Here is a 57,671-nt window from a genome sequence, read left to right as displayed (position 1 = left end):
GACTATCGTTATTTTATCGCCGTGGGTTTTAGTGTTTTCTTAATCAGGGGATTAGAATTATTGTTTTTTTTTCTAGATTGCGAAATTAAAACATTCACATAATTCGTGAAATGAATTAGAACTAGTTTAATATTACCTATTTACTTATAGATACACTTGGCAATTTATCATACTTTGTAAACAAATTGAGACATTTAGGTTTTTATAAAATAATTGCTAAGCAAAATGCCTCAAATTTTTCTATATTGCATTCTATTGAATCCTTTTACCTATTTATTAATAGGAGATTTAAATGTAAATAAAAACTATGAATCAGGGAATTTATGAGGAGTTAGTGACGCAACTCATCAGTACAAAATTAAATGCGCTTGAGAAAGATCATTTTCAGGTGAAGAAAATTTCGATTGACAAAGCAGAGGCAGCTCACTTATTATCTCAGCATATTGGTAAAACAATTAAACAGGCCTTTAATTTGATAAAAGGCGAAGACATTTTAGAAATTCAAATTGAGATTGCAAACAAAATCATTCTATTTTTAAAAGAAGAACTGAAAAAAGAAGAGTTTGAAGATGATTTAATTGAAACTGAAGGTAAGATTCTGAAAGCAGTTTTTACAAACGTTGATGCTCATTTTACAGACTTAGATCTTCATTTAAAAGAAATTACTCCTTATACCAGATTAATTCACAGCGAACTTTTTACTGGCGGAAACTCAGGCACAACTTTAGAAAGTGAGCTCCGGAAAGAAATACTATCGTCGAATAAAATTGATCTTTTAGTTTCATTCATAAAGTGGAAAGGTATAAGAATTCTTGAGCGTGAGTTGAGAGAGTTTACTGACAGAGGTGGAATCTTAAGAGTCATTACTACAACTTATATAGGAGCAACAGATGCAAAGGCAGTAGAATTCCTTTCATCGTTAAAAAATACGGAAGTCAAAGTTTCTTACAATACTGGAAATGAAAGATTGCACGCGAAAGCTTATTTGTTTCAACGCAATACAGGTTTTCATACAGGCTATATCGGTTCATCTAATTTTTCGCGATCAGCATTAACTGATGGTTTGGAGTGGAACTTAAAAATCACAACCAGAGAAGTTAGCCATATCATCGATAAATTTAAAAAGACTTTTGAAGCTTATTGGCAGAATTCAGAGTTTGAATCTTATCAACAAGACGCTCATTTTGTAAAATTAGTTGATGCATTGAAGCAAGGAAAATTTTCAAAAGAATATAATTTTACAACATCATATTTCGATCTTAAACCTTTTCATTATCAAAGTGAAATACTCGAAAAGCTGGAGGTTGAACGTACTGTACACCACAGAAACAGAAATTTATTAGTTGCTGCAACAGGTACTGGAAAAACTGTTATTTCGGCATTTGATTACAAAAACTTCAGAAAAAATAATACATCAGCAAAATTGCTTTTTGTTGCACATCGAAAAGAAATCCTGCAACAGGCAAGAGCAACATTTCAAGGTGTGTTGAAGGATAATAATTTTGGTGATTTGTGGGTTGACGGCCTCGAGCCAAGATCGCATGAGTATTTATTTGTTTCTGTACAGACTTTGAATAATAGGTTAAAAGATCTAAATCTCTCAAAGGAATATTTTGATTTTATCATATTAGATGAAGCACATCACGGTCCAGCTTCCAGTTACAGACCATTTTTAGATTACTTCCAGCCAAAAGTCTTGCTTGGATTGACAGCTACACCAGAGAGAATGGATAATGAAAATATTCTTGAAGATTTTTGTAACCGTGTCGCAGCGGAAATTAGACTTCCCGAGGCTCTGAATAAAAAATTATTAACTCCTTTTCAATATTTTGGTATTACAGACAGCATCGATTTAACAAGTGTGAAATGGGAGAAAGGAAAATATGCAGTCAGTGAGCTCGCTGGCCTGTATATAAAAAATGAAGCGCGAGTAGGTGAAATCATTAATAATCTACAGAAGTATACAACAGATTTGAAGGATGTTCAGGCAATAGGTTTTTGTGTAAATATTGATCATGCTGAGTATATGTCTCAAAAATTCAATCAAGCTGATCTAAAAGCTGAATTTCTAACCTCTAAAAATGCTAGCGACAGAGATGTACTTCGAGAAAGATTTAGAAAAAAAGAGTTCAACTACTTGTTTGTAGTTGATATATTCAATGAAGGTGTTGATATTCCGGAAATTGATACTGTTTTGTTTTTGAGACCTACTGAAAGCTTAACTGTTTTTCTTCAGCAGTTAGGTCGTGGTCTTCGCTTAGCAGAAGGAAAAGATTGTTTAACAGTATTAGATTTTGTTGGAAACGCAAGACCTGAATATGATTTTGAAAATAAATTCCGGGCCCTAATAGGGAAGACCACAACTTCCGTACAAAAGGAAATTGAAGACGATTTCCCACACTTGCCTTTAGGTTGCTCAATAGTTTTAGAGAAAAAAACGAAAGAAGTAATTCTTACAAATATCAGGAAAGCCACTTCTCTCAATATTAATCAAATTATTACCAAAATAATAAATTTTCAGCATCAGACTACTTTGCCATTGACACTTAGGAATTTTACAGAACTGTATCATATTCCGCTTGAAGTTATTTATAAAAAAGGAAGTTGGTGTAGACTTTGCCAAAGAGCTGGTGTCATCGAAGATTTTGAGGATGGCGATGAGAAACAAATTTACTCAGCAATTAGCAAGAAATGGTTATCAACTAATTCTGTGAGTTACTTTAATTTTATTTTAGAAATCGCAAAACGGTCCTTCGATATTCGAATTAAGGATTTTACTGAGAAAGAAAAAACAATGCTTTTAATGCTTCATTATGACATTTGGCAAAACGCAGGAGGTTTCGGAAGTTTAGAAGAAAGTATCAGACAAATAGGAAAAAATCAGACTTTGATAAATGAAATTATAGAGGTTCTGGAAATTTTAATTGATAAGATTGGGTTCAAGGAACTGGATATTTATTTGCCTTATGAACAACCATTAAAGTTACATTCGCGATATACCAGAGATCAAATTTTAGTTGCATTTGAAATGTCAACATTTGAAAAAAAATCTTCAAATAGAGAGGGAGCGGCAGAGAATAAAAATTTGAATACAGAAATACTGTTTATTAATCTCATCAAATCTGAAGAGGATTTCTCACCTACTACAATGTATGATGATTACGCAATTAGCGAGACACTGTTTCATTGGCAATCTCACAATGCATACGGTCCGGAAACTACTAAAGGAAAATCATACGTCAGTCATGTAGAAAATGAAAAAATAATATTGCTTTTTGTAAGAGAGCGAGCAAATGACGAAAATGGTAATACACTTGGATATGTATTTATAGGAGAAGGTACTTTTAAAGAAACAGAAGGCTCAAAGCCAATGAGTATCAAATGGGTGCTTAATGAGCCTATACCTAACTATTTATGGAAGGAATCTGCAAAAATGTCTGTTGATTAAAAATTTAACTGCAGATCTTGTTATAAATGAGAAATTGATTTAAAATTGACATAATTAATTCACCGAATATTGGAAGTAAAAATAAAAAATTTACATTTTAAAGAAGATCTACACTTTTCATATTCAAAACCTTATTAGATAAACAAAAATAAACCACTGAAATTCAGTGGTTTATTTTATTCCTGTGGAGTTGGAGGTTTTCGAACCTTACATATTTTAACATAACTTAAAATATGTAAGTTCTCTATTTATCAGCATTTTAACTATATTTGTATAAACTAATATACTTAGATTTTATGTCTAAATATAGAAGAAGTAGCACCTAAACTGGCACCTGATGAATTACACTTTTAAACTTAAGCAACCCAATGGTACAAAGGAAACTCTGATTTATTTCCGTTCATTTTTCAACAATGAAAGTAAGAATTTTATCTATTCTACTGGTGAGAAAATAAAACCAACCGAATGGGATTTTGAAGGTAGGCAACCTAATGACCTAAACGGAAGAACTAAAAGGGCAGAGATTCATCGAAGTGTTAAAATGCAGTTGGATAGATATAGTAGTTTTTTTACAGAGATTGTTAATCGATATAAGAACATAAATGAAGAACTTACCGTTGATGTTCTTAAACAAAGATTTGATGAAAAATTCAAAAAAATAACAGTTAAAAGTGATTTCTTTAGAATTTATCAGGAGTTTTTAAATGAGAAGGAAAACGACTATACGGGTAATTCGATTTCAAACTCAACTCTAAAGCGTTACAAATGCAATAAGAATTTACTCGAAGATTTTGAAAGATATAGCAAAGTAAAGATCAGCTTAGGAAAATTTGACAATAAACTTTATAACAAATTTCTAAAATATTGTATTGAAGAAAAGAAACATTCTGCAAATACATTACATAGAAATGTTGGTCTGCTCAAGACTTTTCTTCTTTGGGCTCTAAATAAAAAATATACTTACAATAACAATTTTATTGCTTTCAAGAAACCTGCGAAATTTACAACTGATGAAATAGCTTTGAATTATGAACAAGTTGAACTCATATATAATTACAATCTCAGTGAAAACAAAAGATTAGAAAAGGTTCGTGATCTTTTTGTTTTTGGTTGTACTACCGGAATGAGGTTTGGCAATTACAGTACGATTTCCAGAAGTGATGTTGACGGAAATTTCATACGGGTTATTGATTTAAAAAGTAAATCTAAAAACTTAGCAATTCCTTTAAACAGTATTTCTAAATCAATACTTGAAAAGTATGATTATAATCTGCCAAGTATTACAAATCAAAAGATGAATGAATATATTAAAGAGGTTTTTAAAAAGTTAGAGTTTACCGATGAAATAAAAAAAACTATGAAATATGGTGATGAGCTGGTAGACCAAAAAGCTGAATTTTGGACGAGAATTTCCTCGCATACTGCAAGAAGAAGTTTTATTACTATAATGAAGAACAAACGAGTTCCGGATAAGGTAATTATGAGCTACACGGGTCATACCAGCTTAGAAGTGTTTAATGCCTACTACAGACCAAGCGAAGATGATAAAATCAACTATATGAATGAGGTTTTTAAATAATTATTATTATAAATTATGGATCATAAAAAACTTTACGGACGTTGGAATTTTTGGGAGGAATTTGTCGGCTATCCGATGATGTTTTATCATTTGATAAAACGAGAAAAGATTCAGGAGCGGTTTCACAGGAGAATTGAAAAAGCCAAGCAAAAATCCTCTAAAATTGTACTCAATGAAAAATTGAGGAATGAGTATTTGATTAGATATGAAAAATTAGACAACTTCTTCAGTTTTCATTTCAAAGATATTGATACATCACGAAATCATAATTTTGAAGACAAAATTCGATATTGTTTAGATCAATATAAGAAAGAATCAAACAGCCTGATAAGTTCAAGTAATTTAATGAAGTTGCAGGGCAATTTTCTAAGTGGCGCCGAAACCACGCTTTTTCTATATTTTGCTTTACAAAGCAAAACAAATAGAGAAGTTCGTTTATCAGATATTATGATTGGTGATAATAGTTCTAAAATTTTCATCGCTTTTTTAAAAGACAAAAAATTCATCGATGAAAATCACAATCTGCTCGTGGATCAGAAATCTTCTTTCATCAGAATCCACCGATTCTTAAAAGACTATCATATTATAAATCCGGATTTTCAAGACACCACTATTATTGAGGCTATGGAAAACGAATATAATTCCAATTTTGACAAAGGAACATTTTCACGGGCAATAACTGTGAAACCTAATGATTTTGAGGAAACTATCTATCACGAATTATCTAAGCTGTTTAATATCAAGCATTAAACTTTACGCAATTGAATAGAATTGCATTATTAGTTATTCCAATCATACAATTTTGTCTGCAAATAAATATCAGATTATGCAGACAACAAATCCATTCCAAACCATTCTCGACGAATTAGGGGAAGTGAAAGACTTACTCTATTCTCTCAAAAAAGAACCTGAAATTGAGTTGAAAAAGAAACTATACTCTATCAAAGAGTGTTCAGAAATTCTAAAACTCGATTATCAAACCGTACGCTCACATATTTTAAAAGGTAACATTAAGGCGGAACAAATTGGAAGATTCTACAGAGTCAACCATTTTGATCTTATGGATGCTTTAAACGAAGTCAAGTCGCTTAAGTATAGAAGATAGATAGAGACTTTTATTTATCAAGCATTCCAATTCACCCTTCTGTATTTCCTGTACAGAATCAAACCTTTTAAATATGAGCGAAAACATCCCTTATCTAAGAGTAGGAACCACCTACTATAAAACTATTGAGAAACCGTTAATCTCAGGAGATAAAATCTCGATACTAACTCGATGGAATCGTGAAACCATTATCAGTGATCACGGAAAGATATACGTCTCAAAAGTTCCCAAGTATGACGGCTTCTGTTGTATTCCTTCCCATTTGCAATACCAACAAATTATTCAAGGATTCTATAATGTTTACAATGAGATTCCTTATCAGCCGATTAAAGAAACACCGGAGCAAACAAGCCTAAAAGAGAAGATTCCATTTTCACTTAGATTTATGGAGCATATTTTCGCAGAACAGTTGGAATTAGGATTGGATTATATCAAGATCTTACTGCAATATCCAACACAGATACTTCCGATTCTTTGTCTTGTAAGCAAAGAAAGATCTACCGGAAAATCCACTTTCATAAAATGGCTGAAATCCATTTTCGGGCTTAATATGACCTACATCAAAGGAGATTCCTTCAGCAGTCAGTTCAATTCGGATTGGACATCGATGCTTATAGTTGCTATTGATGAAGTATTCTTTGACAAAAAGGAAATTACAGAACGATTAAAATATCTTTCAACGACTGATAAAGACAAGAAGGAGGCAAAAGGAAAAGATCGTGAAGAAGTGGAATTTTTTGGAAAATTCATTCTCTGTTCCAATAATGAAGACAACTTCATTCAGATCGATGAAAATGAGATCCGATTCTGGATTATTAAAGTAAGATCAATCAAAAGCGAGAACACTGAATTTCTACGCAATCTCAACAAGGAGATTTCCTATTTCCTTCGTTACCTAATCCAAAGACCTTTTCACAGCCGTAAGGAGACAAGAATGTGGTTCACAGATTCACAGATCAGAACAAAGGCTCTTCAAAGATTGGTTTGGAAAAATAACAATAAACTGGAATCTAAGATCATCGAACTTTTATATGAGTTTTTCCAAAGTATCGAGGACGAAAATATCAACTGTATTCCGCAGGATATTTTCAATATGCTTGGTAAAATGTTCAGCAAACAATATTGGACAGTTAACGATGTCCGGAAACTGCTGAAAGAAATCTGGAAGCTCGAGCCTCAAAACAATTCATTAGCCTATATCAAATACGACCTAGATTATGGGTTAAGTTTTTTCCAACAGAATAAAACAGGGCGGTATTTTACAATAGAAAGGAATTTTATTCTCCAAAAATTTGATGAAATGATGAATTAATAGATAATAAAAAGAAAATCAATGTGTTATCTCTCATCAAAAGCCTCATCAAACTTTTAAACCTTGATTTTTGATGAGAGGATGATGAGAAGAATATTTCCACTTTGATGAGGTGATGAGACTTTGATGAGAGCTTAAATTATTGTTAATCAATTTTTTACAAGGCTTTCTCATCAATTCATCAAACATTAGACAAAACTAAATCCGTCTACTTTACCCATCAAAATTCATACGATTATTACTAAAAACATTAAAAAAGTACAACAATGAACTGCAAACAATTCAACAGCATATCGTTGGAAGAAGTCCTCCTTTCTCTCGGACACCTTCCAACGAAACAAAATGAAAAAGAAGCTTGGTATCTCAACCCTTTTGCCAACGAATCCCAAGCCTCTTTTAAAATCAATAAAAGTCTAAACTATTGGTATTTATTTTCAGAAGGAATTGGTGGAACGAATACCGACTTTATAAAGAAATACTTGAACGCTTCGGTCAATGAAGTTTTAGCGTGGGTTGAGAAGCAGAGTTTTTCTTCTTTTCAACAGCAAAGTATTTCAAATCAGAAAGCAGAAAATTTATCTAAGCAATATGAGATCATTGAAATTAAGAAAGTTCAGCATCCTGCACTTTTGGAATATTTAAGAGAAAGAAAAGTTGGAAATCAAACTCAGTTTTTAGACGAAATTCATTACCGAATGAAAGATAAAAACTATTTCGGAATTGGCTTCAAGAACGATTCTGGCGGTTATGAAATCCGCAATAAATATTCGAAAATTTGTTTGGGCAAAAAAGATATTTCAACCATAAAAAACAGATCAGAATCGCTTCGGATTTTCGAAGGCTTTTTCGATTTTATTTCCTTTAAAAATGTAGAGAAATTTTTAGAAAAAGAACCTGTCGATTATCTCGTTTTGAATTCCGTTTCGATGATTTCTAAGATTAAAAATTCAATTGAAAATTATGAAAATATTGAGCTTTATTTTGATAATGATGAAGCAGGAAATCGTGCCGTTGAAATGATTAAAAATGAAAACAAAAACGCAGAAGATTGTCGGGTTTTATATTCAGATTTTAAAGACCTAAATGATTGGATGATTCACAAAAATCCATCACCTGAAAGACAAGTGAAATACAGGCGAAGGTGAGTAAAATAAACACAGGTAAAATATGGTGGTAAGTTAGTGCAAAAAGTACCCAAAGTTTACAATAAGCGTATCCGCTAATTGCAAAATTGGGATTTTTGATTTCTTCCTATCGTCAGAAATGTTTTTTAAATGCGCTAAAATTAATACAATGGAGAAAGACTTTTTACAAGAATTCATACAGCAAGCCACCAAAGAAAATGAAGTCAAAATTGCTCAGGAAAAGAGAAAAAAATATTTTCAGGAATTAGGTCGTAAAGGTGGTTTGAAAACCAAAGAAAATAAAAAATTGGACAAAGTTATTTCAATACGAATGACCAATTCTGAATATGAAATCCTGATTCAAAAACAGAAAAAATATCCATTAAAATTATCAACCTATATCCGAAATGTTTTGTTCGAAAAAGAACTAAAAATTAATGAATTCCAAACTGATGAGGTGTTGCTTCAATATGGAACTCATTTCAAAAAAATCACTAATCTTTTGCGAAATCGAGAATGGAATGTTTTTGAAAATAAGAAAGAAATTTTAGTGAAAATCGAAAATCTGATCGAATTGATTCATCAATATTTATATTCAAAAATTCAGAAAAATGAATAATTCCGCAACCACAAGAACCATTACAAAAATTGCTTTGGAATATAATGGCAACGATAAAGGAACAGCAGAAATGGTGGCTTCAAACTATCTTTTGAGTGACATTGCTGAAGGTCAATTTCACGAAATGAAAACCGTAGCTGAAAGAAATTCCAAAGTGAAGAAATGGGCATTGACAGGATATATTTCTCAACCAGACGAAATTGGCAGAAAATTGAAGGATGAAGAATTTTTAGAAATCGCCACAAAAGCTTTAGATAAAGTCGGTGTGACGGCAAACAACCAGTTTCGGCTTGATATTCATAATAGCACCAAACATAAGCACATTCATTTTATCGTGAACAGGATTGATATTTCGGGAAAGTGTACCGTGAAATCACACGATATCGGAAAGAGATTTGGTGAAGCTGTCAGAGAAGTTTGTAAAGAGAAAGGATTATTGACCGATATAGAAATTGGAGCGCAAAAAAAAGCCGAGATGTTGAAAAGCTTGACCGAAACTATCAGGGCAGAAGATAATTTTGATGATCTAATCCTAAGAATGAAGAAAAAAGGTTTTGACGTCCAATTATCTTCAAATGTGAAAGACGGGATTTCGGGAATGCGAATATTGATGGAAAAGGACAAAAATCATCAAACTGAAAGGATTTATAAAGCTGGTTACAAATTGTCTGAAATTTCAAATCAATTGAAAATCTCTGAAATAAAATCTTTGTTTGAGGTTAAAACTGCGGTTAAGGAAGCACAAAAATACGCTAGCAACTTAAAGGAATTTCGGGAAAATATACAACAAAAAGGATTTTCTGTAAAGATCCAATATAACGGAGACTTTAAAGCTGGGCAAAAAAATCAAGTTAAAGATATTTGGATAAATGAAATTAATAGTAGTAAAGAGAAAAACGGATTCTTCTTCCGGAAAAATGTCGGGTTCTCTCTGTCAGCAATAGATTCTGGTCTGGATGATCTGGTAAAATCATTAAGTCAAAATAGTGTAAATAATGATGCTAGTAATCATTTGAAATCAGACCCAAATGAAAGCTTAATAGATATTGCAGGCGGATTAATAAGTGACTTACTTAATCCAACCTATGTTTCTCAGGACGAAGATGAACTCTCTAAAAAGAAGCGAAAATTAAGAAGATAATTAAAATTTTAAAACAATAAATATGGAAAATGAAAATAAAGAATCTACAAGTAACGGAATGGAGCTTTTAGAAAACGTGATCAAATCAAATATGGAAAATATTGAACAAAATATCAAACTTCAGTTTGCCATTGAAGATCATACGACTCTATTAAATGACTTAAAGATATGCTTGGAAGACGGACAGTCAATCAATAATGAAACTGTGGTCTTTTTCAAATTAGTGCAAGCCAAAATAACTGAATTAATTGCCAGTATTCCTGCCCAGACAGAAATGGTTCTTTCGAAAGAAACTAAAGATTATTTGGATGGTTTAGGAAAGGATATACGATGGCAGAAGAAATTTATTTGGAGCGGAATTGGAGTTTTTGTCTTTGCGGTTTTAGTACTGATCGCCTCCATTAATTTCTCAACCAATTGGTACAAAGAAAGCATCAAAGCTAAAAGTGAACTACGCCAAGATATTTTAAATGAAATTGCTGATGAAGGAAAAAAAATCTACGATGAAAATGAGATAACAATTTTGAGAGAAAACACTCAAATAATGCAATTATGGATTAAAAATAATCCTAAAAAAGCGGAAGATTTTCTGAGGTTTAAAGATGGATATAACGCAAGTAAGGAAAATCATTAAAAAATATCAAGCAGTTGGAGGGTTAAGTTAATTTGGGTAATTAAGAAAAAAAATGAGGTAATGTGTTGTATAGGCTATTTGAGTTCTTTGTGAATTACACCTCCAACTCCTTATAAGATAGTTTCTACCAAAAGTAAAAACATAATTTAAAATTTAATACTTTTGTAAAGTGAAAATTTTAAGACTCATATTGACATTCTATTTCATCGCATTACTGGTAATGCCGTGTAGTGATATCAATGCAAAGTCTTTATCAAATCATTCTGCTAAAACTTCAATGCAGACTGCGGATACTCATTCCGACGAAAGTGATGATACTTGTTCTCCTTTCTGCTTTTGTAGCTGTTGTCAGATTACGGTTATCGCATTTAAGGTTGAACCTTTATTAGAAATTCCAACAAAGATTTCCTTCTATCTTTCAGAAAAGATTCTTTTTCACAAGAATAACATTGCCTATCAGGTTTATGACCACATTTGGCAACCTCCCAAAATTTAATTTTTTACCGAGATTTTTTGCAAGACACTGCAATTGATGCATTGTCTTCAATATTATGTTTGCTGCAATTTTAATGATATTCGGACAGGTTCTGCTCATTATTCAACAGCAATTTCTATAAAAAATTAAATTAAATTCTGTGTTAGATAAAATCATAAAATTTAGCATCAAGAACAAGATTGTCATTGGCGTAATGACCTTGTTGTTGATTATATGGGGCTCGTGGAGTGCAACGAGATTACCCATTGATGCTGTACCGGATATTACCAACAATCAGGTTCAGATCATTACAGTTTGCCCGACATTGGCGGGACAAGAAGTAGAGCAGCTGGTAACGTTCCCAATTGAACAGAGCATTGCCAATATTCCCGATATTGAAGAAACCCGAAGTATTTCAAGATTCGGACTATCGGTTATTACCGTTGTGTTTAAGGAAAATGTTGATGTCTATTTTGCACGTCAACTAATCAGCGAAAAACTGAAGGAAGCTTCCGAAGAAATCCCGAAAGGTGTTGGAACGCCTGAACTTGCTCCGGTTAGTACTGGCTTAGGAGATATTTATCAATATATTCTTCGCCCGAAAAAAGGTAGCGAGAAAAAGTATTCCTCCAAAGAACTGCGAACAATGCAAGACTGGATCGTAAGAAGACAACTGAACGGAACTCCCGGTGTTGCAGAAGTCAACAGCTTTGGAGGAGAACTGAAACAGTATGAAGTGGCTGTTGATCCCAACCGTCTTAGGGCAATGGGAATCAGCATCACAGACCTTTTCACTGCATTGGAAAAAAACAATCAGAATACGGGAGGGGCTTATATTGATAAAAAACCAAATGCTTATTTCATTCGTGGAATAGGCGTTGTAACTTCTCTTGAGGATATTAGAAATATTGCCATTGATAATAAAGCGGGCAGTGTTCCCATTTTTGTAAAAGATGTTGCGGAAGTCCGCCTGGGAAGTGCAGTTCGCTATGGAGCAATGACCTATAATGGTCAGGTAGATGCTGTTGGTGGCATTGTAATGATGCTGAAAGGCGCGAACAGTAACGAGGTTGTCAATTTAATTAAGGATAAAATTCCGACAATCCAGAAGTCACTGCCAGACGATGTGCTGATTGAACCGTTTTTAGACAGGAGTGATCTTGTTGGAAGGGCCATCAACACAGTTGAGAAAAATCTTATTGAAGGTGCACTCATCGTAATTTTTGTACTGGTCGTATTCTTAGGGAATTTCAGAGCAGGATTGATCGTTGCCTCGGCAATTCCATTATCACTCCTTTTTGCGTTAGGGATGATGAATGTTTTCGGAGTCAGTGCCAATTTGATGAGTTTAGGTGCGATAGATTTTGGGTTGATCGTTGATGGTGCCGTGATCATCGTGGAGGCTACACTCCATCATTTGGGACTTAGAAAATCTACTCAAAAACTGACACAGTCAGAGATGGATGAAGAGGTTTTCCTTTCCGCTTCTAAAATCAGAAACAGCGCGGCATTCGGAGAAATTATTATCCTGATCGTTTATATTCCGATTCTAACTTTGGTAGGTGTTGAAGGTAAAATGTTTACGCCTATGGCAAAGACAGTTGGCTTTGCAATTTTAGGAGCTTTGATACTATCGTTGACCTATATTCCTATGATGAGCGCTTTGTTCTTATCTAAAAAGATTTCGACAAAAGCAAGTTTCTCTGATAAGCTGATGGATAAACTGCAAGGTATCTACCAGCCAATATTGCAAAAAGCGGTAAAAATTAAAGGAGTGATTGTTTCCGTGACTATTGCTTTATTTGCATTGAGCCTCATTATTTTTAGCAGGATGGGAGGAGAATTCATCCCGCAATTACAGGAAGGAGATTTTGCATTTCATTGCATATTGCCCCAGGGAAGTTCACTATCGCAAAGTATTGAAACGTCTATGCAGGCATCCCGAATCATCAAAGGTTTTGATGAAGTGAAAATGGTAGTGGGAAAAACAGGGGCTGCCGAAGTTCCCACTGACCCAATGCCTCCGGAAGCGACTGATCTGATCATTGTTTTAAAGCCACAGGATGAGTGGAAAAGTAAAAAGTCTTATGATGAGCTGGCAGATGAAATTTCAGAAAAATTAGAATTGATTCCCGGTGTATTTTTCGAAAAGAACCAGCCTATACAAATGCGCTTTAATGAACTGATGACTGGAATCCGTCAGGATGTGGCGGTGAAAATCTTTGGTGAAAATTTGGATTCGCTTGCAATTTACGCAGATAAGGTTGGTAAAGTCATTCAATCTGTTGACGGGGTTACCGCTCCACAAATTGAACGCATCAGCGGGCTGCCACAGATCAATGTAGAGTACGACCGTACAAGAATGGCAAACTATGGATTGAGTATTGAGGATGTTAATAACACTTTAAGTACAGCTTTTGCAGGAAAATCTGCTGGTCAGGTTTTTGAAAACGAAAGACGTTTTGATCTGGTCGTGAGACTCGACAGTCTTCACCGAACCAATATCGATGACGTCAATAATTTGATGATCTCAACTGGTACCGGGAATCAGATCCCACTTTCACAAGTAGCGAATATCAGCTACAAACTCGGCCCGTCACAGATCAGCCGAGATGAAGGAAAACGCAGGATTGTTATTGGATTCAATGTGAAAGACCGGGATGTGGAAAGTGTAGTGGAAGATATTCAAACTAAGTTGGATAAGCAAGTGAAATTACCTTCAGGGTATTACTTTACTTATGGCGGTCAGTTTGAAAATCTCCAGGCCGCAAGCAAAAGACTGATGATTGCGGTTCCGGTTTCTTTACTCCTGATATTTTTCTTGTTATACTTCACATTCCGCTCATTTAAGCAGGCTGCATTAATTTTTACTGCGATACCGATGAGTGCAATTGGCGGAATTTTCGCATTATTGATAAGAGATATGCCATTTAGTATCAGCGCTGGGATTGGTTTTATCGCTTTGTTTGGCGTTGCCGTTCTTAATGGGATTGTTTTAATAGGAACATTCAATCAATTGGAGAAAGACGGCGAAACAGATATTCTAAAGCGGGTTTTTGAAGGCACAAAAACGAGGCTAAGACCAGTTCTGATGACCGCAGCCGTAGCTTCTTTAGGATTTCTTCCAATGGCAATTTCAACAGGAGCCGGAGCAGAAGTTCAGAAACCTTTGGCGACAGTGGTTATAGGTGGCTTGATCACTGCAACTTTCCTGACGTTATTTGTTTTGCCAATGTTGTACATTATTTTCAATACAAAATTCAGAAAGAATCATTTTAAAATGAAATCTTTGACCACGATTGTCGTTGTAGGATTTTTACTTGTAGGGCAAACTTTTAATGCTCAAAATATAAAAACATTATCGGTGGAGCAGGCGACAGAAATGGCTTTGAGTAATAATTATTCAGTAAAAACGAAAGATTTAGATATTAAAGTTTCTGAAGCCTTAAAACCCACAGCCAATGAACTTCCAAAAATGAATTTCAGTGCGCAGCTTGGACAATACAACAGTCCGAAGTTTGACCAGTCGTTTTCCATTTCTCAAAGTATTCCGTTTCCGACTTTGTTTAAGGCAAGAAAGGAACTTATTGCTCAGGAAATAAAAGGGAAACAGATCAGCAGAGAACTTACTGTTAATGAGCTTGCAAAACAGGTCAGAACGTATTTTTATCAGATTGAATATCTACACTACAATCAGAAGAAACTAATGAAACTCGATAGTCTGTATCAGGATTTTATCAGGATTGCAACCGTCAGATTTAATGCTGGTGACATTAAGAAAATAGAAATCAGTACAGCAGAAACACAGAAAGGTGAGATCAATCTTTTATTAAATCAGAATAAAATCTATCTTGATAATGCTTACAAAAATTTGAAAACGCTTTTAAATACAGATGATCAAATCGAGATTCCGCTTAGTAAAAATTATCAGCCACTGAAAATTGAATATATATTGGACAGCAATACAATTGCCAATCATCCAACCGTCAAAGCATTTTATCAGGAAGTGGAAATTGCCGAGAGAAATAAAAATGTAGAAAAATCGCAGGGCTTACCTGAATTCAGTTTGGGTTATACGAATCAATCGATCATTGGTTTTCATACCGTGAATGGGCAGGAAAAATATTATAATGCAGGGAACCGGTTTAATGTTGCCAACATTGGTATATCAATACCGTTGACGTTTGGAGCAACCAAAGCAAGAATTCAGTCCTTGGATTATCAGAAGCAAATGGCAGAATCCAATGCGAAACTTCAGCAAAAACAATTGTCCGCCCAACTTGAAAACGTATTGAACCAATACAAACAGGATGTTCTGCAATATGAATATTATGTCGGTCAGGCTTTGCCAAATGCAGAAAAAATTGTGAAAGCTGGTCAGCTCGGTTATAAAACAGGAGAAATCTCCTACGTTGAATATCTTTTTGCATTGCAGACCGCAACCAATATTCAGCTCAAATATCTGGAATCAATTCAGCAGGTCAATCAGTCTGTGATCAACATTAACTCTTTAATCAATAAATAATATGAAACAACATATCATCTTCATCGCCTTTGTCTTGGTTTTTTTCGTAGGCTGTGGAAAAAAGGATGCTTCAACTGAAGTGGAGGGCGAAGTGAAAACCGAACAAGCCGAAGAGCACGGCGAAGAAGCCCCACAGACTATCGCTAGCTTGACTGAAGAGCAAATGAAAGCGGTGGGCATCACTCTGGGCAAAATCGAGATGAAAGAACTGACTTCTACCATCAAAGCAAATGGAGCACTGAGAGTTCCCAATAATAATAAAGCGACTGTCACGTCGATGTATGGCGGAATTATTAAAACTTTGAATGTGCAGATCGGGGATTTTGTAAGAAAAGGACAGGTAATTGCCTCCATTTCAAATCCGGAATACATTCAGTTGCAAGAGCAATACCTGACCGTTAAAAGCAGGATTGCATTTGCAGAACAGGAATACAGGAGACAGAAGGAATTATTTGATAATGATGCCGGCGCAAAGAAGAACCTTCAAAGTTCAGATGCCGAACTGAAAACCCTGAGAACACAAAGATCTTCTTTGCAAAGACAGCTTCAGATTATGGGAATCAATCCCGCCAATGTCAATAATGGAAATTTGCGATCGGGTTTAGTGATAACGTCACCAATCAGTGGAACGATCAGTACTATTTCTGCACAGATTGGAAGTTACGTTGACATCTCATCACCTGTTGCAGAAATCATAGATAACGGTTCCCTGCATCTCGATTTGCAGGTTTTTGAAAAGGATTTGCCAAAAATGAAAGTGGGGCAAATCGTCCATTTTAAATTAACAAATAATCCTGAAACCGAGTACGATGCAAAAATCTACAGCATTGGTTCATCCTTTGAAAACGACAGCAAAACAATTTCGGTTCACTGTTCTGTAACCGGAAACAAATCCGGATTGATCGACGGAATGAATATCACAGGAATCGTAAGTCTCGATAAAAGTACAACACCGGCGGTTCCCAATGAAGCCATTGTAGAAGCGGACAGCAAATATTTCATTTTTGTCAGAACAGACAAAAAAGCTGAAGAACATCACGAAGAGGTGGAAGGTGAACATTTAAATGAGAAGAAGATACCTGAGAAAGAAGAAAAAATGACAAATTTTGAAAAAATAGAAGTTGTAAAAGGTTCTTCCGATATGGGATATACTGCAATTACAACCGTTAATGAAATTTCTGCAAATGCGGAAGTTGTTATTAAAGGTGCATTTTTTGTCAATGCTAAACTGAGTAATTCCGGGGAACACGAACATTAATTTTAAAATCTACAACAATGGAACACAAACATATTTACGACAAGGAAGGAAATCAGCTTTGCTGCACAGCACAGGAAGGCAAAATCTACAATGATGCTGGTGCCAAAAAATTACTTGAGGATGACAAATGCTGTTCTACCAAGAATAACAAAGCTGAAACGCACAGCGAGGACGACGGGCACGACCACGACCATAGCATTGGTGAGAAAAATACATTTCAAATGTTTTTACCAGCAATTGTTTCTTTGGTTATTCTGTTGATAGGCATCGTACTGGATAACTTTTTTCCGCAGGAGTGGTTTCAAGGCTGGGTACGGATCGTATGGTATGCGGTGGCTTATTTGCCTGTGGGTCTACCCGTTCTAAAAGAAGCGTATGAAAGCATTGCCAAAGGTGACGTTTTTTCGGAATTTTTTCTAATGGGCATTGCTACTATAGGCGCATTTGCAATCGGAGAATATCCGGAAGGGGTTGCTGTTATGTTATTCTACAGTGTAGGAGAGGTTTTCCAGACACTTGCTGTTTCCAGAGCAAAGAATAATATCAAAGCATTGTTGGATCAGCGTCCTGATGAGGTGACCATTCTTGAAGGTAACCAACCAAAGACCATCCCTGCCAAGCAGGCGAAAGTTGGGGATATTGTACAGCTAAAATCAGGAGAGAAGCTGGCTCTGGACGGAGAGTTGGTAAGTGAATCCGCATCGTTCAATACCGCTGCATTAACTGGTGAGAGTAAGCCTGATACCAAAAACAAAGGTGAGAGCGTGCTTGCCGGAATGATCAATCTACAGACTATTGCTCAGGTAAAAGTGACAACTGCTTACGAAGACAGTAAGTTGAGCAAAATTCTGGAATTAGTACAAAATGCGACGGCTCAGAAGGCACCTACCGAACTTTTTATCCGAAAATTCGCAAGGATTTATACACCCATTGTCGTCGGACTCGCAGTACTGATATGCCTACTACCATATCTGTTCGTGGAAAATTATGTTTTCCGTGACTGGCTTTACAGAGCATTAGTGTTCTTAGTTATCTCTTGTCCTTGCGCTTTGGTTATTAGCATTCCTCTAGGTTATTTCGGCGGAATTGGCGCAGCTTCAAAGAACGGTATACTGTTTAAAGGAAGTAATTTTTTAGACATTATCGCCAATATTAAAAATGTGGTAATGGACAAGACTGGAACAATGACCGAGGGCGTCTTTAAAGTTCAGGAAGTTACTTTAAAATCTGAATTTAATAAGGATGAAATTCTGAAGATGGTAAATGCTTTAGAAAGCAAAAGTACCCATCCGGTCGCTACGGCAATCCATCAATATGTCGGCGAAATCGACCATTCTATACAATTAGAAAATACAGAAGAAATTGCTGGGCACGGATTGAGAGCCAGTATCAACGGAAAAGATCTGCTTGTGGGAAATTTTAAATTGATGGATAAATTCAATATCAAATATGATCTTGACCCTACGCAGATCGTTTATACAATAATTGCAATCGCATATGACGGAAAATTTGCAGGCTACATTACTATTGCAGACAGTATAAAAGCCGATGCACAGCTGAGCATTGATAAACTTAAAGCTTTAGGTGTAAAAACTACGATGTTAAGCGGAGACAAGAGCACTGTTGTACAATTTGTTGCAAATCAACTGGGAATAACTAACGCCTTTGGCGATCTGTTACCGGAAGATAAGGTCAACAAAGTAAAAGAGATCAAATCACAAAATGAAACAGTTGCCTTTGTAGGAGACGGCGTCAATGATGCCCCTGTTGTTGCCTTGAGCGACGTAGGTATTGCAATGGGCGGATTGGGAAGTGATGCAACCATTGAGACCGCTGATGTAGTCATTCAAGATGATAAGCCAAGCAAAATACCGATGGCGATCAATATCGGAAAGCAAACCCGCAAGATCGTTTGGCAAAATATTTTTCTAGCCTTTGCTGTAAAAGCGATTGTACTGGTTTTGGGAGCTGGTGGATTAGCAACAATGTGGGAAGCAGTTTTTGCTGACGTAGGAGTTGCTCTATTAGCTATATTAAATGCTGTCAGAATTCAAAGAATGACTTTTTAATAATGCTATTTATAAGTATTTAAAAAACAGAGATGCTGTAAAAGTATATTTATAATTTCATATTTAAGGCTCAACTAGATGGTTGAGCCTTAAATATAAAAGTTATTACCCTGAAGTAATCGTTTAATTTATTAATGAGCGTTTGAAGTATTTTAAAACATAAGTAAAAAAAGAGCCCACGCCGTTGTATATACTCACTGAGTATTTAGTGAGTGTTCAACACCTCACCCTGCGGGTGTACAAGCACCCTCGTTATTTTTTTCCTATCCAATGATCAATTCAATTCCTGCTTTTTCTGCTTTGTATTTTATTTTGGTCTGCAATTCATAATAACTCCAGTTGCGAAGCACAAATTCCTGTTCTCTTGCAATGCCTATTTTATCTTCCTGATTTTTAAGAATCAATGTGCCTGCCTGTTGCTGGATACAGAAATCGATAAGTTTACGGCTATAAAGGTGAAGCCGATGACTTACATATCTGCTTTCCAGATTCTCTGTCTTATACAATGCTTTCTGTTTGCGTTTAACTCCATTTCCTGAACGGGTATAGGCGATACCGTCTTGAATCCTTTTCTGACTTGCCTGAATAGCAAGCCTGCGATACAGGAACTCCTCTTTCGAGCCAATATTGATTCGCACATTGTTGGTCTTTACCACTATCGGGTGTTCCAAAGACAGGGAAGCCTCTGCAATGATTTCGGGTTTTAATTTATGTTCTTCTTTTTCAAATTCAAATACTGCAAGCCAATAGATCTTTCCGGCTTTCAGCTGGATCTGCGATGTGCAAAGCTTTATCTCTTCTCTTAAGAGGCGTTCCATTATCACTCGCTTATCAGAGTAGTCGTTTCCCAAATACGTTTTAACAGGAATAGCAAACATATTGAAGCTATATGCTTTCTTTTCGGGATCATACTTCATTTTGCTGATGCATTTGACCGGAAGCGGAATTGGAATATCTTTCTTAAAGTTTCGCAATGATTTTGTTCCCTGCCAATAGTCGGCTTTAGTTTTAGAGAAGGTTGATTGAATCGTATTGTTCAGGCTTCCCAGAATATCTGTAGGAATTTCTCCTTTGAAGCGATCAAAAACCATACGTGCAGTTGTGTGTGTTTTCGAACGGGTGAATATTCCCATTTTATCTTTGTTTTCATCAGCAAGTTTGTATTGGATATCTTCTGTGAGGTAAAAGAAATCTTTGATCATTTCCTGAACATACAGATGGGAAACAATAAAATTAGCAGCTCTGAAACAGCGGTTCTGATACCGGTAGAGTTTTTCCCACATCTCTTTTTGTTCATTTGCAGGAAGATCAATCAGTAGCTGAATTCTTCGGGTCAATGTCATCGTGGATTTTTCCATTTTAAAGAGGTATTTCAGAAGTGTTTTGATTTTGTAAATGTTGATATGCATACAGAAATTCCCGATGTACTTCCTTTTCAGGTAATTTGAGTTCTTGGGCAATAACTGCAAATGAAGATTTCTGCTCAAACCTTCTTTTCAAAATATCGAGTTGTTGACTACTGAGTTTTTCTGACTGCTTTTTATTATCGAGAGCTTTTCCCTTTGGCTGCTCAGAAGAACTTCTATTAAGAATTTTCCGAAGGTCATTTATAGCTCTGCTCACCTCATTGCTGATATCTTTCACACTGCTTCCCATTGCTTCTGCGATTGGTTTGTGCTGAAAGCCATATTCCAAGCAAAGTTCAATCAGGTGTTTTCTTTTGGGATCCAGAACGGGTAAAACCTTTTTAACTTCATCGAAATTTTTCTGATCGGATTCCTGACTGAGAAGATACTCTTTATCTTTTAGCGGGTCATAACCTGCAAGATAATCCTGATAATTCTCAAAACTGTCAAGAGAAGCCATTAAGCGGTTGAATTTATTTCTTGGAGCAGTAACATACGATATACAATCCCTTTTCATTACAAACCGTAAAAATCCTGTAATATGATCAGGCGTTTCAATGGTGTCGCGGTGCAGCCACAATTTGAGGAAGGTATCCTGAACAATAGTGTCCACTACAAAATCATCTTTAAGCACCTGCCATCCAACCCAAAAAAGAAGTCTTTTGTAACGCAGATGAAGATGTTCCAAAGCGGTCGGATTGCTTTTTTTTAGCAGTTCATACAACTGAAGATTGGTCAACTTTCGGGGCAAAGAGTTTGTTCTTTTCATAAACAGCGAATTTTAATTAAATTATTGCTGAAGGAATTGTTTAGATCTTTATATGAATTATCTGCAACATTCAAACATTATCTCACTACATATTGCCAAAAAGAATGCGTGGAACTCAACTTACCGACTGGTGGTACTGGCATACCGAGCAACGATAAGTGAGCCCTTGCCGAGGTCGTGGGCACATTTACTTAATAACTCGTTGCTTTTTGAAAAGTGCCAGTTTTCCAGTCGAGAATCTAAAGCAATAGCTTCTATATTTCTTTGACTATCACAAAATTACCTTTATAACTAATTTGTTCAAATATAAGAAATTTCCAATTTGTTACAAGAACTTGTAACAAAATTTGCAAATAAAATTACGCCCTTTGTATAAAATGTTAGCAAATGGATGTTTTAAAAGATGAAATACTAAAAAAATTTGGTGAACACGTTAAAGATTTAAGAATTAAATCAGGACTTACCCAAGACGAGGTTGTGCTAAATAGTAGTAAAATTACTAAAGGTACAGTAAGTGATATTGAAAATGGGAAAAGAAATTTTGCTTTTACTACTTTAATCGACTTAGCTAAAGGTTTAAATGTGTCTCCTAAAGATTTGCTGAACTTTAAAATTGACTAAAAAATTCTGAATAGTTGTAATTTCTCTAAAGGAAATTTTTAATTTTGACGAAAAGAGGATAGAAAAATTACTCTCGAACAATTTTTTAAACTATAAATGAATAAAATACCGATTATCATCGGTATTTTTTATTAGTGAAATTCTGGACTAAGTTCTTTCTTTATTTAGATTATCATGGTTTCATCACCGCATCACGCATTTGAAAAAGAAGAGTTAATCTAAAGTAAAGAAAGGAGGGATTGTTAATGATTGCTGTAAATTATAGCAACAAAATCCATCTCAAAAAGATGGATTTTGTTTTAACGTAAAATAAAGGTGTGCTAATATCTTTACATTACAGCATAACTCGCCGTAATTAGTAATTAATAATTAATCGAAATACCAAATCCCCATCCCATATCACTGTCATAATGTGTACGAATGCCCACATTTTTATTAATAATATATTTTAGTTCTGTCATATATTCCATATCGGTGTTGACCATAAAACCTGCTCTCAATCTTTTTGTAATGGGGATGTCTTCACGCATTAAGGAAAGACGTACAATACCATCGTGATAGACTTCCGCCTGAAAGTTTACTAGCATTGGCAAAGTGTACATCAAACCTAAACTTATGGCTCTACGTGTATCTTTTTCATTTTTCTGTCCAAATAAATTGGTTTCGTGTTCATCCATACCCATTTTACGATACCTCCAGTCAAAACCGATGAATGGCATAAACCATTGCATTTTACCAATATATCGTCCTAAATGAGTTTCTACTTCATAACCATGCATATCATTATAACCTAAACGCCATTCTGTACCTAAGCTCCATCTTGCATTCTGAAACATTGCATCACCATCATTTCCATTGGTAGCAAAATCGTTCTGAGCCATAAAGTGTGGCATATTGCTTTCTCTTTGCAACATATTATATGCTTGCCTTTTATCAGGCAAATTTGGATTTTGATAATCGTCAACTGCAAATACCCTATTCATTCCTGACATCATGTGATAAAGGATATGACAGTGGAAAAACCAATCTCCTTCTTCGTTTGCTAAAAACTCAATAGTGTCAGTTTCCATCGGCATTATATCTAAAACATTTTTAAGGGGAGATTTTTCACCTTTGCCATTAATAACTCTAAAATCGAAGCCGTGTAGGTGCATTGGATGTCTCATCATTGAGTTATTGTACATTGTGATGCGTAAAATTTCTCCTTTCTTAACAGGGATTTTATCAACTTCTGATAGGATTTTGTTATCCATACTCCACACATAGCGGTTCATATTTCCTGTAAGCGTAAATTTTAATTCTTTTACAGGTGCATCTTTAGGAAGTGAAGTACTATTCGGTGATTGTAACATTGCATAGTTAAGGGTTTTGATTTCTCCCAAAGCATTTGCATTATAACGGTTGGGATCATTTTCCATATTCATATTCATATTCATATTGTGTTGGCTATGGTCTTCTTTCTGCTTACTATCTCCTGTGATTTCAGGATACATTACTACGTTCATATCCATTTGGTTCAAGCTCATTTTCATTCCCATATCATCCAGATCTCCGTTCATCTTCATCATATCATTCATCATCTTCATCCCCTCAAAATATTTCAATCTAGGGAGCGGGGAAATTAACTGCTTTATGCCGTTGCCTACAAAATAACTTGCGGATTGTGTCCGGTCTTCGGTTGTAGCTAAAAATTCATAAGCAACACCATCTTCAGGAATTGTGACAACAATATCGTAAGTTTCGGAAACTGCAATGATTAATCTATCGACCTCTACTGGTTCTACATCATTACCATCATTGGCTACTACAGTAATTTTACCACCCGCATAACGCAACCAAAAGTAAGAAGATGCCCCACCATTTGATATTCGCAACCGCACTTTATCGCCTGCTTTCAGTGTTTTTCCATCAACTGTTTTTAAGTCGGTAGCATTATTTCCGTTGATTAATATTTTATCGTAATACACATCGCTAACATCCATTGCCAGCATACGTTTCCATTCGTTGGTTACTTTTGTTTTGAAATGACCTTCTTTGATAGCTTCTGCGTAAGATTGTGTAGCATTTTTTTTGATAGCCGCCCAATCATTGGCGTTGTGCAACATCCTGTTAATGTTATCAGGATTAAGGTTTGTCCACTCACTTAAAATGATGGGTTCGGTTGGCAAATCATCAATTCCTTCTCTAAAATTTTTATCATCCTCACGCTTTTTCATTACAAAACTGCCATACATACCGATCTGCTCCTGCAAACCCGAATGTGAGTGGTACCAATGCGTGCCATGTTGGATAATCGGAAAACGATAGGTATAAGTGTCGCCCGCCTTAATTGGCTTTTGTGTAAGCCAAGGCACACCATCCTCTTTATTGGGCAAGAACACACCATGCCAATGCAGTGATGTACTTTCTTTTAATTGGTTATGTACGACAATTTCGGCTGTATCGCCTTCAGTAAATGTCAACGTGGGCATAGGTATTTGACCATTTACGGCAATGGCTCTCTTTTCTTTACCTGCATAGTTTACTAGTGTATCTGTTACATATAATTCGTATCGAACTGTTTTTGGAGGTTTTGTGTTTACAATTCTTTTTACGGTTTGAGGCTTTTCTTTTGGCATAGACATATTGTTCATTTTGTCCACCTTTTTCGGCTGCTCTTTTGGAGGTATCTGCATTTCATCATTTTTTTTGTTTGATGACTGCTTTACCGTTTTAGCCTTTTCTTTTATCAATTTCATACCACACTTTGGGCAGTTGCCTGGTTTTGTGGCGTGGATTTCGGGATGCATCGAGCAAGTATAAGTTGCCTGTTGAACCTGTTCTTTTTTACTCATATCCATACCTTTCATATCCTGTGCTTGTGCAAAGGTGTACGTTGCAACGATGAATATTATTAATGTTATCTTTTTCATTTTTTATTTTTTTACTTTTAAAAAACTTGCATTGATTGCAACTACAACTGTGCTAACCGTCATTAAAACCGCACCTGCGGCTGGGCTTAACAATATGCCTTGCTTGTACAAAACACCTGCTGCCAAAGGCAATGAGATTACATTGTAACCCGTAGCCCAAATTAAATTCTGTATCATTTTACGATAGGTGGCTTTGCCAAATAAAATAAGATTTACAACATCCTTAGGGTTACTGTTTACTAAAACAATACCTGCGGTTTCGGCTGCAATATCACTACCGCTTCCAACTGCAATACCAACATCTGCAATTGCCAATGCTGGTGCATCGTTTACGCCATCACCTGTCATAGCTACGAATTCGCCATTGCTTTGCAGGTCTTTTATCTTTTCTAATTTTTGATGTGGTAATACTTCGGCAATAAAACTATCCATGCCCAACGTATCGCTTACACTTTTTGCTACCTTGTTATTATCACCGGTAAGTAAAATAGATTTGATATTATTTTCTTTCAAGGTCTTTATTGCTTCGGCAGCTTCAGGTCGAATTTCATCTGACAAAGCAATATAACCTGCCAACTCATTATTTACGATTACAAACACAACCGTTTCTGTGTCTTTGGCATTAAAGCCTTCGGGAATTGCTAAATTATTTTCTTTTAAATATCCCGGACTGACTATCAATATTTTTTCGCCTTCAACCATTGCTTCAACTCCTTTGCCTGTTATGGCATTAAAGTTTTCCGTTTCAGGAATGGTGATCGATAGGGCTTTTGCTTTTTGCAAAATGCCTGTTGCAATAGGATGTTCTGATTTTTGTTCTAATGCAGACGCAAGACGAATGATTTCATTTTCATTGAACTCTTTTTGCAGCGATACAATTTTTGACACTTCAAATCTTCCAACAGTTAATGTTCCTGTCTTGTCAAAAACGATAGTGGTTATTTTTCTTGAATTTTCAAACACTGTACGATTTTTAATAAGTAAACCATTCTTAGCTGATAATGCTGTTGATTTTGCAACAACCAATGGTACTGCCAAACCCAAAGCATGAGGGCAGCAAATAACAATTACGGTTACCATTCTTTCCATTGCAAAGGCCAATGATTGGCCTGTGAGATACCAATATAAAAATGTGGCCACGCCTGTAACCAATGCAATGATGGTTAACCACCTTGCCGCTTTGTCTGCCAGTAGCTGCGTTTGTGATTTAGATTTTTGTGCATCATCAACCAACTTTATAACCTGCGATAAATAAGAGTCTTTTGCAGCATGAGAAACGGTAACCTTTATTGAGCCATTACCGTTGATCGCACCTGCAATTACTTTATCGCCTTTTACTTTTTGTACAGGTTTGCTCTCGCCTGTAAGCATACTTTCATTCAGATAACTTTCGCCTTCTAATATTATTCCATCTGCTGCTACTTTTTCACCCGGCTTTACTAAAATAATATCATTCTTTTTTAATGTGTCGGTCTTCACATCATGCACCATGTTTGGCATTACCATGTGTGCATCGGCTGGCATTAACTGCACCAATAATTCTAATTCTTTTGAAGCTCCTGCAACGGATTTCATTTCTATCCAATGCCCCAAAAGCATTATGAGTATTAGGGTTGCCAATTCCCAAAAGAAATCCATACCCTGTAACCCAAACACAATTGCAACGCTGTAGATGTAAGCAACTGTTATGGCGAAGCCGATTAAAAACATCATGCCGGGGTTCTTTGCTTTTACTTCGTCAACCAATCCTTTTAAAAATGGAAAGCCGCCATAAAAAAACACAACGGTTGACAATGCAAAGAGTATGTATTGCGAACCTGCAAACTGCCAATCAACTTTCATAAAATGTTGTATCATGGTTGATAGCAACATGATTGGAATGGTTAGGATGAGCACAACATAAAACCTTTTTTTAAAATCGGCAATCATCATGGCATGGTGGTTATGTCCTGCCATGCCCATTGATGGGTTTGCTCCATGCTGCATATTGCTCATGTCATGCCCTGTATGGATTTCTTTATTTTCTGTATGTTGATGTTCCATATAAATAATTTTATTTGCAACAATCCTTTTTGCGAATATAGATTGTTTTAAGAATGGTGATTAATATTTTTTTTGTCCACTGCTTTTAATTTTCTATTGAAAGGCTGTCTGCTTTTTTGTTCATCCAATCCATTATCAAACTTTTTTGCTCTTTTGAGAGCTTTGCGTAGCTGTGCATTATTTTATATGAAGCTAAAGGCATTTCATCGTCTTTAATTTGGTTTGCTATTCCTTTCAATTTACTTATTTGCCTTCGACTACTAATACTGCCAAACTCACTAAAGTTTAATTTTTCTTTGCCATTATCAATATGCCTTTTCATCATCCACGCCATAGGCTGTATGTTGGAATACCACGTATTTTTGGTATTATTGCTATGACAATCGTAACAGGCATTTTGTAAAATGTTTTGCACATTTTCCGGAACGGTATAAACTTTTGCAAAATCGGTTTTGTCAACCTGCCCCTTATTTACATTGAGGGCAGGCTGATATAATTGTATAGCAATAAAAAAAAACAGTACTATTGCCAAAATTATCTTTATTACTTTTTTCATTTTATAAATCCTTTTTCACAGAACCGCAGGTAAGCATTTGGCTACCGTAATAAGGATTTTTAATTGCCTTAGCTTCGCTAATCCAAATAGCACCTTTGCCGTCATTGTACATTGGGCAGAAGTCCTGATACAGCTTTTGTGTAGTTCCAAACAAGGTAATAAGGTCGGAAACATCTTTACTTAAGGATGCGAAATGTTCTCTTTGGTGGTCTACCTTTCCTGCGTTGTCGCCAATATGTTCTGCATTTTCCTTGGCATCTTCAGCTATTTCCATATATTCTTTATGTTTATTTGCTGGGATAGCGTTCATATCCACATTTTTTAAGGTAGTAAACAATTGCTTTCCTGCATTAGCAGCTGTTTTGTCATTATCTGCAACAAGTGCATTTTTTAAAGCCAAATAATCCTTAATTATAGGTGCGATAGTAAACTTTTGAGTTTGCTTCACATCGGATTTTTCTGCCTCTTGAGAAGACGTATCCGTTGAAGTAACAGTTGCTACCGTATCATTGTGTATAGGTGATTGTAACTCCGGAGTTGCAGCAATTGTTGTGCTATCATTAGCTTGCTGGTCGCTATTTTTATTTGAAGATTGATTGCAGGAAATTGTTACCGTTGCAATTGTTACTAATGTAATGATTGAGAAAATTATATTTTTCATTTTATTTACTTTTGATATTATTGAAGAACTTTATCTTATTTATTTGTTTTCAAATTCATTTAGCTTATGCTTCATAAATTCGATTTCTTGTGCCTGTGTTTCCAGTATGTTTTTTTGTAACTGTATCAATTCGGGGTCGGTAAGCTTTGCTTTTTCAGACATTAATAATGCGGCTGCGTGATGCGGTATCATCCCTTTTACAAATTCCTTATCGCCCACATTTATTTGCTCCCGAATACCAAACCAAGAAAAGATGCCAATCGCAAAGGAAACCGTTATGATTGCCCAGTTGATTTTTTTGTTTTCATACATTCCTTTCATTATCAATAGTTCTATGATCAACATTGCAGAAATCATCAGCAATGTCATATATAAATTATTGATGTTCAGGATAAGGTTCTGTAAGCCGTCAATCATAGCATACATAATGAAGTACATAGCTATGAACATAGCAACAGCCATTACAGTAAAGCGTTTGTACATTGCTAAAGAATGATTAGTATTATGCTTTTCATTCTTATGATTGTGTTGTATTTCGTGTTGGTTTTCCATACTTTCCATAACAATTGCGTTTTATTTGTTATTAATAGTTTCCTGTACGCTTCCGCAAGTAAGCATTTTGGAGCCGTAATACGGATTTTTAATTGCTTCTTCTTTGCTTAGCCAATTTGCTCCTTTACCATTATTGTACATTGGGCAATGCTGATAATAAACAGGTGTTTCTTGTTTTGAAACTTTGGCTAATTCGTACATATTATTAGCCAGTAAAGCGAAAATTTCTCTTTGTTTGGTAACATCTTTTGCTACTGCAATTTTTTCTGAATTAGCAGTTAAATCTTTCATTACTTTCATCCAAACGGTATGTTCTTCGTTGGAAAGTTTTGTCATTTCTACTGCTTTAATTGCTTTTATCAGTTCAGAAGCTTTTGCGGATGAAGTACCTGCGTCGGTTTTCACCAAAGCATCTTTCACAGAAAAATAATTATCGAAAACTGCTTTCAGTTGTGGTGCATTTTGGGTAGTTGTCATTTCTTTTGAGTTGTGGTTACCGTGTTCTGCTTTCATATCCATATTTGCAACTTCAACTTTTGCAACTGGTTTTAATTCTCTGTTGTATTGGCAGCATCCGGATAGTTTAGCATATACATCATCTGGAGCTAAAAATTTCTCGCTGTCGTACCCTGCTAAAGCAATACGTTTCAGTATTTCATCCTGGCTTGTTTTTTTATCATCGTATTTAAGTGTAGCCATTTTGGTGTCTTTATTCCATTCTACTGTGGCTACATTTTTTACGTTTCCTGCTTTTTCAATTGTGGTTTTACACATATCACAGTTACCATATATTTTTACGGTTTCTGTTTTTGCATTTTTGATTTGTGCAAAACTGTTTACTGCTGATAGTAATACGGTGATTACCATCAATATTTTTGATATTGACTTCATTTTGAAAATTTTAAAATTAATAAGATATATAAAAGGATTGCGAAAACCGGATTTAGTTCTCGACAAGACGTAACTGTGGCTAACAAGCCATAGTTTTATCCTATTTTAGGCGGTTGCCAAAAAGAATGGTAACCCGAAGAATAATAGGTTTGTTTGAAACCGAATTTTTGCGTTTTAATTTCTGCAAAGTGGTTTTCTGTTTTTATATCTACCAGTATAGGTAAACTTAATGAAGATGAAGAAGTGCTACATTTGCAAGAACTGTGTTTACACTTACCGTTGCAGTCGTGACCATCGTTGCACTTAGTACAGGACTGATTCTTACATCTGCTTTTATGTTCTGATTTTGAATATTGATCTTTAGAGCAACTTTTCTGTTCTGTATTAGCTGTTTTTTTTGCACAAGCATAGCTTAAGCTTGGAATTAGAAAAAAGCCCAAACATAGTAAGATAATAAAGCTGATATGTTTACTAAAAGTTTTCAACACAACAAAATTATGAAATTATTTCTTTTTGATAGTTATAATATGATTATTTTATTTAAGTAAATGCAATAAGAGAGCTAGATTTGTTATCATTGGCAAAGTATGATGGTAATTATTTGATAATTCTTAATAAAATAGAATTTAATATAGCACCTACACTAGCATCTTTAAAAATAAAACCCTGTAAATCAGTAATTTACAGGGTTTTAAGTGGAGTTGGAGGGACTACATATAAATATTGATAATCAGATAGTTACATCTATATTGTAGCAAATATTGTAGTAAAACCTTATTTTATTTATTGTTTGCTTATTCAAATATACACATTATTCAGGGCGGAATCGCGGAAACGCGGAATATTACTATATCATGATGATTTCCAATCCTTTACACTTCCGCCACGCTTCCGAATTAGAAACTGAAATAGCGGAAATATTATCAATAATAAAAAGTTAACACTTTGATAATCATTGAAATATCACTATATTTGATCAGTCATTTTTGAGCCTGTAGCATTTTGCTTAGGCTTTTTTTTATGCCCAAAATCAATTTCTGAAGCGATCGGACGGAATATTGGCCGAATTGATAAACCTGCAAATCTGCACTTTTATAATATCGGTAATGCCGATGGCAGATAAAAACAGACCTAACAAATCGTTAGGGCTATAAAACACACGGAATTACGGGCATTTAGTTTTCACCGCATCTAGGGAAAACCTGCTCCATAAAATAATGGCTCAGGTTGTTCGTAATTCTATGATTAACTTCATCAGTCAGGATTGTCCAAATCTGGACAATCATCCACCTCCATGAAATAGTAAGCAACCCTTTTTAATTTGGCCGGAATATCGTCCGATTAGGCCTCCCCAAAGTTGGGGTGGGTAACATAAAACACAGCGACCTTTACTCGCTTCATCAAAAACCGAAGCAAATTTATGAGGTATTCTAAATAGGCAAAATTCTCCCTAATTAAAATTTGTTGTAAGTGATGTTGTAAATATTATAATTGATTTTCCACCCTTCACCATGATGGTGAACCCTGCCCAAAATTGGGCAAGCCTAAAAGTAAAGTTATCCCTCTCCTCTCAATGACGAACGTCTGAAAATATTCATTTCCATAAAAACGGGAATTTCCGCTTTTACCGCCGGAAGCATATTAACTAATATAAACTAATTCCTCACTGGACGAAATTTTACGCTCAGTGAATTGAATCAGATTTTTAAAGATGGGAATTCCCCTTTTTAAGTAGTTACCTTCGTTTAATTTTAAGGCGTTCATTTCGTTCAGTTTTATAGGTAAAGAAAAATGTTCGTACCCTCAGATTTTGCTTCGGTTTTTGATGAAGCAAACAGACCCTCTCACACGCGCGTACGTTGTGACCTCAATAAAATCTTCAATGTACTATGAATAGGGAGTTTTAATTTATCCATTTTTAAGCGATAAAAACATGAATTGATGGATTTATAAAAACGACAATCATCGTATTTACTTTTTGCCATTTTGAGCAATAACCCTTGTTCGCTTTCCCGTTTGGGAAAGCAAAGAAACCTGAAGTAATTAATTCTTACACCAGATGTGAATAATACTCATATCAGGCCTCAGAGCGCAGCAAGATTTTTTCCATATCACACGCACACGCGTATGACTTCCAAAAAATCTAAAGAAGCACTATGAATACGGGAAAAGTCGCTTTTATTGAAATATGAATTTTCCAGATTTTCGCGCATGCGTGTATGACCTCGAAAAAATCTTCACAGTTCATTTAAAACAAGAATCCACACGCACGTGTTGTGACTGCCCAAAAATCTTCCCATGGTGTTTAAACGGGCTTTTCCTGTACACGCGTTGTGATTCCAAAAAAATCTTTGAGCATAGTTTAAAGCAGGATTTCTCACGCGTATGTATTGACTTCCAAAAAATCCGATAAGCCCTAACAAACACTTGATTTCCTACGCACGTGTAGTGACCTGAATAAAATCTTCAAAGCCTCTGTTTATCAGCATTATTTTAATATTTCCCAAATGGGAAAAAAGTTGATTAACAGAGACTTCTAATCGCCTTAAATTATAGAGTAATAATAAATTTATAGATCTTTTACTGGTAGAAATCCTTCTAAATCCAATAAATGTATTACTCCTCTTAAAAGGTGGTTGTTTTCAAACATCAAGATATACCTTCTCGCTCCCTCTTCTTCGGGAATTAGCATCTTTTTATCAACTAACTTCTTTATTTCCCTTGAAATCTGGGACGTATTTTTACCCGCAAGAATCTCTTTCAAATCTTCATTTTTAACAACTTGTAAATCCACCGCTTTCTTTAAAATTTTGGCTTCAATATCTGTTATGAATTTTCTTTCAAGTGAATAACTAATTGCAGGATTAAGAATCTTTGTTTTAAGATAGTTATAATCTGAAAGTTTGTCAACTTTTTCAATTTCTTCTTTGAGGCCTTTAAGTACATATTCACACCATTCTAGTATTCCCCTATTATCTCCAGTATCAGCTTTGGAGAGCATGTCATAATAAACGTTTCTATTACTGCAAAAAACAGCTGTAGGATTAACAATTCTTCCTGCATTGATGTTCAAACCATTTTTTACCAACATCGCATATGTGAATAGCCTCACTGTTCTACCATTTCCATTTCCAAACGGATGTATCCATACAAATCTGTGATGCGCAATAGCCGCTTTTAAAAGATCATACTTAGTAGGTTGCTCCAAATTAATATAAGAAAAAAGTTCTTCCATATATGTGTCTACTGTTAGGGAATCAGGAGGTATGTGCAAAGAGTTACTAATAATCAGATTGTGATTTCTATATTTGCCAGGTGTAAGATCACCTTCACCTTTTGGAGGGGGCGGCAAATCCTTTACTGCAATTTTATGTAAATCACTTATAAATCTTTTGTCTATAGGATAATCTCTGACATTCTCCTCTATATACTCCATAGCTTCATCAATATTATCAATTTCTAATAATTTGGAACTATAATTTTTGGGAGTACTATCTATTTTCGTTTCAACATACTCTGCTATAGTTGTATTGTTACCTTCTATTCTTGCAGAACCCATACTTTCTAGCCAGTGAAATACATTTCTTAATTGAAAAAAAACTTCCGGATGAGTTGAACCACCTAAGTCTTTTTTTCTCAAATATTCAAGTTCTATAATAAGATCCGTAATTGGAGAATCAAAATCGGGTTGTATAGATGTTAAATCATAATGATTAAACTTTGCAGACATATAAAATTATTTGCAACAAAGTAAATAATTATTTGCTTAAAATAAAAAAATTATTTGCAAACAATTTCAATAAAGCACCTATAAGCAAGGTTTTATAACATATTATAGCACTAAATTATTTGCTTAATTATATAACATACATTTGCCATTATGCAATACAATACTTGTCATTAGTATAATAAATATTTGTCAATCTGACTTTGATTTAATTTAAGCGCTTCGATAAAATTGAAATGATTTGTTGATATATTTTTTACATGGACTTCGATAATTAACTAGCGCAAAAGTTTGCTCGTTACAATCGTTTCCATAAAGTTGTGGAACCGAAATTTGGCTGCCGAATTTTCCGCCACCAAATTTCCTTTTATGGGGTTCGAAGATAAAAAATGTTTCGCTATATTTCGTGTGAAAAAGGACTGTCCAATTTTGGACAATCTTATTTTCTATCAATCATAAAATCCAAAATACTTAAATCTGGAATATACTCTTCTTTAATCGATATCAATCGTTTTAGTTTAGATTCTTCCTTTGTTGGTATTCCTCGGTAAGTCTTCTTCCGATGCTTTTTATAATATTCCTCAAAAACCTTTTCTGATAGTTCTATTTCCATAGCTTTTTGAACTTTGCGCCAGTTCTTAGATAAAACCTGATTTTCATAATAAAGCTCCGAAAATGCAGATCTATGGTAATAATAACCATCTTTCAAATGTAAGGTTCTGCAGATTTTTTCAGTTTTAGGACATACAAAATACCAAACAATACCTTTTCCCAGGTTTGAAGGCTTAGAAATCAGCTGGATTTCATATCTGATATTTAATTCCTGCCGGTATTTGTAAGATAGAATAATTATCCCCTCATTATTAAATATTTGGGATTCTATACCGATTGATCCGGTACGCTCACCGCCTCTATAGTACGATAATACCCCATTATCAGAGTGGGTATTTGCTTTTAAATATCGCTTTATATCTTTTATTGAAAGACTTCTTAAATCTTCAACATAATCTAAATACTGTTTAATCCGTGGCATCGTTTGAAACCTAAATTATTAAGGAACTTACTACTTTTTAGAAAGCCACTGTATATTTTCCTTTACTCTATTTTTACTTTTCTTAGTATCGGGTTTAAGACCTTCTAAAACCTCAGTACAAAGTTTTCTTTTCTCTTCCTCAGTTAATATATTGAGGATTGTTTTTGCTGTGATGTAGTTCGCATTGCTCATATTACCATTCTTTAAAAATTTTCACTTCAATATTTTAGCTTTTTCAATCTCAAATTCTTCAGGCGTAAGTGTACCGGCATCTTTAAGCTGTTGCAACTTCTTAAGTGTATCATATTTTGATTCCTGGCTAACTACATTTACATCTTGAATCTTTTGAATGCAGTCTTTTATTTCGCAGGTCTGGATTGCATCCTCTATAAATAGATTCCCATTTGTGAAGTTACCCATACCTACTACAAAGAAGACCTTTTCACCGCCTCTTTTGTTTTTCTCTACCTTGATCTTTTTAATTATAACGGTTTGGCCGGACATGTTTCTATCTGCTCCCATTCCGTACCCGTCGTTAAAATTACCCATGGCATTAGATACCAAAGACATTGTATTTCCAAATCCACCCATTTGCAGATAATTAAACTTACCATCCGGAGCGGTTCCTTGTCCTAATGTGATTGTGTCTCCTACTTTGTATTCGATAGTGTTGGATGCTTTAAAACTTATGATCTTATTTCTTTTCACATCTAATTGAGCCTGAACCATTCCAATGCTCAGGAATACCAGTATAAAAGTAATTATTCTATTCATTTTTAAAGTTTTCGCTAAAATAATGCTTTTCACCTACTGAGGATTACGGTTTTCTGCAAAAGAGAAAAAAAATTGTTTTTGACTGTGCATTATTTTGCTAATTCTCTGGTCATTGCGATTATCGCATCTATTTTAGCCTTTCGGCTGGCGGCGTTCGATCCCACTCGTTCACCGCCATTTTGCTTTTTGGAAGCGTTTTCTTTGTCACTCAAATACTTGTAGATGTGTGCTAATGGTATTTGATCTAATATTTTTTTGCTTGAAACAGTCATCATTTATTTTTTAAATACCCTATTACGATTTCATTTCCGTTTGAATCTTTCTTATAAATCGGCTCGCCATGGTTTGGGTTCTTCTCGAATAATTCTAGGAAAGGAACTTTTAAAGCATCGGCTATTTCAATCAACCTATGAAGTGTAGGATTGCCGTTTAATGACTTAGATAAACCTACCTCAGTAATATTTATCATTTCTGCTAATTCACGCTGCATGATTCCCTTTTCATCGCAGATTTCTTTAATTCTTAATTTCATAGTTATACTATTTCTATAAGTGCAAATATACAAGATTCTTTACTAATTGTATAATTGAAAGTTAAAAATATACTAACTGTATAAATTTTAACAAAACTTTAACACTTTGACTATTGTTTATAATTAAACTATCTGTATATTTGCAATAGATAATTAAACAATCAGTATAACTCAAACATCAGAAATCATGGCAACAGTATCAACTTCAAGAGCAGAAAAAATCGCAAGAAACATTAACGCAATGGACTTGAACTATAACTATAGTGACGATATGAGAACTTACAGATTCTTTTCAAAATTAGAAAAGCAATTGAGAGAAATTCTTTCTACACTTTCTCAAGAAGATAAATTGATGATCGCTCAATTATGTAACGATGCTGAAGCCGCATTTTTCGGACTTAACAAAGAAGAATTAACAAAAACAGAAGATATGAAAACACCTACTACATCATTCAGAAAAACAGTAATGCTTAGAGCTTATCACATTATGGCCACAACTGGTAAAGAATGGGCTATCTGTCTAAAGAAGGCGTGGCAACTTTACCGCCTTAACAAAGAAATGCACAAAGGCGAAGTTACTTTCTACTTTGAGAAAAATGATGGTTCGCTTAGAAAAGCAGTAGGCAGTTTGAAAATGGATTCTATCAATTACGAATTTAAAACAGACAATCAGCCGAAAGTAACAACTTTTACATATTTCGATATCGAAGCAAACTCTTTCAGAAGTTTTAAGATTGAAAACTTTATGATGGTAGAGCAACCGAGAACCCCAGAAGTGAAAGCAACTGCAGTTTTGAAGAAAACCCCGGCAAAATTAATCAGAATCAGAAGAGCACACCTAAAAAGCGCATAAAATGGAAAAACATCAATGTATCATAATTCAGATGCAAAACGAGACTTATGTTTCTTATCTGAAATTGTGCGAGGTCTTAAAAGAAGCACCCAGATCAGAAATATACGATCAGATAACCGATTGCAAAGACAGTAAAAAACTTTATCAGATTAAGGCTTTTATCGATAATGAAAGGCAATCTTTTGAGCAAAGAGTAAAACCAAATCACGAAAACTTTTTCAGAAAATTATTCAATCTTTAAAAATAAAAAAATCATGATAGCAAATATTCAAAAAATACAAAACCAAACCTCAGATAAAAAACTAACTGGTAGACTGTACAACATAAAACCAGTAACCCATGATGAAAATTTCGTTTTCTCAATAGGTATTTTTTGTGTGGATTTAAACGCTCAACCTATGGTTTGCGGATTGATTTCAATTAACGAATGCCGCGAGTTTAATAGTGATAAAGAACTTGCCTTTGATGCTATTGAAAACGGTCTGATGTCAAATTACATGAAATCATCTTTAATATCGTTAACGGTAATTCTTTCAGAAGCTAAACTATTGCATGATGCTAAAATGCTGTCTAACAACGAATTTGTTTCAATGTTTTTAACAGTTCGGTCAAAGTTTCAGCAAAAGTTTAGAACATTGAGAAATTCTTACATGAAACATTTAGCTGAGACAAACAGAATTAACAAAAATAGCCTTAACAGACTTCGTGCAGACCTTGCGGCATTAACTATTGAAAATTAAACATGAGAACATTTAAAACCATCCAAAAGAGCGATTATCAGAATGTTAAATTTTTGATTGATCAGAATGAAGCACTTTTTAATGCTAAAAAAATCGATAAAAAAAGATTTATCAAAAATAGTTTGAGTATGGCCGCCCATTTAGAAAATATGCTCAATGGTCACGCATCACCACAAAAGAGCGATTTAAGTCCTACAATGCTTGAATTTCAAATTGAACAGCTAAAGCCACAGAACAGAAACTAATCTAAAAAAATGAGGTTATGACACCAGAAAACCGAAAAACAGCCGACAAATTGATAAAAGCGATTCAAGACAATATTATTTTCGTTGCATTTCAACATAAGTTAATCGAATTAAGTCGGCTTATTGGTGGTGTGAATGAAGAGAAGATTTCTAAATTTTCATTGATTAGTCTTTATAATGTGTTTTTCTGCCTGCCAGAAATAGAAGCGCACCCAGAAAGAAAAATTGAGAATCATTTTCAAATATTGATGAACATTTTTAACCGAAAGATCCAGCTTTATACTTTCTCTCAAATAATCAATGGTGATACTGAAGAACTTGCAAAATCTATTCACTCAGAGTGGCAACAGATAATGCGAGAAATAATAAAGAATGAATAATAAAATTTTGCCCGGCGTTCGTTTCATAATAATTTAAAAACAAGCTTGCAGGCGTTGAGAATTAAAGAATTACAAAGGGCAAATTTTCAATCAAAACAAATTTTACATGAATACACTCATTAAAACAGAAAACGGCGAAAATATAGGCTTAAATATTGTCGATGGCGAGAGCATTGAAATTAATTTCAGTAAGAAGAAAATTATACTTACTGAAGATGATTTGAAACAGCTTACCTCATCGATTAGAGAACACGAAAATAATTTTGATTCTGTGGTTTTCAGATGGCTTCAAGTGAAGATTACAAATTATTCAAAAAAAGAAATGGAAAAACTTTCTGATGAGAGATTGTTTGCATTAGCCAGATATAACGACAAAAACCCACCTCATTACAAAATTTTCACCATGAATTTAAGATCAGAACTTTTCAAACATCATGGACTGCCAAAAGCAAATTACAAACTTACATTCAAGCAAAAAGCATTTCTCTATGCTCACGGACTTTCAAGAAACTAAGAACCATAAAATAATCAGTATGAATTTTTTAATAGGATATTGCCCGGATTGTAAAGGTATTAGAGTTACTACCCCTTACAATAAAAAATTAAGTGCTGCACTAATCGAAACTTTAAAAGGTGATTTGGGCGACATTTTCACCACGTCGAAAGTAAAGTTTAACCAGTTGGTAAAAAATCATAATTTAATTATCCGACAAATTTCTAAAGATTTTTTAGATATTTGGAATTGTTCAACATGTGGATGCACAGAGATATGCAAAAAAGTGAGAACTTTCAAAGATGCATGCTCAATATTGAAAATACCAGACGTCGTACCAGATTATTCAATATTGCCGTCATCAATGCAAATAAGACTGGTTGCAATGTACAAATTGATAATAATTACAAAAGTATTAAATGAAGGTTGGGAGCCGGAATATGAAGGTAGAAATAATTACGTGACTTTCTACCCATTAGGTTTCTATAATTCAGATCAGGAATTCCCTTTTAAACATGAATTCGGTATGCATGAAGCTTGGGAAGGCTCAGATATAGACTATCAGGGTGCAGGCCTATTAATGTTTAAAGACCATGGTTTAGGGCATTATGCAGGCGTACAATTTAGAGATTTATATCTGGATTTATACCAATACCCAGAATCATACTTGAATCGCTATCAATAATCAAAGTGGTTTTAAACCACTTTTAAAATCCTTTTTCAATCGAGAAGGGATTTTTTATTTTCATAATATACTGATTATTAACTTTTTTACCAAATTGTGGAGATAATGAAATACATATCATTTGTTATGTAAATATTTAAAAGTGGGATTTTACCACTATTGAGTTATTGCCCAAAATGGCAAAAACTATAAAACGGTTTTTAACCGTATTTAAATGTGATTTGAACTCACATTAAGATTGCACAATTTTGTGCAGTCCTAATCGATTGGGTTTATCCGAAATTTAGGATAAAGTATAATATCGTTTTTGGCGACATTATACCCCTGCTCAATTTTGAGCATGCCTATTTATAAATATTGGTCTTTTTGAACTTCTGAACCTTTATAATCCGAAAGCCTTTATTTATAGTAGCTTTGCGAAATTGCAAAGGTTCATTTAAGTTCAAAAGGTTCATTTGTAACTGTGGAGAACCTCAGATTCTACACTCTTAACTTACTGTAAATCAAGCGACATAACAAAACGGTATATCGATAAAATCAAATTATCAGTTTAATTTTTATGCAGGAAATTAACATGTTGGTTTAGTTGTACATTTTTTTAGGTACATTTTAGATGCACGGAATTGCGGGTATGTAAAACCTCATCGCATAATAAAATGTTCATTTTGCAAATCTGAAACAATCTGTATCGATAGCCAAATATTTTTTGATACAAATTGTACCAAAATTTATTCACCGCTTTTTGAAGCTTTTCCGAAAGGTTCCGGCAACCTCTCTGGATCTGGCTCATGAACTATAAACAGATCGAAAATCACAAATCTGCTATCTCCTATTTTACAAGAATTGAACTTAACAGTTCCTCTAAATTTATCTCCCTTTTTTAAATGGCTCACAATGTAGTTATCACTTTTTCTATAAACGAGATCTACTTCAGCACCGTCCTCCATCATTATCCTTGTATGACGCTTTTTTATCTTTAAAACTATTCCAGTGATTTCCATTTTGCGAGTGTATTAAAAAGTTCCGTATTTATACTGATTAAAATATTAGTAAGTAATTATACATTGGCATATTTAAAACATTTATTATGGAAAACAAAATTTACATGCCTATTTTAAAAGGCAAAAAAGAGAATTCGATGCATTAAAAACACTTGGAATAGATGTAAAATCTTTAATTCTACCATTAATTGAAGTTCCTTCTGTTCCTTGGGATTATGTCAATGATAGAGAAAATTCAACAATAGAAAAACAGATAGCATCAACGGTAAAAAGTATTGTAAGTGTTTGGGATAGTAGTGACGCAATTCTTCTAGATACTAATAATTTAGATGAAAGATTTAACGGAAATAAATTAACAATAAATGCTTTGATGGATGGTCTCATAGAAGAGGAATATTCTCCAATACCAGTTATTCATATCAATACATCAGATGATATTTTGCAGCAGTTAGTTTATCAAGAAAATATCTGCATAAGGGTGAATTTTGAAGACCAAGAGGAATTTGACATCAATGATCAGATTAAAAGAATACTAGAAAGTGTGGGTTGCAAATTATCAAACGTGATATTATTGTTAGATATGAATTATCTACTTCCACAGAATATTCACATGGCCCAAGTATCATCAAAGGCATTAATCAATTCAATTAACAATTTAAATCAATTTAAAGATTTTTATTTTGCTTCTACAAGTTTTCCTATGAATCTTAGTAGCTGTAAAACTAATTCTACAACACAAATTGATAGAATAGAAGTTGTGTTGTATAGGTATTTCGAGCTGCAGGCAGACAAACTAACTCGAATGCCGAAGTTTTCAGATTATGTCATTTCAAATCCTGATATAGAAGGAATGGATCCTAGATTGATGACAATAGGTGCTTCTATAAGATATACAGATGAAAACACTTGGTATATTTTTAAAGGTGCGTCGATTAAAAAACACGGTTCAGAACAATATTATGAACTAAGTCGAAATATCTTAAACAGTGGCATTTTTAGTGGCGAATTTTTTTCATGGGGAGATAAACAGATAAAGGACAAGGCAAATGATATTGGGGGACCAGGAAACTCAACTACTTGGCGACAAATAGGAACAAATCATCACATAACCTTTGTTGTTAAACAGATTTCCAACTAGTTCGTAATTTTAAAAAAGATCTAACATCATTTTTTATAATATCAATATCTAATACTTCAGAAATATAAGTCCAGATAGTTTTTTTGGACTTATATTTTAATGATCTCGGAAGAGCATATCTATCGATCATTATTCCTAATTCTTCTTTCCACAACAACTGTAGGAGAGAAAATGATGATACGCTTTTATTAATTCTAGCCTTACGTCTTTGATGGATTTTAATTTCGCTGTCCTTTTCTTCAACTTCTATAATACCCCACCATTGCGGTACATGTTCTTTAATTGAAGAAGCAAATTTTTTCGATGTTACAATATTTAAAAAATCGAAAACTTTGTTATATTCTAATATCTGTCCGGCAAGTCTATTAAGGGTATCATGATCAGATTTAATTTCATATCCCACCATTGTACCATTTATTACCGCGATATCTATTATAGAACTTCCTAAATTTAATCCCATCTCATCAATAACCTTTGTATCTGGCTCTGAGAAATGATTAATGAATTCTATATTTTTTATAGCTGTTCGAATTTTATAGTCATTCATACCGGACAAATATACATATTATCTTAAAACTTATCATCCCACTTTTCAAAATCATAACAAGACCTTTTCGGATAAAGTCTTTTTAAAACTATACTTTCAACAGCTCTGGTGCCACTAATGAAATCCACTTCTACCAAAACTGAAATTCCAGATCCAAGATTTAAAATTCCGATCGCGTATGTTGAGAATTGTTTTCAGGCTTCACACATGGTTTTTAGTTCCTAATATTGCCGACAAACTTAATAAAGGCAACAGTACCCTGACTAATAATCAGCAACAAATTGAAAGGAGTACAAGGAAGGAAATTCACGCCAAGATAAAAACAAAATATTTTAGAAATACTGCAAGAGTTTAGTGTTGAGATAAAAAACGTAACTATTGAATGATTAATCTTTTGTAAATTCGACAAGAAAACTAATAGATCATGACATTGTACGAAAAAATCAACAGCAATAGAGACATTCAATTTTTTAAAGAATATTCTTCATTTTTTATTTTGCTTCCAACAATTTTTGCAGGATTAAAACAATCATTAATATTGCTAATTTTAAATAGAAATGTTTTAACCTTCTTCTCGGTTTCTCAATTGATTTCAGATGGGATTGTATTAACGGCTGTTTTTGCTTTCTTAGTATTTTGCTCGACATTATATAAATTGGCTGCAGATAGATTTATTAAGAAAAATATTTACTTACTAATCATAGAATGGGTTGCAACTATAGTTGGATTTGGGCTATTTGCTTTTGCTAAGCATTTTATTCTGGAAAATTATGCTTATGCAATCATGTACATATTTGTATTGATTTTTATTTACACTTCTTTAATCCTAAATAAAGATCTAGTGATGAAGGGTTTATTATATTTACTTCTTCTTGTATCTGTAATAGGAATAGATGCTCTAATGAGTGTTGACCCAAATGAGGAAATAAGAAATGTTAAAATAACAACTGAAAAAGTGCGAGAAAAATATCCAACATCATTTTTATTGTACTATAACGACCAATACTTATTTTATAGAGCTGAAAATACGAGCCGAGAAATTTTAGTAGTAAAAATTGATGAAATGAATACACCGAATACGAACGTCTCACAAAAAACATGGAAGCAGACTTCTTAATTCTCACGCCTACTTTTATGGGATATGTTGAAGATGTGATTTTCGGCACCGAACAAAAGGATTTGAGATATTACTGTTTCCACTTCTACAATGATTCTTATCTCTCACACATATTTCAAAGGCTTTCTTACCGTATTGAGAAACTTTTGAAGCGAACGGATGCTCAGAGATTTCCGAACCTCGCAAACGTCTTTATTAACCTTTTAATTTACTTGAAAGAACCAATAGTCAGGAAGGATGATGAAAAATACAAAGCTGAGAATTATCTGTATTGGCGCAATGTCGCAATTTCTGATCAGCAGTTGGCTTATAATGGAAGTTTCAGAAAGTATTTAGTTACATTGTAGTTTGGCTTTTTGAGAAGGCTTTTTATTATATTTGCGAAAACTATAATTATGGATTTAACTTTACAACAAGTAGTTGGTTGGGCAGGAGGTACAAGTGTCATAATATCTGGAGTAGCTTATTTAATTGGTCAGTTAGTTATTAATAATAAAAGTGAAAAATTTAGATTTAAAACGGAATCTAAACTAAAAACTCTTGAAAATCAGCTTTCTGAAAAATCTTCATTCATTAATAATATGATAGATGTTCAGAAATCTACATACGGTTATAGTCAAGAAAAAAGAATTTTAGCAATCGAAGAAGTTTGGCAGTTAATAACGCAATTTAATTTTGAATTTCCCTATACCATATCTATAATTTATAATGTCTTAACTGAAGATGAAATAAATGATTTATACAAATCGTCAAAGCAAATAAGTGAGAGAGAACAACTTCTTCTTGAGTTAAAAGAAATGCAAAAAAGCACTTTCTTTGACTATTATAAAACTTTGCAAAAAAAACTAACATATCATCGTCCATTTTTAGGAAAAAAATTACATAAAAGCATTCTTGTAGCAAATATATTTTATAGTAGATTGATAATGTTTGTTGAAAAATGTGTTATTAATGAACAGTTAGTCCATTGGCATTACGATAAACCTACAATGAATCTACTTAAGGATTATTTAAGTACAGATGAGTATGAATTTATTATTAAATGCAAGGAAAATGGTTCTTTAAGCACTACAATTGGACTTTTAGAAACAAAAATTTTAAACAATATCGATGAAATAATTACTGGCAATGTAGCAACAATATCATCTATTGAACAAGCTAAAGAATTTGAACAATTAATAAACTTAGGAATAAAATAAAAATATCCTCTTAATTAGGGCTTCATTTTCTTAACTTATTATCCGTATAAATACGGAATTTAATTTTTCCTATTTGCCAAAAGAAAAATTATTCTTATCTATGTGATCTAACACTAAAAAGAATTTATTATGCCAAAAAATGAACAAGGTCAATTAGTTTGCGTGAACCATCCTGATCAGCCATTAGAAGCCGAACAACTGATAGCATTGCCAAATATTGAAATCAATGATGGTTTTATAGATTTTCTAAAAACCAGTACACCTGCATTTATGTATTTTTGTAATGAGTGTGGATACATGGAATTTTACACTGCTAAAGGTACAGGCGAGCCACCTAAAGGTGCAACCGTAAAATATCATGAAAAGAAATAAGTAAAGCCTCAAAATTATGAGGCTTTCTTTTAATCTGTAGTGTTCATTCTCTGAACCTCTAACATTTCCTTTAAAGTTCTTCCAACTCCTACATCTTCATTAGATTCATTAAAGCCCAATGATATAGCAATAGCTTCAAGTGCTGATGGATGACTGTCGTCTGTGCTAACGTTAAGACCATTCTCAATAAGTTGATTTCTTTGAATCTGTACTGCCAAAGATAACCTTTCATAATCAGACATATCAGGAAAGTCTAATTTTAAATCTTTTTCAATTTGAAAATAAGTTTGAATTTCTGTTCTCATATAAAAATTTTTAGGCTGTAATTTACAATAAAAATCCCGACCTCATGAAAAAAAGTCGGGAATACAATGTTTCAAAATATGAACCTATATTTTGTAAATTTTGTTAGTAATTGTTAATATTTATTTTTAAGGTAACCCGGCTAATTTCCCCTTGGTTTTCTGGTTTAGCTCTGAAATATCTTTTCTAATCTGATGAAGATTCCTTGTGTTAACCTCAATCTGGGAAAGCAAAACAGTTTGAGCATTTCCGACAATGTGATTCTTTTTCATTAATTGGAAAATGGCACCTATATTTATTCTGACTGCATTAAACTGCGCTTCCAATGCTCCGGCTGTCTTTTCAGTAATTCCTTTAAAACCTCCCTTCATTCCTTCTGCTGCTTCAAAGGTTGTATCAAATAGTTCATTGATATTTTTTATACCATCTAAGAAGCCTTGAATTCGAGGGTCGTTCTTGTAATCATTTTTAAGTAAATCAATTTCCTCTTGACTTAAACCATCGAAAGCCCCAGACATTGCATTTGCCGCAATATCAGCGTTTAATTTTTTTAATAATTCCTGATAATATGTTTTTGTAGAATTTAAAGCGACAGCATTTAACGAATTTGCATTTTTTAGCTTTGCATCCAGATCAGCAATAGCTGCTTCGTATTGTTGCTTTAAAGCTGATTGATTAGCTGTTGCCCCTCCGGTTCCACCAAATCCCATTGAAGCATAAAGTTTATCTACAAACTCTTCAGCTACCGGTTGAATGAATTTTATTTTCAATGCATTTACAACAGCATTTTTCATAACCTCATCAGCAACTTTTTCAAAGGACAATGCGGCATCTTCACCTTTACCAAAAGCCTCGATTAATGCAGTCGCTAAGTTGTCAGCCAAATCTTTAAAATCAGTTGTAAGTACAGAAGCTTTAAAATCATCCGCTAATTGCTGGATTTGATTATTAATTTCCCGAATGTCGTTTGTGTAAGTTGCAATTTTTTGCTGATCTGCTTTTTTCTTTTTCGATTCAGCAGCTCTCATTTGCTCAAGTATCTTTTGCTGTTCCTGCAGATTCTGAATTAATCCGCGCTGCATTGATAATTGAGCCTCTCCGGCTGTTTTCTCAATCACTGTCTGTAATTCCTCATAAGAAGTTTTCAAATCATCAACCGCCGCCTGCCAAGATTTAATTTCTCGATTAATCTTTTTTGTTTTGTTTCCAGCAATCCAAGAAAAGAGGGAAATAATAGCTTTGATGGCTGTATAAATTATCTGAATTAAAGCCGTGATCCAGTTCGAAAATGTAGCTTTTGTAATTGTGGTATTAACTAATTTTGCTGTCTGGCCTATAACCTCCATACTTGCGATTCCAACAGTAGCAACTTGCCCAATAAAATCAATAGCATCATTTGCAGCATCGCTAAGATATTCCCTAATTGGGCTTAATGTATCAAGTATTCCCTTTGCCGCTTTACTGGTTGATTTAATACCTTTAGATGCTTTTTCAAATGCATTATAACTTTCCTCTCCTGCTACTTCTGATTTTTCACCGAAAGACGTAAACAAATCCTGCAACGAATTAAAAAGTCCTAAAAATGGGTTTTCTTCCGAAATCCTATCTTTCACATCACGGAAATTTTTCAAAAGAATCTTGAAATCAACGGGTGTTAATAATTTCGAAAGGCTTCCCTGCTTTGCTTCAAGTTCTTTGAGCAAAATATCCATCTGATACGCCGTCAGTTCCTCAATATTGCCATACAAAGACATCCATGCTTGTGATTGTGTCAATTCATCAACTGCAAGCTGTGAAATTTCTTCTTTCGATTTTCTATCTACTGATCCAGCGGTAAACTTCTTCTGATCCGGTGTAAGATTAACATCAGCATTTATTTTTTTGATTGCATCAGCAGTTTCTTTCTCAATTTGAATCTTTTTTTGAGCAAATGCAGTGTTTTGATCAAGTAAATTTCTGTATGCTGTTTTCTGTCTTTCCAGCTCTTCATCCTGAGCCTTTTTAACCAGGATATTTTTTGAATTTAGTTCATCGCCCGTGGTTCCTTCTTCATTTGCATTTTTAAAAACTTCCAACTTTTCGAAAAGTTCATCACCCTTGAATTTTACTTTAAATTCATCGATTTGTTTATTAATTTTATCGATGAAAGTTGCTTCACCAGTGTAATCAGCAAGAACACTTTTAAGTTTTATTAAATTTTCGGCTGCATCAATCCCTTTTACTGTTTCCAATGATTTACCAAGATTGTTCAAATATTGAAGAAAAGTGAGATCTTTAACTTTGGGAAACATTTCATCAGTCGTTTCTTTACTGTATCCGGATTTCAATAATTTATCCTTTACTTCAATCTGTCTTTTTGTCTCAATTATATCTTCTTCAAAGGTTTTTACCTCGATCTCCCTTCTTTTAGCAGCTAATCGAGCATTGATCTCGGCAAGTCGGCGCATAGCTTCTTCTTTAGTCACTTTTTCGCCAGTGTACAAAGTATTGCCTTTATCATCCTTGTCATTCCCGTACTTATCAAGTTTTCTAAGCTTTACAACGCCATTTTCAACCCTTTGAAGTGCATCAGTAATTAACTGGGCATCCTGCTCTAATTTTTTGATGCTACCATCAGGAAATATTTCCGCAAGTTGTCGGTTATCCGGCTTTGCTTTGTTGTAATTGATTATCTTATTGTATTTTTCAATAAGCGCATGATTCGCAATCCATTGTTTAGTTTGTGGAACAAGATTTTTATTAGCTTCCTCAAGCCTTTGGACTTCTTCCTCATACCATCTTTGAGTTCCTTTTTTTGCGCCGGTTGCAGGTGCTATTTCTTCCTCGGGAATAACTTCAGGTTTAAAACCAGATAATTCATATCTCAGTTTATCAGCTTGTTTCTTTTTGAGTTGCAACGCCTCACCATTCATTTTCCCTAACTTGATTTCTTTTTCAAGTAACTGTAATTGTTTTTCTTTTTGGGAAATTTCCTTGTTATTATTCCGGATTATAGCATTTGAAAGCGCTGTTTTACTGTTGGCTGTACTCTGTTGCTCCCTCCATTTTTCAGCGAGAGCATCACGTTTCTGTTCGGCTGCGAAAGCTTTTCTATTATAGTCTAATGAGGCCTTTCCCGCCTTTCTCGCTTCTTCGTCTAATTTTCGCCATTTCTTTGCCTCTTCATCGGCATCCATGACCTGAGTTTTTAAACCTCCTGCTTTGAAAGATTCTTCGAAAGATTCTTCTAAAACTTTTCTGGAAGCAGCCACCTTTGCCTGAGCCATTGCAAAAGCATCAATTTTGCCAGTAACATACTCTAAAGCATTTCCGAGCCTGAAAGTTGATTTATACTGAGCGTCAAGGGTTCCTCTGAATTCCGGATCTATTGCGATCAGTCTTTCATAAGCCTGCTTTCTCTGTTCTAAAGATGAACTTTCATTTCGAATAATTGCAATTAACTGAGATATGTTCGCCTTAGTTGCGGCAACTCCTTTACCGAAAGAATTATTATAAGCTTCTGTTACGGCCTGCTGTGCCTTTTGGGCAACGCTTTGTTTTTCAATTATGCCGATCAGTTCACCTAACTCAGTTTTGTAGTTGTAGACGATCGCAATCAGGGCTACAATGGCAGTTCCCAACAAAACATAAGGATTTGCTAATGATGCGGTATTTAAAGCGGTTTGCGCCACCGTTGCGCCTCTGATCATTTTGATAAGATTTGCAAAACCTTGAATTATTGCAGGCGCGGCAATTCGTGTTTGTAGTGCAGATGTGAAAATTAAAGCTGCGCGATAAGCTCCATAAATTTCAATTAGTGTCAAGATTGCTTTTCCTACATCTTCGTAATGTTCTACCAAGTAGGTTAAGCCCTGAATTCCATCAGTTAAAATACCTTGTTGACCCTCACCGATTTTGTTTAGCATCTGATCCCATGTGTCACCCAAATTCGAGACTTGTCCGGATAATGATTTAGATTGCTTTTCCATCAGATTAAAGAACATTCCGCCCTCGTTGGTCATGTTGAAAAGAACATCTTGAACATCTTTAAATCCGATTTTACCAGCGGAAACCATTTCTGTGATCGCTCCGGTAGTTGTATTGAATTTTTTAGCGAGTTCGGCGACCATGGGAATTCCTGCTTCCGTAAACTGACGAAGATCGTCTCCCATTAGTTTGCCTTTGGCTTTTACTTGACCGTAAACGAGGTTAATTCTTGAAAGAGGAACGCCAAGACCTGCAGCAATGTTCCCCATACGGGTTAAAGTGTCAACGACCTGATTTGCGGGAATTTGGAATGCGAGTAATTGTTTAGCACCTGCCGAAACTTCCTGCAAACTAAATGGAGTGTTTGCGGCGAGGTCAACCATTTGCCCCATGAGTTCGGCTGCTTTCCCCTCACTTCTAAGCATTGTAGAAAAGGCAATTTCAGTTTTTTGAAATTCACCTCGAACATTAATCAATTCGGTAATAAAACTTCTTATTGCTCCAACTGAAAAATACCCTGCAATTCCTAAAGAAAGATTCTTAAATGCAGAATCCATATTCCGAGTTTGATTTTGTGTATCTCGGGTAAGCCCCAAAATATCACGACGCATTGTTTGAATATCCCTGCGCCATTGTGTTAAGTCGATGCCCGCACCAAAATGCAAGGCTCCCTGACTTGTTGTGTTCATTGTTTCATTTTTATCATAAAGATTTCTCCTTATGCGTTTCTGTACATGCTTTTATATTCTTTTAGGGTTAAACAATATTTAGATTGATGAACGCCGGTACCGTGATTTCAGCACCGGCGATTTATTATTAATTCATTTCGTTTAGATCGGAAGGATCAAAATATCTATCCGGAAAAAGCTCAGATAATACTTCATTCTTAACTTTATTCAGTTTATACATAACTGCACTACTGGATGTCTTTCCGTTAACCAATTCCTCTCTCTCTGACGGAGATAATCGATTTAAAATCATTTCCCTTACTTCGGGATTATTCATTACATTTTTCGGGTCAAATTGTTCTTGTGTCATTGTTTGTTATTTAAAAATCAATATGGTGTTGAATCAGCAAGGAAATAATATCCTGCTTTTGAATAGTCAATTATTTGCTTCATCTGCATTATCAGAAGTAAATCTTTTCCATCATTACTACTGAATCCTTGAAGCTCATTCAAGGAAATAAGTAATTCTCTTTGGGTTCGGCTGTCATTTTCTGGAATAATTAGTTTTGCTAATTCTGATAATTCAGCCGAATCTATTTGCAAGCCTTCTTTAACTCTTTCAATTTTCGTAATGTCTTGATTAGTAATAAATCCACCATTTTGTGGAGCCGTATTATTTTGATAATCGACAGACGGAGTTTCGTCCATGCTTTCCTGTAGTTTAGATTCTGTATCTACCGAAATTGAATGCAAGTTATCAATGATAAAATCTGCAATATCATATCCTTCAGCTTTTTGTTGCTCTGAAATTTTATCTTCCAGAACTCGACTAACTTTAAAATTAGTAGAATAAAGTTTTGAGGCTTTTTCCGCTTCAATTTCCCAAATATCAAATGCTTTTGAATCTGCTGATGTATCAGGAATTAAAATAACTTTTCTGCCTTTCAATACAGATAACTTTTCAGCCTTCAGCATGCTTAAACTCATTGAAGCTAACCAAATGTACTCTGGCATTAAAACACTTCCTAAAATCGCATTTTTCGGAGATTCAACAATTATTACTGGACTCTCTCTATCATTTGTTAGTTGGTGTTCACCAAACAAACATGAAATATTCTTTTCATTGGTAGAGTAATTTTTCAGCCATTGAGGCTCTATTTTATAGGCTTTTTTTAATATTAAATGAAGCCAGTATGTAGATACGGTATGAAAATTTGCATCAAATAATTTACATTGTACGGCATGAATCAATCCATACCTATCAATAACGGGAATACAAATTGCGCCTTGATAGTTGCCTTTCGTTAAAGTTCCAATCTTAAAAATTTTAAATGCATTAATAAGTTTCTTAGAATCTATACCTTTATTTATTGCTGCTTTGTAGAACGTATTTTGATCATAACTATTAATTGTTCTATTTAAAATTTCATCCGGTATGTAATACTTTACAGTAGATATACTATTTCTTGGCGCCAATTGTATTTTATCACTTTCCGGCTGAAGAAAATAGCCGCATTTTATTTCTCTGTCACACCTGCCATATTCTGAACTTAAATATTCTCCGGATTCTCTGTCTCTAAATTTTACAAAAGTTTGCTTATTGCAATCTGGGCAATGAAATTTTTTCGCGCTCCAATCCAAAACTATTTTATAAACTGCTGCTTCCATTATCAACAATTTTCTTAATTAATTCCACATCATGAATCTTCTCAGAAGTAAAAAATTCTTTATTTTTAAAAAATGCATAGGCAGCAGTTTTTTTAAGAAGTTTCTTACCTTCCGCTATCTCTACACCCTGAGCTCTTGTGAATGAATCAGGCAAAAGCGTGAACAATTCCTTTTTTTCATCGGAAAGCTTATCGTACGGCTTGACCATTTCCATTTTATCCAACATACCCACTGCATTGTTTCTAAAATATTTATAAAGCAGAATAACATCATCAATTACATATTCTGGTATTTGTTTTGGAAAACTGCAATCATAGGCTCCATTAGCAACATGTAAAATCAAAGCTAATCGATGAACATAAGTATTTAGTTTCGCATCGATAGAAGCTATTGCTTCGTTATCGCTTAATTCACGAGAATTTATAAAAAACTTTACCTTCTCCCATGCTTCAGCCGAATATTCAAACATAAAGGGGTTTTCTGGAGATCCATTTATGTAGGTTATATTATGCATTATACGCGCCCAATCATCATTAACACTTACATCCATTTCGTCATCTGTTAATTTTGGAACGTGTTGATTTGTTGGTTTAAAGATTAAGAATCGAGCCATCATTCCATCGTCGATTCGTGACTTGAAAATTTTCTCAAATACTTTGGTTTGAATCCCCCCAGAAATGCACACATGTGGCTTTTCTATCAGAATGGCACCACCCGAAACCCTATCTTTATTTATAGCTTGCTGACTGAATATTTGCATGATCACCTGCTGATCATTTCCTTGCCCTTGACTATATTTTCCAAATGATCCAAATAAACCCGGAATTTCATCAACATGAATCCACAACCCATTCGGATTATCTAAGTGCCTTACAGCAACGGATTCAATAGTAAAATCAGACATTAAAGTCTTCACAAGTTTAGGCTTAGGAATATCTAATCTGTCATTTTTTTTAAGTGCTTGGTTTTCCTCGTAAATGATAAACCTTTCATTGTATTCTATAATGTTTTGCTTGTCTTTTTTGAAAAAAGGTTTTTGAGCGAATCCAGAAGGAGTGGATTTCCCAGAGCCGGAATTACCCACAACTATACTGTAAATTATAGCGCACTCTTCATAACCACTTTTTATTCTAAGCTTACATGAATTGCCTATTTGCGTTCCGAATGCAGGCAATATGTATCCTGCGGAATAATCGGCATTATAACAGTTCTTTCGCGTTTCAGAAAATATTCTCTGCATAACTTTGCATCGGAAAACTTCCGTCGGAAAGCTGTCTTTTTCAAGTGTATCTCTTATTTCAGATACAAAAGAATTTAAGTTTTCCCTCATTTTAGTCGTTTTTGATTATTGTTACAACAAACCATGAGATTCTATTTATCAATAAAATCTGAAGATTTGCAAAATTTATTACGACTTTCTCTGAGTAGAATTGAGAAGATTTCGAATGTCCTCGTACTTGTAATACTTTCTGCCTTCAATTTGGCAGGATAGTATTAAGCCTTTTTTTTCCCACTTCCAAAGTGTTGTTCTGTCAATGGAAAGAAAATTAGCTGTTTCCTCATTTGTGAGGAACTCTTTTTGAGTGGTTTGAAGATTTTGAGATACAGCATTTTGCCAATCGGCAAGCTGTTTTTGAATTGATTGTTGAGTTTCTTTAATCACAAGTAACATGCTTGGGATTTCCTCAAAAGGTACTTTAGTCATTTTTGGTTGGTTTGGATTTAACAATTATCCTACCTTGACTTTGCGAAAAAACTTGTACTTTTGCTTTTTATATTGACTTGTGAGGGTGAGATTTTACAAGGCAATATACGCTAACGCAATTTTTAAATTGTTCCGCTCGGCTTAGGTCGGGCTTTTTTTTACTTAAAGCTTTACTTGAAGTAAGGCTTCCTAATTATTTGATAGCAAAGTTACTTTACTACAATTTATTTTGCAACAGTTTTAATGCGTTATTTTTTGTTGCATGAATAATTATTGTGTTTAAAAACGGTTTTTATTACACAAAACCAAACAATATACACCCGTAGTTAACAAATGGGGTCTCTTAATTTATAAATGTTTTCCGCGCTTTCCGTTTTAATTCCGAGAAGTATACGGAAATATTACAATCTGATTAACAGTATGTTATATTGTTTTTCCGCGTTTCCGCGATTCCGCGACTAAGAAACTATTGAAAACCTGCATCTTTAAATTTAGCCTTTGTAAATTCAGCTCTTTCTAAAGAATTTAATTTATTGTAAATAGCTATCATTTTATCTTGACCATGTCCGGTGATCTTTCTTATAGATTCCAAATCAATATTATTTATAAATAGAGATACAAATGTTCTGCGGCCAACATGCGAAGTAATCACTTCGTGTTTTGGGAAATGACCTACTATTTTTCTGTAAACCTTCTTATTATTGACAATAACCGGCTGTCTGTACTTGGGCGCAAACACAATATCATTAATTTGTGCTTTTTCACAAACTTCTTTGATGTATTCATTGTATTTCTGATCACTTATTTTTCTGGGAAAGTTTCCATTCCTCTTATTCAATATTCTTTCAACTTCAGCAAATAATGGAATCGTTACCTCTTTACTGGTTTTTTCCTGCGTAATTTTCAAATATTTTTCCCCGCTGCTATCAGTCACAACCTTTTCAAAATTAAATTTCATGAGATCAGAAACTCTCTGAGCAGTCCAACAGCTTATAAGAAGCCAGTCTCTGGCATTATCTAAATAATCTGTATGTAAATCTATATTCTTTAATAACTCGATCTCATTCCACGTTAAATATGGATCATCAGGATCATTAGTGTTTATATCGGGGAAATCTTTTGATAATTCCCACCATTCAGGATCATCTGAAACTTTTATCTTTTTTCTTTTAGCATACTTCCAAAAATCTCTGATATTACTTAATGTTTTGCGGATATATGATCTTTGATAATTATTATGGTCAAGGAAATTTCCAAAATCTTTTTTGAATCGATCATCAATGTCCTGAATTCTAAATTTAGGATTAAATGCCATGACTAAGTTTCTGGTTCTTTTGTAAACTTTTTTTGTACCATCTTTAATTCCTATGTTCATTTCACAGTAATAGTCTACAAAACCTTTAAAATCAGTAGGTGTGTTTTTCCTTTCCTTATCTGCATCAAAGAATTGATTTATTTTAGTTTCTGTAAGGGAATCTTCTTTTTTTAATTGGTCAAGGTAATCTAAAAGACTATCTTCGTATTCAATAAATTTAGTATTAAAGTCAGAGATCTTATTTTCCTTGATCTTTTTGTTCGTGTCATATCGAGGCAAGGCTTTTTCAGATTTTGAAAGAATCATTCTTTTCTCTTCTTGGTTCCAGTTCTCAACATCCACACTAAATGGAGTAGGTCGGATAATTTTAATGGAATGCTGCAGGTAGCTTACAGATGCATAAATTTTTTTTACATCTTTTGTTCCTCTAAGGAAAAATGATAAAGCCATATCAGAATTATTTACTACAAATATAGTTTTGTTTTGTATTTGTAGCAAATTTTGTAACTAATTACAGCAACAAATACAAACAACATAAAACCGAAACAAATATAAAAAGCTTTATTAATAGTACTTTGAGTGTGGTTTTCGAAGACTATAAGCAATAAAAAAGCCACTTGCGATAAGTGGCTTTGTTGCGTGGGTTGTGGAGTTGGAGGGATTCGAACCCTCGTCCAAACAAGCAATACATAAGATTTCTACATGCTTATTTTACTATTGGTTTTAGACTGGAGGCAGAGAGCAAACACCCAACTTCCAGCTTATCTTCTGAGGTTTTCGAGTCTCAGCCGAAGCTTCCGAAACCTTATTTCTGCATTACTATATCTCAGAATCAAACGCCGCAGAACAGAGCATTTGTGAGACATCTTGCTTCCTTACTATCTTCGGGAAAGCGCTTAGAATCTTACTTTATTCGGATTAAGCTGCAAGAGCGAACTCTTCGTTGCCAGTTAAAATTTTGTAGCAAGGGATTTAAGAGATCGCGCTACGGTTCTCTGCATGCTTACTTACCCATTGACCTTGCTGTCGAAACCAGTCAACCCCATGTTTAAGTGAAGGCAAAGATACAATTTTTTGTTTACATTTTATTTATATTAAAAAAGCTTTGAACAACAGGCAAAAGAATTGATTTGAAAAAGACTTTTTGAATCAATTACTTTATGAGCATAAGCTCTTTGCTATAACTTGATTTTATAGTTACTTCATAAGAAACATAAAAATGATAGAGATAAAGCAGTTTAGTTTGACTCCGTCGAAACACTTCGTTAGGTTTCCTACGGAACGGCAGATTGACTGTTGATTTTAGTGTCAGTATTGTAAACAATAGATTAAGTAAAACATTTTAGATTGACTCCTTCGAAACACTTCGCTGGGTTTCCTACGGAATGACAAAGTAACTGTTGATTTTACTGTTAAAATCAAAGGCGAATATTCGTATTTATCTTTCTTAAAAATATCTTGAGAATTTCATCAGATTATAACGTTTAGGGGTTAATAGAAGGCTAAATTTAATAGACATCTGAAACGAATTTAAAATAAAATCAATTTTTAATTAGAAATAATTTGGTAATCAATAATAAATTTCTATTTTTGCAATCCAAAATGAGATGTAATTTATGTTAATAATTCCAGTAAAAGACGGAGAGTCTATCGACAGAGCACTTAAAAAATATAAGAGAAAATTTGACAAAACAGGTACTGTTCGTCAATTAAGATCAAGACAGGCCTTCATTAAGCCGTCTGTAACTTTAAGACAGGCAAGACTTAAAGCTGCTTACAAGCAAGTAAATCTTAGCAAAGAAGAGCAGGCTTAAGAAATTTTCTTAACTCGCATACTAAATTCATTCTTTAAATAGTTATATTTATTGAGTGAATTTTTTGTTTTCACCCCTTTTTATGATTGACAAATTTCTTCAGTACATATCGTTCGAAAAACGCTATTCTCCACACACCGTAACGAGCTACAAAAAAGATCTGGAAGATTTTTATGAATTTTATATTCGCACAGAAGGTTCAGAAAATCTTTTAAAAGCAGACAAAAAAATCATCCGTAATTTCATTGTAGAGCTCAGCGAAAAAAATATCGCGAAAAGGAGTATCAACAGAAAAGTTTCCACTCTGCGCAGTTTCTATAAATTCTTTTTGAAGATTCAGGAAATTACAACCTCTCCTGTAGAAAATATCAGTTCGCTAAAGTTTTATGCCGAAAAGCAAATTCCCATTTCAAGTGATGAAATGAAAAATCTTGATGAGAAAATCTCTCTTGAAACAGACAACCTGCTGGAACACTGCATCATCGAAATACTTTACCAAACCGGCATACGGAAAGCCGAACTTTGTGGCTTGATATTTGAAAATGTAAACTTAGGAGCACAGGAGCTGAAGATCATAGGAAAAGGAAACAAGGAACGTTACATTCCCATTTCGGATAAACTTACCCAACTTTTATCTGATTATTTAAATATCAGAAAACCAAAAGAAAACTTTGGCAGTTATTTTTTCGTCAATAAAAACGGTAAAAAACTCACCGAAAAATTTGTTTACCTTACCGTTAATAAGTACCTTAGTCTTGTAACATCCAAAGAGAAAAAAAGCCCGCATATTTTAAGACACAGCTTTGCTACACACGTTTTAGATAATGGGGCAGAAATTTCAAAAGTAAAAAAAATATTAGGCCATTCCAGTCTTGCCAGTACTCAAGTCTATACGAATGCCAATATAGAGCAACTAAAAAAAGTGTTTAATCTGGCTCATCCACGAGCCGCAAAAAAAGAAGAATTATGAAGATCACAGTACAGTCAATTGGTTTAACACCACACGAGCCACTAGAAGATCACATCGAAAAAAAAGTAAACAAGCTTGCTACTTTCTATGACAAGATTCACGATTGCAAGGTTTTTTTGAAAGTAGAGAATGCTTCAGACAGAGAAAACAAAACAACAGAGCTTATTTTAGCTGTTCCGGGTGACGATATTGTTGTGAAAAAGACCTGCGCAACATTTGAAGAAAGTTTAGATCAGTGCGTAGACACAGCTAAGAAACTGCTAATCAAGAAAAAAGAACTGGCTTAATAAAAAAGTTGAAAAAAAGATACTAAAAGTTTGAGAATTCAAAAAATCCGTTCTATATTTGCACACGCAAAAAAGGAACAGCGATCTTTTGAATTCTTTTTTTATTTAGGCTTCCATAGCTCAGTTGGCTAGAGCAGCTGATTTGTAATCAGCAGGTCGTGGGTTCGAGTCCCTCTGGAAGCTCATTTTAATATAAACTCGGGGAGATCAGAGTGGCTAAATGGGACTGACTGTAACTCAGTTGCTTCGGCTTCGTAGGTTCGAATCCTGCTCTCCCCACGGTTTATATTCAAATAAAAAACTTGCAGGTCTCAGAAGATTTTTCTAAGTTTGCACACCGTTACCAATAATTTTGGAAACAAAATTGCGGAAGTAGCTCAGTTGGTAGAGCGTCAGCCTTCCAAGCTGAATGTCGCGAGTTCGACCCTCGTCTTCCGCT

General features: G+C 34.3%; 54 protein-coding genes, 3 tRNA genes and 1 other RNA gene. 33 read left to right on the top strand and 25 right to left on the bottom strand.

Annotated features, from left to right (window positions below; translation table 11 throughout):
* The first annotated feature begins 307 nt into the window (after positions 1-307).
* The 13 genes from ASG31_RS05410 (at position 308) to ASG31_RS05350 (ending at position 19,289) form a co-directional block, all read left to right on the top strand.
* Positions 308-3,448, top strand: a complete 3,141-nt coding sequence (locus ASG31_RS05410; protein WP_056028959.1) for a DUF3427 domain-containing protein — start codon at positions 308-310, stop codon at positions 3,446-3,448.
* A gap of 337 nt (positions 3,449-3,785) precedes the next feature.
* Positions 3,786-5,027, top strand: coding sequence for a tyrosine-type recombinase/integrase (locus tag ASG31_RS05405; protein WP_056028957.1), 1,242 nt, complete (start codon positions 3,786-3,788; stop codon positions 5,025-5,027).
* 15 nt (positions 5,028-5,042) lie between these two features.
* Positions 5,043-5,777 carry a hypothetical protein gene (locus ASG31_RS05400; protein ID WP_056028954.1) on the top strand — a complete coding sequence of 245 codons (735 nt, stop codon included), beginning with the start codon at positions 5,043-5,045 and terminating at the stop codon, positions 5,775-5,777.
* Between the two features lie 52 nt (positions 5,778-5,829).
* A complete protein-coding gene (locus ASG31_RS05395; protein WP_231433794.1) occupies positions 5,830-6,132 on the top strand; it encodes a helix-turn-helix domain-containing protein in 303 nt (100 codons plus the stop codon).
* A 73-nt stretch (positions 6,133-6,205) separates the two neighbouring features.
* Positions 6,206-7,444, top strand: coding sequence for a primase-helicase family protein (locus tag ASG31_RS05390; protein ID WP_056028952.1), 1,239 nt, complete (start codon positions 6,206-6,208; stop codon positions 7,442-7,444).
* 266 nt (positions 7,445-7,710) lie between these two features.
* Entirely contained in the window at positions 7,711-8,589 is an 879-nt protein-coding gene (locus ASG31_RS05385; RefSeq protein WP_056028950.1) for a toprim domain-containing protein, read from the top strand.
* 148 nt (positions 8,590-8,737) lie between these two features.
* Complete coding sequence (locus ASG31_RS05380) at positions 8,738-9,187, top strand: plasmid mobilization protein (RefSeq protein WP_056028972.1); 450 nt, start codon at positions 8,738-8,740, stop codon at positions 9,185-9,187.
* A gap of 34 nt (positions 9,188-9,221) precedes the next feature.
* A complete protein-coding gene (locus tag ASG31_RS05375; RefSeq protein ID WP_231433793.1) occupies positions 9,222-10,328 on the top strand; it encodes a relaxase/mobilization nuclease domain-containing protein in 1,107 nt (368 codons plus the stop codon).
* Positions 10,329-10,350: 22 nt separating this feature from the next.
* Positions 10,351-10,962, top strand: a complete 612-nt coding sequence (locus tag ASG31_RS05370) for a hypothetical protein (protein WP_056028948.1) — start codon at positions 10,351-10,353, stop codon at positions 10,960-10,962.
* 169 nt (positions 10,963-11,131) lie between these two features.
* The gene (locus ASG31_RS18720) at positions 11,132-11,458 is read left to right on the top strand and encodes a DUF6660 family protein (RefSeq protein ID WP_082504487.1); all 327 of its coding nucleotides are present in this window, start codon (positions 11,132-11,134) and stop codon (positions 11,456-11,458) included.
* Between the two features lie 139 nt (positions 11,459-11,597).
* The gene (locus ASG31_RS05360; protein WP_082504485.1) at positions 11,598-15,962 is read left to right on the top strand and encodes a CusA/CzcA family heavy metal efflux RND transporter; all 4,365 of its coding nucleotides are present in this window, start codon (positions 11,598-11,600) and stop codon (positions 15,960-15,962) included.
* A 1-nt stretch (position 15,963) separates the two neighbouring features.
* On the top strand, positions 15,964-17,220 hold the full coding sequence (locus ASG31_RS05355) for an efflux RND transporter periplasmic adaptor subunit (RefSeq protein WP_056028942.1): 1,257 nt from the start codon (positions 15,964-15,966) through the stop codon (positions 17,218-17,220).
* A gap of 17 nt (positions 17,221-17,237) precedes the next feature.
* A complete protein-coding gene (locus tag ASG31_RS05350; RefSeq protein ID WP_056028940.1) occupies positions 17,238-19,289 on the top strand; it encodes a heavy metal translocating P-type ATPase in 2,052 nt (683 codons plus the stop codon).
* Between the two features lie 263 nt (positions 19,290-19,552).
* On the opposite strand, the gene ASG31_RS05345 is transcribed toward ASG31_RS05350, so the two are convergent.
* Together ASG31_RS05345 and ASG31_RS05340 are read right to left on the bottom strand one after the other, a co-directional pair.
* Positions 19,553-20,647 carry a hypothetical protein gene (locus tag ASG31_RS05345; protein ID WP_056028970.1) on the bottom strand — a complete coding sequence of 365 codons (1,095 nt, stop codon included), beginning with the start codon at positions 20,645-20,647 and terminating at the stop codon, positions 19,553-19,555.
* A 1-nt stretch (position 20,648) separates the two neighbouring features.
* Positions 20,649-21,464, bottom strand: a complete 816-nt coding sequence (locus ASG31_RS05340) for an RNA polymerase sigma factor (protein WP_056028938.1) — start codon at positions 21,462-21,464, stop codon at positions 20,649-20,651.
* Positions 21,465-21,851: 387 nt separating this feature from the next.
* Here ASG31_RS05340 and ASG31_RS05335 point away from each other — a divergent pair, with 387 nt between their 5' ends.
* On the top strand, positions 21,852-22,085 hold the full coding sequence (locus tag ASG31_RS05335; RefSeq protein WP_056028936.1) for a helix-turn-helix domain-containing protein: 234 nt from the start codon (positions 21,852-21,854) through the stop codon (positions 22,083-22,085).
* A gap of 362 nt (positions 22,086-22,447) precedes the next feature.
* Here the strand turns inward: ASG31_RS05335 and ASG31_RS05330 are convergent, their stop codons facing one another.
* From ASG31_RS05330 to ASG31_RS05270, 13 genes are all read right to left on the bottom strand, one after another.
* Positions 22,448-24,997, bottom strand: coding sequence for a multicopper oxidase domain-containing protein (locus tag ASG31_RS05330; RefSeq protein ID WP_117585817.1), 2,550 nt, complete (start codon positions 24,995-24,997; stop codon positions 22,448-22,450).
* A gap of 3 nt (positions 24,998-25,000) precedes the next feature.
* Positions 25,001-27,040: a copper-translocating P-type ATPase gene (locus ASG31_RS05325; RefSeq protein WP_056028934.1), complete on the bottom strand. Its 2,040-nt coding sequence runs from the start codon at positions 27,038-27,040 to the stop codon at positions 25,001-25,003.
* An 85-nt stretch (positions 27,041-27,125) separates the two neighbouring features.
* Positions 27,126-27,596, bottom strand: coding sequence for a heme-binding domain-containing protein (locus ASG31_RS05320; RefSeq protein WP_056028932.1), 471 nt, complete (start codon positions 27,594-27,596; stop codon positions 27,126-27,128).
* 1 nt (position 27,597) lies between these two features.
* The gene (locus tag ASG31_RS05315) at positions 27,598-28,257 is read right to left on the bottom strand and encodes a DUF3347 domain-containing protein (RefSeq protein WP_056012968.1); all 660 of its coding nucleotides are present in this window, start codon (positions 28,255-28,257) and stop codon (positions 27,598-27,600) included.
* Between the two features lie 39 nt (positions 28,258-28,296).
* Positions 28,297-28,818: a DUF305 domain-containing protein gene (locus tag ASG31_RS05310; protein WP_056028930.1), complete on the bottom strand. Its 522-nt coding sequence runs from the start codon at positions 28,816-28,818 to the stop codon at positions 28,297-28,299.
* Positions 28,819-28,830: 12 nt separating this feature from the next.
* A complete protein-coding gene (locus ASG31_RS05305) occupies positions 28,831-29,700 on the bottom strand; it encodes a DUF3347 domain-containing protein (protein ID WP_056028928.1) in 870 nt (289 codons plus the stop codon).
* Positions 29,701-29,926: 226 nt separating this feature from the next.
* Complete coding sequence (locus ASG31_RS05300; protein ID WP_056012959.1) at positions 29,927-30,109, bottom strand: hypothetical protein; 183 nt, start codon at positions 30,107-30,109, stop codon at positions 29,927-29,929.
* A gap of 2,160 nt (positions 30,110-32,269) precedes the next feature.
* On the bottom strand, positions 32,270-33,430 hold the full coding sequence (locus ASG31_RS05295; protein ID WP_056028926.1) for a Fic family protein: 1,161 nt from the start codon (positions 33,428-33,430) through the stop codon (positions 32,270-32,272).
* Positions 33,431-33,866: 436 nt separating this feature from the next.
* Positions 33,867-34,460 carry a hypothetical protein gene (locus ASG31_RS05285; RefSeq protein WP_056028922.1) on the bottom strand — a complete coding sequence of 198 codons (594 nt, stop codon included), beginning with the start codon at positions 34,458-34,460 and terminating at the stop codon, positions 33,867-33,869.
* 30 nt (positions 34,461-34,490) lie between these two features.
* Positions 34,491-34,652: a hypothetical protein gene (locus tag ASG31_RS18525; RefSeq protein ID WP_157844445.1), complete on the bottom strand. Its 162-nt coding sequence runs from the start codon at positions 34,650-34,652 to the stop codon at positions 34,491-34,493.
* A 21-nt stretch (positions 34,653-34,673) separates the two neighbouring features.
* Positions 34,674-35,234 (bottom strand): SHOCT domain-containing protein, encoded by a 561-nt coding sequence (locus tag ASG31_RS18715; RefSeq protein WP_206549385.1) that lies wholly within the window; start codon positions 35,232-35,234, stop codon positions 34,674-34,676.
* Positions 35,235-35,323: 89 nt separating this feature from the next.
* Positions 35,324-35,506, bottom strand: coding sequence for a hypothetical protein (locus tag ASG31_RS05275; protein ID WP_131725503.1), 183 nt, complete (start codon positions 35,504-35,506; stop codon positions 35,324-35,326).
* A complete protein-coding gene (locus ASG31_RS05270) occupies positions 35,506-35,766 on the bottom strand; it encodes a helix-turn-helix domain-containing protein (protein WP_056028916.1) in 261 nt (86 codons plus the stop codon). The genes ASG31_RS05275 and ASG31_RS05270 overlap by 1 nt, the downstream gene beginning before the upstream one ends.
* Positions 35,767-35,953: 187 nt before the next feature.
* Here ASG31_RS05270 and ASG31_RS18855 point away from each other — a divergent pair, with 187 nt between their 5' ends.
* The 7 genes from ASG31_RS18855 (at position 35,954) to ASG31_RS05235 (ending at position 39,162) form a co-directional block, all read left to right on the top strand.
* On the top strand, positions 35,954-36,619 hold the full coding sequence (locus ASG31_RS18855) for an SH3 beta-barrel fold-containing protein (protein ID WP_231433792.1): 666 nt from the start codon (positions 35,954-35,956) through the stop codon (positions 36,617-36,619).
* Between the two features lies 1 nt (position 36,620).
* Positions 36,621-36,860 carry a hypothetical protein gene (locus tag ASG31_RS05260; RefSeq protein ID WP_056028914.1) on the top strand — a complete coding sequence of 80 codons (240 nt, stop codon included), beginning with the start codon at positions 36,621-36,623 and terminating at the stop codon, positions 36,858-36,860.
* 13 nt (positions 36,861-36,873) lie between these two features.
* The gene (locus ASG31_RS05255; protein WP_056028912.1) at positions 36,874-37,359 is read left to right on the top strand and encodes a hypothetical protein; all 486 of its coding nucleotides are present in this window, start codon (positions 36,874-36,876) and stop codon (positions 37,357-37,359) included.
* A gap of 2 nt (positions 37,360-37,361) precedes the next feature.
* Complete coding sequence (locus tag ASG31_RS05250) at positions 37,362-37,604, top strand: hypothetical protein (protein ID WP_056028910.1); 243 nt, start codon at positions 37,362-37,364, stop codon at positions 37,602-37,604.
* A 17-nt stretch (positions 37,605-37,621) separates the two neighbouring features.
* Entirely contained in the window at positions 37,622-37,984 is a 363-nt protein-coding gene (locus ASG31_RS05245; RefSeq protein WP_056028908.1) for a hypothetical protein, read from the top strand.
* Positions 37,985-38,090: 106 nt separating this feature from the next.
* Complete coding sequence (locus tag ASG31_RS05240; RefSeq protein WP_056028906.1) at positions 38,091-38,498, top strand: hypothetical protein; 408 nt, start codon at positions 38,091-38,093, stop codon at positions 38,496-38,498.
* A 19-nt stretch (positions 38,499-38,517) separates the two neighbouring features.
* Positions 38,518-39,162, top strand: coding sequence for a hypothetical protein (locus ASG31_RS05235; protein ID WP_131725502.1), 645 nt, complete (start codon positions 38,518-38,520; stop codon positions 39,160-39,162).
* Between the two features lie 728 nt (positions 39,163-39,890).
* On the opposite strand, the gene ASG31_RS05230 is transcribed toward ASG31_RS05235, so the two are convergent.
* The gene (locus tag ASG31_RS05230; RefSeq protein ID WP_056028902.1) at positions 39,891-40,163 is read right to left on the bottom strand and encodes a hypothetical protein; all 273 of its coding nucleotides are present in this window, start codon (positions 40,161-40,163) and stop codon (positions 39,891-39,893) included.
* A gap of 79 nt (positions 40,164-40,242) precedes the next feature.
* On the opposite strand from ASG31_RS05230, the gene ASG31_RS05225 reads away from it, so the two are divergent.
* Complete coding sequence (locus ASG31_RS05225) at positions 40,243-41,301, top strand: beta family protein (protein ID WP_082504484.1); 1,059 nt, start codon at positions 40,243-40,245, stop codon at positions 41,299-41,301.
* Here ASG31_RS05225 and ASG31_RS05220 read toward each other — a convergent pair.
* Complete coding sequence (locus tag ASG31_RS05220) at positions 41,282-41,848, bottom strand: sce7726 family protein (protein WP_056028898.1); 567 nt, start codon at positions 41,846-41,848, stop codon at positions 41,282-41,284. The two genes, ASG31_RS05225 and ASG31_RS05220, sit on opposite strands and share 20 nt — an antisense overlap.
* Positions 41,849-42,026: 178 nt before the next feature.
* Between ASG31_RS05220 and ASG31_RS18520 the strand changes: the two genes are divergently transcribed.
* The 5 genes from ASG31_RS18520 to ASG31_RS05200 all read left to right on the top strand — a co-directional run bounded on the left by ASG31_RS18520 (position 42,027) and on the right by ASG31_RS05200 (position 44,536).
* The gene (locus ASG31_RS18520; RefSeq protein ID WP_157844444.1) at positions 42,027-42,203 is read left to right on the top strand and encodes a hypothetical protein; all 177 of its coding nucleotides are present in this window, start codon (positions 42,027-42,029) and stop codon (positions 42,201-42,203) included.
* A 69-nt stretch (positions 42,204-42,272) separates the two neighbouring features.
* Positions 42,273-42,965, top strand: coding sequence for a hypothetical protein (locus ASG31_RS05215; RefSeq protein WP_056028896.1), 693 nt, complete (start codon positions 42,273-42,275; stop codon positions 42,963-42,965).
* Positions 42,947-43,312: a hypothetical protein gene (locus tag ASG31_RS05210; RefSeq protein WP_131725501.1), complete on the top strand. Its 366-nt coding sequence runs from the start codon at positions 42,947-42,949 to the stop codon at positions 43,310-43,312. Before ASG31_RS05215 ends, ASG31_RS05210 begins: the two co-directional genes overlap by 19 nt.
* A gap of 48 nt (positions 43,313-43,360) precedes the next feature.
* Complete coding sequence (locus tag ASG31_RS05205) at positions 43,361-44,164, top strand: hypothetical protein (protein ID WP_056028892.1); 804 nt, start codon at positions 43,361-43,363, stop codon at positions 44,162-44,164.
* A gap of 129 nt (positions 44,165-44,293) precedes the next feature.
* Positions 44,294-44,536 (top strand): hypothetical protein, encoded by a 243-nt coding sequence (locus tag ASG31_RS05200; RefSeq protein ID WP_056028890.1) that lies wholly within the window; start codon positions 44,294-44,296, stop codon positions 44,534-44,536.
* A gap of 29 nt (positions 44,537-44,565) precedes the next feature.
* Here the strand turns inward: ASG31_RS05200 and ASG31_RS05195 are convergent, their stop codons facing one another.
* From ASG31_RS05195 to ssrA, 8 genes are all read right to left on the bottom strand, one after another.
* Complete coding sequence (locus ASG31_RS05195) at positions 44,566-44,841, bottom strand: hypothetical protein (RefSeq protein WP_056028888.1); 276 nt, start codon at positions 44,839-44,841, stop codon at positions 44,566-44,568.
* 126 nt (positions 44,842-44,967) lie between these two features.
* A complete protein-coding gene (locus ASG31_RS05190) occupies positions 44,968-49,494 on the bottom strand; it encodes a tape measure protein (RefSeq protein ID WP_082504482.1) in 4,527 nt (1,508 codons plus the stop codon).
* Between the two features lie 127 nt (positions 49,495-49,621).
* The gene (locus ASG31_RS05185; RefSeq protein WP_056028884.1) at positions 49,622-49,843 is read right to left on the bottom strand and encodes a hypothetical protein; all 222 of its coding nucleotides are present in this window, start codon (positions 49,841-49,843) and stop codon (positions 49,622-49,624) included.
* A 17-nt stretch (positions 49,844-49,860) separates the two neighbouring features.
* Entirely contained in the window at positions 49,861-51,141 is a 1,281-nt protein-coding gene (locus ASG31_RS05180) for a DUF6371 domain-containing protein (RefSeq protein WP_056028882.1), read from the bottom strand.
* The gene (locus tag ASG31_RS05175) at positions 51,122-52,471 is read right to left on the bottom strand and encodes a DUF3987 domain-containing protein (RefSeq protein WP_056028880.1); all 1,350 of its coding nucleotides are present in this window, start codon (positions 52,469-52,471) and stop codon (positions 51,122-51,124) included. The genes ASG31_RS05180 and ASG31_RS05175 overlap by 20 nt, the downstream gene beginning before the upstream one ends.
* 78 nt (positions 52,472-52,549) lie before the next feature.
* Positions 52,550-52,846 carry a helix-turn-helix domain-containing protein gene (locus ASG31_RS05170; protein ID WP_131725500.1) on the bottom strand — a complete coding sequence of 99 codons (297 nt, stop codon included), beginning with the start codon at positions 52,844-52,846 and terminating at the stop codon, positions 52,550-52,552.
* A 466-nt stretch (positions 52,847-53,312) separates the two neighbouring features.
* The gene (locus ASG31_RS05165) at positions 53,313-54,611 is read right to left on the bottom strand and encodes a site-specific integrase (RefSeq protein WP_056028875.1); all 1,299 of its coding nucleotides are present in this window, start codon (positions 54,609-54,611) and stop codon (positions 53,313-53,315) included.
* Between the two features lie 194 nt (positions 54,612-54,805).
* Positions 54,806-55,205: a transfer-messenger RNA gene (gene ssrA / locus ASG31_RS18180) on the bottom strand.
* Positions 55,206-55,777: 572 nt separating this feature from the next.
* Here ssrA and rpsU point away from each other — a divergent pair.
* The 6 genes from rpsU (at position 55,778) to ASG31_RS05135 (ending at position 57,671) form a co-directional block, all read left to right on the top strand.
* Positions 55,778-55,975, top strand: coding sequence for a 30S ribosomal protein S21 (gene rpsU / locus ASG31_RS05160; RefSeq protein ID WP_056028873.1), 198 nt, complete (start codon positions 55,778-55,780; stop codon positions 55,973-55,975).
* Between the two features lie 82 nt (positions 55,976-56,057).
* Positions 56,058-56,945, top strand: coding sequence for a tyrosine-type recombinase/integrase (locus tag ASG31_RS05155; RefSeq protein ID WP_056028871.1), 888 nt, complete (start codon positions 56,058-56,060; stop codon positions 56,943-56,945).
* A complete protein-coding gene (locus ASG31_RS05150) occupies positions 56,942-57,232 on the top strand; it encodes an HPF/RaiA family ribosome-associated protein (RefSeq protein WP_056028869.1) in 291 nt (96 codons plus the stop codon). Before ASG31_RS05155 ends, ASG31_RS05150 begins: the two co-directional genes overlap by 4 nt.
* Before the next feature lie 109 nt (positions 57,233-57,341).
* Positions 57,342-57,415: transfer RNA gene (locus tag ASG31_RS05145), tRNA-Thr, on the top strand.
* Between the two features lie 17 nt (positions 57,416-57,432).
* Positions 57,433-57,511, top strand: a tRNA-Tyr gene (locus ASG31_RS05140).
* Between the two features lie 87 nt (positions 57,512-57,598).
* Positions 57,599-57,671: transfer RNA gene (locus ASG31_RS05135), tRNA-Gly, on the top strand.

This window comes from Chryseobacterium sp. Leaf404, from assembly GCF_001424145.1.
GTDB lineage: Bacteria > Bacteroidota > Bacteroidia > Flavobacteriales > Weeksellaceae > Chryseobacterium.
Note: the sequence above shows the minus strand (reverse complement) of the source record. Positions and strands in the feature narration are given on the sequence as shown.

Excerpts from the sequence above, each read along its gene's own strand:
- ASG31_RS05180 (WP_056028882.1), bottom strand. The coding sequence starts at position 51,141 with ATGGAAGCAGCAGTTTATAAAATAGTTTTGGATTGGAGCGCGAAAAAA.
- ASG31_RS05325 (WP_056028934.1), bottom strand. The coding sequence starts at position 27,040 with ATGGAACATCAACATACAGAAAATAAAGAAATCCATACAGGGCATGAC.
- ASG31_RS18520 (WP_157844444.1), top strand. The coding sequence starts at position 42,027 with ATGTTGAGAATTGTTTTCAGGCTTCACACATGGTTTTTAGTTCCTAAT.
- ASG31_RS05215 (WP_056028896.1), top strand. The coding sequence starts at position 42,273 with ATGACATTGTACGAAAAAATCAACAGCAATAGAGACATTCAATTTTTT.
- ASG31_RS05350 (WP_056028940.1), top strand. The coding sequence starts at position 17,238 with ATGGAACACAAACATATTTACGACAAGGAAGGAAATCAGCTTTGCTGC.
- ASG31_RS05310 (WP_056028930.1), bottom strand. The coding sequence starts at position 28,818 with ATGGAAAGTATGGAAAACCAACACGAAATACAACACAATCATAAGAAT.
- ASG31_RS05205 (WP_056028892.1), top strand. The coding sequence starts at position 43,361 with ATGGATTTAACTTTACAACAAGTAGTTGGTTGGGCAGGAGGTACAAGT.
- ASG31_RS05185 (WP_056028884.1), bottom strand. The coding sequence starts at position 49,843 with ATGACACAAGAACAATTTGACCCGAAAAATGTAATGAATAATCCCGAA.
- ASG31_RS05370 (WP_056028948.1), top strand. The coding sequence starts at position 10,351 with ATGGAAAATGAAAATAAAGAATCTACAAGTAACGGAATGGAGCTTTTA.
- rpsU (WP_056028873.1), top strand. The coding sequence starts at position 55,778 with ATGTTAATAATTCCAGTAAAAGACGGAGAGTCTATCGACAGAGCACTT.
- ASG31_RS05150 (WP_056028869.1), top strand. The coding sequence starts at position 56,942 with ATGAAGATCACAGTACAGTCAATTGGTTTAACACCACACGAGCCACTA.
- ASG31_RS05300 (WP_056012959.1), bottom strand. The coding sequence starts at position 30,109 with ATGCTTGTGCAAAAAAAACAGCTAATACAGAACAGAAAAGTTGCTCTA.
- ASG31_RS05230 (WP_056028902.1), bottom strand. The coding sequence starts at position 40,163 with ATGGAAATCACTGGAATAGTTTTAAAGATAAAAAAGCGTCATACAAGG.
- ASG31_RS05295 (WP_056028926.1), bottom strand. The coding sequence starts at position 33,430 with ATGTCTGCAAAGTTTAATCATTATGATTTAACATCTATACAACCCGAT.
- ASG31_RS05260 (WP_056028914.1), top strand. The coding sequence starts at position 36,621 with ATGGAAAAACATCAATGTATCATAATTCAGATGCAAAACGAGACTTAT.
- ASG31_RS05255 (WP_056028912.1), top strand. The coding sequence starts at position 36,874 with ATGATAGCAAATATTCAAAAAATACAAAACCAAACCTCAGATAAAAAA.
- ASG31_RS05275 (WP_131725503.1), bottom strand. The coding sequence starts at position 35,506 with ATGACTGTTTCAAGCAAAAAAATATTAGATCAAATACCATTAGCACAC.
- ASG31_RS05195 (WP_056028888.1), bottom strand. The coding sequence starts at position 44,841 with ATGAGAACAGAAATTCAAACTTATTTTCAAATTGAAAAAGATTTAAAA.
- ASG31_RS05240 (WP_056028906.1), top strand. The coding sequence starts at position 38,091 with ATGAATACACTCATTAAAACAGAAAACGGCGAAAATATAGGCTTAAAT.
- ASG31_RS05190 (WP_082504482.1), bottom strand. The coding sequence starts at position 49,494 with ATGAACACAACAAGTCAGGGAGCCTTGCATTTTGGTGCGGGCATCGAC.
- ASG31_RS05250 (WP_056028910.1), top strand. The coding sequence starts at position 37,362 with ATGAGAACATTTAAAACCATCCAAAAGAGCGATTATCAGAATGTTAAA.
- ASG31_RS05385 (WP_056028950.1), top strand. The coding sequence starts at position 7,711 with ATGAACTGCAAACAATTCAACAGCATATCGTTGGAAGAAGTCCTCCTT.
- ASG31_RS05175 (WP_056028880.1), bottom strand. The coding sequence starts at position 52,471 with ATGAGGGAAAACTTAAATTCTTTTGTATCTGAAATAAGAGATACACTT.
- ASG31_RS05335 (WP_056028936.1), top strand. The coding sequence starts at position 21,852 with ATGGATGTTTTAAAAGATGAAATACTAAAAAAATTTGGTGAACACGTT.
- ASG31_RS05165 (WP_056028875.1), bottom strand. The coding sequence starts at position 54,611 with ATGGCTTTATCATTTTTCCTTAGAGGAACAAAAGATGTAAAAAAAATT.
- ASG31_RS18715 (WP_206549385.1), bottom strand. The coding sequence starts at position 35,234 with ATGAATAGAATAATTACTTTTATACTGGTATTCCTGAGCATTGGAATG.
- ASG31_RS05235 (WP_131725502.1), top strand. The coding sequence starts at position 38,518 with ATGAATTTTTTAATAGGATATTGCCCGGATTGTAAAGGTATTAGAGTT.
- ASG31_RS05340 (WP_056028938.1), bottom strand. The coding sequence starts at position 21,464 with ATGAAAAGAACAAACTCTTTGCCCCGAAAGTTGACCAATCTTCAGTTG.
- ASG31_RS05330 (WP_117585817.1), bottom strand. The coding sequence starts at position 24,997 with ATGAAAAAGATAACATTAATAATATTCATCGTTGCAACGTACACCTTT.
- ASG31_RS05410 (WP_056028959.1), top strand. The coding sequence starts at position 308 with ATGAATCAGGGAATTTATGAGGAGTTAGTGACGCAACTCATCAGTACA.
- ASG31_RS05210 (WP_131725501.1), top strand. The coding sequence starts at position 42,947 with ATGGAAGCAGACTTCTTAATTCTCACGCCTACTTTTATGGGATATGTT.
- ASG31_RS05315 (WP_056012968.1), bottom strand. The coding sequence starts at position 28,257 with ATGAAAAATATAATTTTCTCAATCATTACATTAGTAACAATTGCAACG.
- ASG31_RS05380 (WP_056028972.1), top strand. The coding sequence starts at position 8,738 with ATGGAGAAAGACTTTTTACAAGAATTCATACAGCAAGCCACCAAAGAA.
- ASG31_RS05305 (WP_056028928.1), bottom strand. The coding sequence starts at position 29,700 with ATGAAGTCAATATCAAAAATATTGATGGTAATCACCGTATTACTATCA.
- ASG31_RS05390 (WP_056028952.1), top strand. The coding sequence starts at position 6,206 with ATGAGCGAAAACATCCCTTATCTAAGAGTAGGAACCACCTACTATAAA.
- ASG31_RS05285 (WP_056028922.1), bottom strand. The coding sequence starts at position 34,460 with ATGCCACGGATTAAACAGTATTTAGATTATGTTGAAGATTTAAGAAGT.
- ASG31_RS05220 (WP_056028898.1), bottom strand. The coding sequence starts at position 41,848 with ATGAATGACTATAAAATTCGAACAGCTATAAAAAATATAGAATTCATT.
- ASG31_RS05270 (WP_056028916.1), bottom strand. The coding sequence starts at position 35,766 with ATGAAATTAAGAATTAAAGAAATCTGCGATGAAAAGGGAATCATGCAG.
- ASG31_RS05400 (WP_056028954.1), top strand. The coding sequence starts at position 5,043 with ATGGATCATAAAAAACTTTACGGACGTTGGAATTTTTGGGAGGAATTT.
- ASG31_RS18855 (WP_231433792.1), top strand. The coding sequence starts at position 35,954 with ATGGCAACAGTATCAACTTCAAGAGCAGAAAAAATCGCAAGAAACATT.
- ASG31_RS05245 (WP_056028908.1), top strand. The coding sequence starts at position 37,622 with ATGACACCAGAAAACCGAAAAACAGCCGACAAATTGATAAAAGCGATT.
- ASG31_RS05155 (WP_056028871.1), top strand. The coding sequence starts at position 56,058 with ATGATTGACAAATTTCTTCAGTACATATCGTTCGAAAAACGCTATTCT.
- ASG31_RS05405 (WP_056028957.1), top strand. The coding sequence starts at position 3,786 with ATGAATTACACTTTTAAACTTAAGCAACCCAATGGTACAAAGGAAACT.
- ASG31_RS05170 (WP_131725500.1), bottom strand. The coding sequence starts at position 52,846 with ATGACTAAAGTACCTTTTGAGGAAATCCCAAGCATGTTACTTGTGATT.
- ASG31_RS05345 (WP_056028970.1), bottom strand. The coding sequence starts at position 20,647 with ATGGAAAAATCCACGATGACATTGACCCGAAGAATTCAGCTACTGATT.
- ASG31_RS18525 (WP_157844445.1), bottom strand. The coding sequence starts at position 34,652 with ATGAGCAATGCGAACTACATCACAGCAAAAACAATCCTCAATATATTA.
- ASG31_RS05320 (WP_056028932.1), bottom strand. The coding sequence starts at position 27,596 with ATGAAAAAAGTAATAAAGATAATTTTGGCAATAGTACTGTTTTTTTTT.
- ASG31_RS05355 (WP_056028942.1), top strand. The coding sequence starts at position 15,964 with ATGAAACAACATATCATCTTCATCGCCTTTGTCTTGGTTTTTTTCGTA.
- ASG31_RS05200 (WP_056028890.1), top strand. The coding sequence starts at position 44,294 with ATGCCAAAAAATGAACAAGGTCAATTAGTTTGCGTGAACCATCCTGAT.